The sequence below is a fragment of the Streptomyces sp. NPDC092952 genome, assembly GCF_044754785.1.
Lineage (GTDB): Bacteria > Actinomycetota > Actinomycetes > Streptomycetales > Streptomycetaceae > Streptomyces.
On the sequence record NZ_JBIVPT010000001.1, the window covers coordinates 573,698 to 628,866 of the forward strand.

Sequence of the window (55,169 nt, forward strand, 5' to 3'; positions counted from 1 at the left end):
TGCCCGGCCCCCCCCGGGGGCGGCCCGTTTTACCTTGGGGGCGGGGGGGGGGGGGGGGCCCCCCCCCCCGCCCCCCGCGCCCCGGGGGGGGGGGGGGGCGCCGGGGCCCCCCCGCGCCCGACTGCTCAGTACTGCGGGTGCTGCGCTCAGTCCTTGCCGGACTTCAGAGCCTCCATCGCGCGCTCGGTCACATCGGTGACCTTGCCGAGCGCGGAGATGGTGACCACCAGGTTCTGCGCCCGGTAGTAGTCGATGATCGGCTCGGTCTGCGTGTGGTAGACCTCCAGCCGGGTACGGACGGTCTCCTCGCTGTCGTCGTCCCGCTGGTACAGGTCGCCGCCGCAGACGTCGCAGACGCCCTCGGTCTTCGGCGGGTTGTACGTCACGTGGAAGACGTGCGAGCCGTCGTTCCGGCAGATGCGGCGGCCGGCGATGCGCTTGACCACCTCGTCCTCGGGGACCTCCAGGTCCAGGACCGCGTCGAGCCGGGTGCCCTCGTCCTTGAGCATGGCGTCGAGAGCCTCGGCCTGCCCCACGTTGCGCGGGAAGCCGTCCAGCAGGAAGCCGTTCTCGGCGTCCGGCTGGGACATGCGGTCCTTGGCCATCCCGATGGTGACCTCGTCCGGGACCAACTGACCGGCGTCCATGTAGGCGCGGGCCTGCTTGCCAAGGTCGGTGCCCTGGCTGATGTTGGCGCGGAAGAGATCGCCCGTGGAGATCTGGGGAATCGACAGGTTCTTGGCAAGGTACGCGGCCTGCGTTCCCTTGCCGGCACCGGGCGGCCCGACGAGGACGATTCGCATCAGCGGAGGAACCCTTCGTAATTGCGCTGCTGGAGCTGACTCTCGATCTGCTTCACGGTCTCCAGACCCACACCCACGATGATGAGGATGCTCGTCCCGCCGAACGGGAAGTTCTGGTTGGCTCCACCGAAGCTTGCCAACGCCATCGTCGGCACAAGAGCGATCAGACCCAGGTACAGCGAGCCCGGCCAGGTGATCCTGTTGAGTACGTAGCTCAGATACTCGGCAGTAGGTCGACCAGCCCGGATACCCGGGATGAACCCACCATACTTCTTCATGTTGTCGGCGACTTCCTCGGGGTTGAACGAAATCGCCACATAGAAGAAGGCGAAGAAGACGATCAACAGGAAGTACGCGGTGATGTAGTACGGGTGGTCGCCCTTGACCAGGTTGTCCTTGATCCAGGTGGCCCAACCCGCGGTGGAGTTGGAGAACTGGACGATCAGGGCGGGGATGTAGAGCAGCGAAGAAGCGAAGATGACGGGGATCACGCCCGCCTGGTTGACCTTCAGCGGAATGTACGTGGACGTACCGCCGTACGACCTGCGCCCGATCATGCGCTTCGCGTACTGGACCGGGATCCGGCGCTGGGCCTGCTCGACGAAGACGACGAGGCCGACCATCACGAAGCCGATGAGGATGACGGTGCCGAACTCGATCCACCCGTCGGCCAGCTTGCCGCTGGTCTTGATGGCCCAGAGCGAGCCCGGGAAGCTGGCGGCGATCGAGATGAACATCAGGATCGACATGCCGTTGCCGATGCCGCGGTCGGTGATGAGCTCACCGAGCCACATGACGGCGGCGGTACCGGCGGTCATCGTGATGACCATGACGATGGTCGTGAAGATCGACTGGTTGGGGACGATCTCCTTGGCCACCGGGCAGCCGCTGAAGAGCGCGCCGCTGGTGGCGGTGGCCACCAGGCCGGTGCCCTGGAGGATGGCGAGCGCGACGGTCAGATAACGCGTGTACTGCGTGATCTTGGCCTGGCCGGACTGGCCCTCCTTCTTGAGCGCCTCCAGTCGCGGGATGACCACGGTCAACAGCTGAAGGATGATGCTGGCCGTGATGTACGGCATGATGCCGAGCGCGAAGATCGTGATCTGCAGCAGTGCACCACCGCTGAACATGTTCACCAGACCGAAGAGGCTGTTGTTGCCCTTACTGGCCTGATCAACACACATCTGGACGTTCTCGTAGCTCACTCCCGGTACCGGGATGTGTGCCCCGAGCCGGTAGATCACGATGATGCCGAGCGTGAAGAGCAGCTTCTTGCGCAGGTCGGGCGTCTTGAACGCCCGGGCGAACGCGGTGAGCACGGTGCCTCCTGCGACCCCCCGCGCAGAGCGTAGAGGTGACGGTCTTGAGGATCGACGAATATGTAAACAGTCAAAGTCCCCGGGCAGTAGCCCAGGGGTTACCACACAACGACGCACGCCACCTTACCGGCGACCATGCCCCCCTAGGAACGACCAACCGGGGATGCCCCAAATGAGAGGCATCCCCGGTCGGGTAGTTCAGGCCATCGAGTTGTCTCAGACGAGCTCGGTGACGGTGCCGCCGGCGGCGGCGATCTTCTCCTTGGCGGAGCCGGAGACGGCGTCAACCGAAACCTGCAGCGCCACGGAGATCTCGCCCTGTCCGAGGACCTTGACGAGGTGGTTGTTGCGCACGGCACCCTTGGCGACCAGGTCGGCCACGGTGACCTCGCCACCCTCGGGGTAGAGGGTCGCGAGCTTGTCCAGGTTCACGACCTGGTACTCGGTGCGGAACGGGTTCTTGAAGCCCTTGAGCTTCGGGAGACGCATGTGGAGGGGCATCTGCCCACCCTCGAAGCGCTCCGGAACCTGGTAACGGGCCTTGGTGCCCTTGGTGCCACGACCGGCGGTCTTACCCTTGGACGCCTCACCACGACCCACACGGGTCTTGGCGGTCTTGGCGCCCGGGGCGGGCCGGAGGTCATGGGCCTTCAGCGGCTTGTTCTCCGCCATGTCAGTCGACCTCCTCAACCGTCACGAGGTGGCGGACGGTGTGCACCATGCCGCGGAACTCGGGACGGTCCTCCTTGACGACCACGTCGTGCAGGCGCTTCAGCCCGAGCGAACGCAGCGTGTCACGGTGGTTCTGCTTGCTACCGATGTACGACTTCGTCTGCGTGATCTTGAGGCGAGCCATTACGCACCCGCTCCCGCACGCGCACGGAGCAGAGCCGCGGGGGCGACGTCCTCGAGCGGCAGACCGCGGCGGGCCGCGATCTCCTCGGGACGCTGCAGGCCCTTGAGGGCCTCCACGGTCGCGTGCACGATGTTGATCGCGTTGTCGGAGCCGAGCGACTTCGACAGGATGTCGTGAACGCCGGCGCACTCCAGAACGGCGCGCACCGGGCCACCGGCGATAACACCGGTACCGGGGGAAGCAGGCTTCAGCAGGACGACGCCCGCAGCCTTCTCGCCCTGGATCGGGTGGGGGATGGTGCCCTGGATGCGCGGGACCTTGAAGAAGTTCTTCTTGGCCTCTTCCACGCCCTTGGCGATGGCCGCGGGAACTTCCTTGGCCTTGCCGTAGCCGACACCGACGGTGCCGTCACCGTCGCCCACCACGACCAGCGCGGTGAAGCTGAAGCGACGACCACCCTTCACAACCTTGGCGACGCGGTTGATCGCGACGACGCGCTCGACGTACGCGGTCTTCTCGGCGGCAGCTGCGCCGCCGTCACGGCCCTTCCGGTCCCGCCGCTCGCCGCCACCGGCACCGCTTCCGCGGCGCTGGGGTCCAGCCATTGGATTTACCTCTCTCTGTTACGTCCGCTGTGCGTAGGAACCGGGCTCAGAACTTCAGACCGGCTTCACGGGCGGCGTCAGCCAGAGCGGCAATCCGCCCGGCGTACTGGTTACCACCGCGGTCAAACACGACGGCCTCGACGCCGGCGGCCTTGGCACGCTCAGCGACCAGGGCGCCGACCTGCTTGGCCTGGCTGCTCTTGTCACCCTCGCCACCACGGATGGAGACGTCCAGGGTCGACGCCGACGCGAGCGTGTGGCCCGCGATGTCGTCGATGACCTGAGCGACCATGTGGCGGTTGGACCGCGTCACGACCAAGCGGGGACGCTCCGGCGAGCCGGAGATGTGCTTGCGGACACGGATGTGGCGACGCTTGCGGGCGGCGCGCTTGTAGGCGTCGCCCTTGGCGATCTTCACGCCGTATGCCATGGCTACTTACCAGCCTTTCCGACCTTGCGGCGGATGACCTCGCCGGCGTACTTGACGCCCTTCGCCTTGTACGGGTCGGGCTTCCGCAGCTTGCGGATGTTGGCCGCGACCTCGCCGACCTTCTGCTTGTCGATGCCCTCGACAGACAGCTTGGTCGGGGACTCGACCTTGAAGGTGATGCCTTCCGGCGCCTCGACGACGATCGGGTGGCTGTAGCCCAGGGCGAACTCCAGGTTGGAGCCCTTCGCCTGGACGCGGTAACCGACACCGCTGATCTCGAGCGCCTTGACGTATCCCTTGGTCACACCGGTGATCATGTTCGCCACCAGCGTGCGGGACAGGCCGTGCAGGGCCTTGTTCTGACGCTCGTCGTTCGGGCGGGTGACGCTGATGACGCCATCCTCACCCTTGGTGACCTCGATCGGCGCGGCAACGGTGTGCGTGAGGGTGCCCTTGGGGCCCTTCACGGCGACCGTACGGCCATCGATGGTGACGTCCACACCGGCGGGAACCTGGATGGGGAGCTTGCCGATACGCGACATGAGCTATTCCTCCGTTCCCGACTACCAGACGTAGGCGAGGACTTCCCCACCTACGCCCTTCTTCTGAGCCTGCTGGCCGGTCAGGAGACCGTGGGACGTGGAGATGATCGCCACGCCCAGGCCGCCGAGAACCTTCGGCAGGTTGGTGGACTTTGCGTAAACACGCAGACCCGGCTTCGAGATGCGCTTGATGCCGGCGATCGAGCGCTCGCGGTTCGGGCCGAACTTCAGCTCGAGGACGAGGTTCTTGCCGACCTCGGCGTCCTCGACCTTCCAGCCGGTGATGAAGCCCTCCTGCTGGAGGATCTCCGCGATGTGCGACTTGATCTTGCTGTGCGGCATCACGACGGAGTCGTGGTACGCCGAGTTCGCGTTGCGCAGACGCGTGAGCATGTCTGCGATGGGATCAGTCATGGTCATGAATTGGCCTTCGGCCTCTCTCGCCGGGGTTTCCTGTATGCGCCATCCCTCTCCCCACTCAGAGGCGGGACGGGTGCGGTGCGGGGACCTACGGCGTAGTAAGTCGGTCATGGGCGGCAGGCGCCCAACCCCACAAGCCTACGACATGTGAGGGCGGGCTCCTGCCGACCAGATGCTTACCGAGAGCTTTCCGGTGATTCCCAACGCCCTAGGGGCGGAGGAGAATTACCAGGAGCTCTTGGTCACGCCCGGCAGCTCGCCACGGTGAGCCATCTCACGAAGGCACACGCGGCACAGGCCGAACTTGCGGTAGACGGAGTGGGGCCGGCCGCAGCGCTGGCACCGCGTGTACGCGCGGACGCCGAACTTCGGCTTGCGGGCGGCCTTAGCGATCAGAGCCTTCTTCGCCACGGTCAGTTCTCCTTGAACGGGAAGCCGAGGTGACGAAGGAGGGCACGACCCTCGTCGTCGTTGGTCGCCGTGGTGACCACGGTGATGTCCATGCCCCGGACCCGGTCGATCTTGTCCTGGTCGATCTCGTGGAACATGACCTGCTCCGTGAGACCGAAGGTGTAGTTGCCACGGCCGTCGAACTGCTTCGGCGACAGGCCACGGAAGTCACGGATACGCGGCAGCGCGAGCGACAGCGTACGGTCCAGGAACTCCCACATGCGGTCACCACGGAGGGTGACGTGGCAGCCGATCGGCTGACCCTCGCGCAGCTTGAACTGCGCGATGGACTTGCGGGCCTTGGTCACGGCCGGCTTCTGACCGGTGATCGTGGTGAGGTCGCGCACGGCGCCGTCGATCAGCTTGGAGTCGCGGGCGGCGTCGCCCACACCCATGTTGACCACGATCTTCACGAGGCCGGGGACCTGCATGACGTTCTCGTACGAGAACTCCTCACGCAGCTTGCCGGCGATCTCCTCGCGGTACTTCGTCTTCAGACGCGGAGTGGTGGTGGTAGCCATCAGATGTCCTCACCCGTCCGCTTGGCAACGCGGATCTTGTTGCCTTCGTCGTCGAAGCGGTAACCGACGCGCGTGACGACCTTCTTGCCGTCCTTCTCCACGACGAGCTGAACGTTGCTCACGTGGATGGGGGCCTCGGTCGTCACGATGCCACCGGTCTGCGAACCGCGAGCGGTCTGACCGGCCTTGGTGTGCTTCTTGACCCGGTTGACACCCTCGACGAGGACACGGTCCTGAGCCGGGTAGGCCACGATGACCTTGCCCTGCTTGCCCTTGTCCTTACCGGTGATGACCTGAACCAGGTCGCCCTTCTTGATCTTCATGCTTACAGCACCTCCGGCGCGAGCGAGATGATCTTCATGAACTTCTTCTCGCGCAGTTCCCGGCCCACCGGGCCGAAGATGCGGGTGCCGCGGGGGTCACCGTCGTTCTTCAGAATGACGGCGGCGTTCTCGTCGAAGCGGATGTACGAGCCATCCTGACGGCGACGCTCCTTGACGGTGCGAACGATGACCGCCTTGACGACGTCACCCTTCTTCACGTTGCCACCGGGGATCGCGTCCTTGACGGTGGCGACGATGACGTCACCGATGCCCGCGTAGCGGCGACCCGAACCACCGAGAACACGGATGGTGAGGATTTCCTTCGCACCCGTGTTGTCGGCGACGCGAAGTCGCGACTCCTGCTGGATCACGTCTATCTCCTGATCGTCTGCCGGTTCCCGGCGGGGAGCTCCGTAAGCGACTTACGTGGCTCCCCGCCGAGCCTGGCGGAACTTGCCTGAGGGGAGTGCCCCTCAGGAATTACTTGGCCTTCTCGAGGATCTCGACGACGCGCCACCGCTTCGTGGCGGACAGCGGCCGGGTCTCCATCAGGAGGACGCGGTCGCCGACACCGGCGGCGTTCTGCTCGTCGTGCGCCTTGAGCTTGTTCGTACGGCGGATGACCTTGCCGTACAGCGCGTGCTTGACACGGTCCTCGACAGCGACGACGACGGTCTTGTCCATCTTGTCGCTGACGACCAGACCCTCACGGGTCTTGCGGAAACCGCGGTCGGTGTTCGTCTCAGTCACAGTCTTCTCGCTCATCAGACGCTCTCCACCGTCTCGATGCCCAGCTCGCGCTCGCGCATCAGGGTGTAGATCCGGGCGATGTCCTTACGGACGGACTTGAGCCGACCGTGGTTCTCGAGCTGCCCGGTCGCCGCCTGGAAGCGGAGGTTGAACAGCTCTTCCTTGGCCTCGCGGAGCTTGTTGAGCAGCTCCTCGTTGCCCAGCTCGCGCAGCTCGGACGCCTTGGTTCCGGCCGACATCACGCCTCACCTGCCTCGCGCCGAACGATGCGGCACTTCATCGGAAGCTTGTGAGCAGCGCGGGTGAGCGCCTCACGAGCAATCTTCTCGTTCGGGTAGGACAGCTCGAACATCACCCGACCGGGCTTGACGTTCGCGATCCACCACTCGGGAGAACCCTTACCGGAACCCATGCGGGTCTCGGCGGGCTTCTTCGTCAGGGGACGGTCCGGGTAGATGTTGATCCAGACCTTGCCGCCACGCTTGATGTGACGGGTCATCGCGATACGAGCGGCCTCGATCTGACGGTTCGTCACGTACGCCGGGGTCAGCGCCTGGATGCCGTACTCGCCGAACGCAACCTGCGTGCCACCCTTGGACATACCGCTGCGCTTCGGGTGGTGCTGCTTGCGGTGCTTGACCCTACGGGGGATCAGCATTTCGGTCAGGCCTCCGTTCCGGTGCTCTCGGCGGCCGGAGCGGCAGCGGCGGGAGCCTCGGCCTTGGGGGCCTCGGCAGCCGGGGCCGACTGCTGCTGCGGCTTGCGACCGCGACCGCCACGCTCGCCACCGCGGCCACCACGGCCGGCCGGGCGGTCGGCGCCGCCACGGGCCGGGCGGTTGCCGGCGCGGGCAGCGGCGTTCTCGGCGCGGACCTCGGCGATGTTCTTGACGTCGCCCTTGTAGATCCAGACCTTCACGCCGATGCGGCCGAAGGTCGTCTTGGCCTCGAAGAAGCCGTAGTCGACGTTCGCGCGGAGCGTGTGCAGGGGCACACGGCCCTCGCGGTAGAACTCCGAGCGGGACATCTCGGCGCCGCCGAGGCGGCCACCGCACTGGATCTTGATGCCCTTGGCGCCGGCCTTCATCGAGGACTGCATGCTCTTGCGCATGGCCCGACGGAAGGAGACGCGGGAGGAGAGCTGCTCGGCGACGGCCTGGGCCACCAGCTGAGCGTCCACCTCGGGGTTCTTGACCTCGAGGATGTTCAGCTGGACCTGCTTGCCGGTCAGCTTCTCCAGCTCGCCGCGGATGCGGTCCGCCTCGGCGCCGCGGCGGCCGATGACGATGCCCGGGCGGGCGGTGTGGATGTCAACGCGGACGCGGTCGCGGGTGCGCTCGATCTCGACCTTCGAGATGCCGGCCCGCTCCATGCCCTTCGTCATCATGCGACGAATGGCGACGTCTTCCTTGACGTAGTCCTTGTACAGCTTGTCGGCGTACCAACGGGACTTGAAGTCCGTGGTAATGCCGAGCCGGAACCCGTGCGGGTTTACCTTCTGGCCCATTACCGGGTTCCTTCCTTGCTGCTGACGACCACGGTGATGTGGCTGGTCCGCTTACGGATCCGGTAGGCACGACCCTGGGCACGCGGACGGAACCGCTTCAGGGTCGGGCCCTCGTCCACGTACGCCTCGCTGATGACCAGCGAAGAGGCGTCGGTGTGGTCGTAGTTGTGTGCGGCGTTGGCGATGGCGCTGTCCAGCACCTTGCCAACCGGCACGCTCGCGGCCTGCGGGGCGAAACGCAGGACCGCCTGAGCCTCCGTGGCATCCATGCCACGGATGAGGTCCACCACGCGGCGGGCCTTCATGGGCGTGACGCGGATGTACCGCGCCTGGGCCCTGGCTTCCATGGTTGTCCCTTCGGTGTAAGTCATAGTCGTTACCACCCGCGATTAGCGGCGCTTCGACTTCCGGTCGTCCTTGACGTGGCCGCGGAAGGTGCGAGTCGGCGAGAACTCACCGAGCTTGTGGCCGACCATCGACTCGGTGACGAACACCGGGACGTGGATCTTGCCGTTGTGCACCGCGATGGTGTGACCCAGCATGGCCGGGACGATCATCGAGCGACGGGACCAGGTCTTGATGACGTTCTTGGTGCCTGCCTCGTTCTGTACGTCCACCTTCTTGATGAGGTGGCCGTCGACGAAGGGCCCCTTCTTGAGACTGCGCGGCATCTAAACCCGCTCCTAGCGCTTCTTGTTCGTCTTGCGGCGGCGGACGATGTACTTGCTCGATGCCTTCTTCGGCGAGCGAGTACGACCCTCCTTCTGACCCCACGGCGAGACCGGGTGGCGACCACCGGAGGTCTTGCCCTCACCACCACCGTGCGGGTGGTCAACCGGGTTCATCGCGACACCGCGGACGGTCGGGCGGACGCCCTTCCAGCGCATACGGCCGGCCTTGCCCCAGTTGATGTTCGACTGCTCGGCGTTGCCGACCTCGCCGATCGTGGCGCGGCAGCGGGCGTCGACCAGGCGGATCTCACCCGACGGCATACGAAGGTGGGCCATGGTGCCCTCCTTCGCCAGCAGCTGCACGGAGGCACCCGCGGAGCGGGCGAACTTCGCGCCGCCGCCGGGCCGCAGCTCGATGGCGTGGATGGTCGTACCGACCGGGATGTTGCGCAGCGCCAGGTTGTTGCCGGGCTTGATGTCGGCGGCCGGGCCGTTCTCGACACGGTCGCCCTGCGACAGGCCACGCGGCGCGATGATGTAGCGCTTCTCGCCGTCCGCGTAGTGGAGCAGCGCGATGCGCGCGGTGCGGTTGGGGTCGTACTCGATGTGCGCGACCTTGGCCGGCACGCCGTCCTTGTCGTGACGACGGAAGTCGATCACGCGGTAGGCGCGCTTGTGGCCACCACCCTGGTGGCGAACGGTCACACGACCGGTGTTGTTACGGCCGCCCTTGCTGTGCAGGGGGCGGACCAGCGACTTCTCCGGCGTGGACCGCGTGATCTCGACAAAGTCGGCGACGCTGGAGCCACGACGGCCCGGGGTCGTCGGCTTGTACTTGCGGATACCCATTTCTCAGTCCTCGTCCGATTCCGGACGATCCAGACCGCCCTTAGGCGGTCGGACCGCCGAAGATGTCGATACGGTCGCCCTCAGCGAGGGTCACGATGGCGCGCTTCGTGTCGGCGCGCTTGCCGAAACCGGTGCGGGTGCGCTTGCGCTTGCCCTGACGGTTGATCGTGTTGACCCCGGTGACCTTGACCGAGAAGACCGCTTCCACGGCCTGCTTGATCTGGGTCTTGTTGGAGCCGGGCGCGACGATGAACGTGTACTTGTTCTCGTCGAGCAGCGCGTAGCTCTTCTCGGACACAACCGGCTTGACGAGAATGTCGCGCGGGTCCGAGTAGGTCTTGCTGGTAACGGTCGCCTCGCTCATCAGGCGTCGCTCCCTTCGGTCTCAGCGGTCTGGGGGCCAGACACGAAGGACTCGAAGGCGGCCTGGGTGAAGACCACGTCGTCAGAGACGATCACGTCGTACGTGTTCAGCTGGCCCGGCTCCAGGATGTGCACCTGGGGCAGGTTGCGGGCGGACAGCCACGCGGCCTCGTCGGCGCGGTCGACGACCAGGAGCAGGTTCTTGCGCTCCGAGATCTTGCCGAACAGCGTCTTGGCGGCCTTGGTGGAGACGCCACCCTCGACCACGCCGGTGACGACGTGGATGCGGGAGTGACGGGCCCGGTCGGAGAGGGCACCGCGCAGGGCGGCGGCCTTCATCTTCTTCGGGGTCCGCTGCGAGTAGTCACGCGGCTGCGGGCCGTGGACGACGCCACCGCCGGCGAACTGCGGCGCACGGGTCGAACCCTGACGCGCGCGGCCGGTGCCCTTCTGGCGGTACGGCTTGCGCCCACCGCCGCGGACCTCGCCGCGGGTCTTGGTCTTGTGCGTGCCCTGACGGGCCGCGGCCAGCTGCGCGACGACGACCTGGTGGATCAGCGGAACGCTGGTCTTGGCGTCGAAGATCTCCGCGGGGAGCTCGACGGTCCCGGCCTTGTCGCCTGCCGGCGAAAGGATGTCAATGGTGCTCATCGGTTCCTCAAGCCCCCTTGGCCGCGGTGCGGACCAGGACGAGGCCGCCGTTCGGACCAGGGACTGCGCCCTTGATGAGGAGCAGACCCTTCTCCGCGTCAACCGCGTGGATGGTCAGGTTCTGGGTGGTGACCCGCTCGTTGCCCATACGACCCGCCATGCGCATGCCCTTGAAGACACGGCCGGGAGTGGCACAGCCACCGATGGAGCCAGGCATGCGGTGCACACGGTGGGCACCGTGGGACGCCTTGCCGCCCTTGAAGTTGTGACGCTTCATCACACCGGCGAAGCCCTTGCCCTTGCTCTTGCCCGTGACGTCAACCTTGACGCCGGACTCGAACACCTCGGCAGTGACCTCCTGGCCCAGCGTGTACTCGCTGGCGTCGGAGGTGCGGAGCTCCACCAGGTGGCGGCGCGGGGTCACGTCGGCCTTGGCGAAGTGGCCCTTGAGGGGCTTGTTCACCTTGCGGGGGTCGATCTCGCCGAAGGCGATCTGGACTGCCTCGTAGCCGTCGGTGTCGTTGGAGCGGATCTGGGTGACGACGCAGGGCCCGGCCTTGACGACGGTCACCGGGACGACCCGGTTGTTCTCGTCCCAGACCTGGGTCATGCCGAGCTTCTCGCCCAGGACGCCCTTAATGTTCTTAGCCATCTCGCGCGTCACCTCAGAGCTTGATCTCGATGTCGACGCCCGCCGGCAGGTCGAGACGCATCAGCGAGTCAACCGTCTTCGGCGTGGGGTCGAGGATGTCGATGAGGCGCTTGTGCGTGCGCATCTCGAAGTGCTCGCGCGAGTCCTTGTACTTGTGCGGCGACTTGATGACGCAGTACACGTTCTTCTCAGTGGGCAGCGGCACCGGGCCCGCGACCGACGCACCAGTGCGGGTCACCGTCTCGACGATCTTCTTCGCCGAGGAGTCGATGACCTCGTGGTCGTAGGCCTTGAGCCGGATGCGGATCTTCTGTCCCGCCATGGCTACTAGTAGTCCTGTCTCTCTCGTAACGCTCTGGAACCCGGGGGCTCTCAAGACTTCCGTCTCCGACCCACGCGGTCGGGCGTGTCGCATCCCCTCTACGCAGATCTCCCGAAGGATTTCCCAACCAAGGGGGTGCGGGCCCAGGGACCGCAGGACCGGGGGCGGAACACCCACCGGGTGCCTGGCCGGTGCCCCACTGACGCTTCCCGGAAGATTCCCGTACGTCCGACCCGCAGGGGGTCGACGAGTACTGTGGGACTCGCTTCCGGTCCTCCCGGCGGGAGGCGCGCAGCATTGACACTCAACCGAGCAACCTGGTCAGTGTGCCATACGGGGCACTGGCCTGGCCAATCGGGCGGAGGATCTTACCCCGCGTGGTCGTCGGGTCAAACGCGGGCGCGCGGCGGGCGGGCCCCGGACCGGACTCCCCGGGCGAAATCGGGTGGGCGCGACGCGCCGTCCACCTTAGAGTGACCGGCCGGAAAGACCGTCGGCACCGGGGGCATCGATCATGAGTACGCACTATCCGCGCACCCCTCATCTGCCCTGGTCCCCCGGCGCCACCTCGGACGACGTACGGATCGCGGACCTCGCCGCGCTGGCCGGGCGCGAGGTCGTCGTCACCGAGAAGCTGGACGGCGAGAACACCACGCTCTACGCCGACGGGCTGCACGCACGCTCCCTCGACTCCGCGCACCACCCCTCCCGCGGCTGGGTGAAGGCGCTCCAGGGCCGGATCGGGGCCCGCGTCCCGGACGGGTGGCGGATCTGCGGCGAGAACATGTTCGCCCGGCACTCGATCCCGTACGACGGCCTGGAGAGCTTCTTCTACGGGTTCTCCGTCTGGGACGGGGACCACTGCCTGGACTGGGACCGGACCGAAACGTTCCTGCGGGGGCTGGGGATCCCGGTGCCGCCGGTGCTGTGGCGCGGGGTGCTCGACGCCCGCGCCACGAAGGCGCTGCGTGCGCTGCGGCCGGACACCGGGCGGCAGGAGGGGTACGTGGTGCGGCCGGCGGACGGCTTCGGGGCCGGGGAGTTCGGGCGGCTGGTGGCCAAGTGGGTGCGGCCGGGCCATGTGACCACCGGGACGCACTGGATGCACGCCGCCGTCGTGCCGAACGCGCTGGGACCGGCCGCCGCGCTGTGGGCGGTGCGGTCCGGGGCCCCGGCCGACGCGGGGGCGCTGGCCGAAGCGGTCGGGCCGGGTGCGGGCCCGGACGGGTGCGAGGGGGACGCCGGGGCGGTGGCCGCGACGGCCGACGCCCTGGACGCGGCGGGGGTCACCGGCGAGGACCGGCTGGCCGGGGTGGTGGCCGCGCTGCTGCGCCGCTCCCGCCGCGCCGGGCTCGGCGGGGCGCTGGCCCCGGCGCTGGGGATGCCGCTCGCCCGGCGCGTCGCCGACCTCGTCGGGCTGCACCCCGCGCTGCACCTCCCGTACCCGGACGAGGAGCGCCGTACCGGGCTGGCCCGGATGTCCCGCGCCGCCTCGCTGCCGGTGCTGCACGCGCTCGCCGGGGCCGTGGCGGAGAGCGGCGGGGCGCGCGAGCAGGTGGAGTGGTCGGCGCTGCACGCCCAGGAGGCGGCGGAGCCGGCCGGGCTGCGGGCGGCCTTCGACGGCCTGGCGCCCGAGGCCGCCGCGCGCTGCCTGGCGCAGGCGCGCGAGGCGTACGCGCTGGGCCGGATAGCCACCGCCGAGGAGGCCGTCGCCGCGACCTGGCGGTGGCGGGACGGGGACTTCCCCCGGCTGGTGCAGCTGGTCGGGCCGTCGGGCAGCGGCAAGAGCACCTTCGCCCGGTCGCTGCCCGGCGTCGACACGTACCTCTCGCTGGACGATCTGCGGCTGGCCCGGGGCTCGCGCGCCGACCAGCGGGCCAACGGGGAGGTGCTGCGCGAGGGGCTCGACCGGCTGGACGCGGCGCTCGTGCCGGGCGCCACCGTCATCTGGGACGCCACCTCGCTCAACGCCCACCAGCGCTCCCTGGTCCACGCGGTGGCCCGGCGCCGGGACGCGCTGGTCACCCATGCCGTGGCGCTGGTCGGCGAGGCGGAGCTGGTCCGCCGCAACGGGCGCCGGGACCATCCGGTGCCGCCCGGGGTCCTCGACGCGCAGCTGCGCCGCTTCGCGCCCCCGTACCCCGGCCAGGCCCACCGCACCTGGTACATCGGCGCGAGCGGCGCCGTCGAGGACGAGGCGTAGACCGTGGAGGACGAGGCGTAGTGCGTACCAGCGAGGAGATCTACCACCGGGTCCGGTGGGACGGCCGGTTCGATCCGGCGCGTTTCGTGATGGGCGTGGCGCAGCGCGGCCGGGAGGCGAAACGGGTGCCGCTGCCCCGGTTCACGCCCGGCGGGGAGATCCCCTGGCACCGGGTGCTGTTCTTCGAGGCGGACGGCGAGCTGGTCTGGGACCGCTCCACGGGCACGGACCGGATCGACGCGACGGAGGCCGGGCGGGTGCGGACGCCGCGCCGGCTGCCGTCGCCGTACTTCGTCTCCCGTACGCCGCACGCGTACGCGGCGGACCGGTCGGCCTGGATGCCTGTGGACCCGGCGGCCCCGGCTCCGGCGCCGCGTTCCTGGCCGTTGACCGTGCTGACCTGGAACACGCTGTGGGACCGCTACGACAGCGAGTTCATCCGCACCGCCGAGCGCAGACCGCTGCTGCTCGACGCGCTGCGCGACGCGGACGCCGACGTCATCGCCCTCCAGGAGGCCGAACCGGCCCTGCTCGACCTGGTGCTGGCCGCGCCCTGGGTCCGGACGGAGTACACCGTCTGGGCCGATCCGGCGGGCCGGGACACCGCGGAGTACGGTCTGCTGCTGCTCGCCCGGGTGCCGGTGGTGGAGGCGGGGCTGCACGCGCTCGGTCCGCACAAGGCGGTCGCGGCGGTGGTCGTGGCCGGGCCGGACGGGCCGCTCACGGTCGCCGTGACCCATCTCAGCAGCGACCACTCGGCCGACGGCGCCCGCCGCCGGGACGCCGAACTGGCCGATCTGGCAATGGGGTTGGCGGCCGTCGAGGGTGAGCTGGCGCTGCTCGGCGACTTCAACGACGGCGGAAGCACCCCGCAGGACCGGCTGGGGATAGCGGACGCCTGGAGCCTCGTGCACGGTGCGGACGACCGGACGCCCACCTTCGATCCCTCGGTCAACGCGCTGGCCGCCGTCTCCTCGCTGACCGGGCGGGTCTCCCGGCTGGACCGGGTGCTGCTCCGCACCGAGCGGCTGCGGCCCGCCTCGGCGGCGCTGCTGGGCCGGACGCCGGGGCCGGACGGGCTGTACGTCTCGGACCACTTCGGGGTGCTCGTCGGGCTGTCCGCCGACGCCCCGCTCGAAACGGATGAGAACGACGAGGTGGATGAGGCGGACGAGGTGCGTGCGGCCGGTGTGGTGCGCCGGGTGGCCGCCGCGCTCCCCGGGGCCGCCGTCCACCCGGCCGGCTCGCGGCGGATGGGCTGCGCCCTGCCCGGCGCGGACGTGGACCTGGTCGCCGCGCTGCCCGGCACGGTCGACCCGGCGGCGGTACGGGAGCTGCTGGCCGGGGCGCTGCCGGACGCCGTGGACCTGCGCGAGGTGGCCGGGGCCCGGGTGCCGGGGCTGCGCTTCACGCTGGACGGGCTCGGTGTGGACCTGGTGACCGTGGCGGCGGGGACCGTTCCCCCGGCCGGGGCGGTGGCCCGCCGGGGCGAGCTGGGCGGGGCGGCGGCCGTGGCGCTGAGCGCGGTGAGCGACGCGGAGGCGGTGGCCGGGGCGGCGGACCCGCACCGGGCCGCGTTCGTCCGGCTGGCCCGGGAGGTGAAGGGGTGGGCCCGGGCGCGCGGCCTGGACTCCGCCCCGTTCGGCGGTCTGCCCGGCCTCGCCTGGGCGGTGCTGGCGGCCCGTACCGCCCACGAGGCCGGCCATCTGGGCCCGCTCCCCCTGCTGCGGCACTTCTTCGCGATCTGGGCCATCTGGGACTGGGCCGAGCCGGTCGGCGGCCTGCTCCAGGCTCCCCCGGGCGACCCGCTCACGGTGCTGACGCCGACCGCGCCGGTCCGCTCCTGCACCGCCCAGGTCTCCCCGGCCGGGCGCGAGCTGATCGCCGGGGAGCTGCTGCGGGCCTGGGAGATCCTGGAGTCGGCCGCCGACGGGGACCCCGTACCGCGCGCCCTGCTCCGCACCCCGCCGTCCCCGTACCCGGACCACGCCGGCTGGGCGCTGGTCTCCGTGCGCCACGGGGCGGACGAGGGCCGGTTCCGCGGCCGGGTCCTCGCCCTGCTCGCCGCCCTCGCACGGGCGGGCGCGCCGGACGCCCGCGTCTGGCCCCGCCCGTGCGGCTCGGACGCCGTGTACGCCCAGTACGCCCTCGGCCTCGGCCGCACCCCGCCCGACGCGTCACGGCTGGCGGAGATCGGCACCGAACTTCTCCGCGGTCTGCCGGGCGCCACCCTCCACCGCACGGCCCCCGGCCGGGAACGGAAACTGCGATGAGCGCCCCCGTCTGGTCCCTGCGCCCCGCCCGCCCCGAGGACGTGGAGAGCGTCGCCGAGCTGCGGGCCGTCGTGATGCGCCCCGATCTGGAGCGGCTGGGCCGCTACGACGAGCAGCGCGTACGGCAGCGGCTGCGGGACGGGTACGCGCCGGAGCACACCTCGGTCGTGGTGGTGGACGGGGAGTTCGCGGGCTGTGCCGCCCTGCGGCCGGGCGAGGGCGGGCTGTGGCTGGAGCACTTCTACCTCTCCCCCGCCGTCCAGGGGCGCGGCATCGGCACCGCCGTGCTCCGTTCGCTGCTCGCGCGGGCCGACGCCGAGGGCGCGACCGTACGCCTGGACGTGCTCCGGGGCAGCGCCGCCCGCGCGCTGTACGAGCGGCACGGGTTCACCGAGGAACGGCGCGACCCGGTCGACGTGTTCATGGTGCGTACACCGGTACGTTGAGCCGACCGGGGCAAACCCCCGGAGTCCAGGCAACCCGCCCCCCAAGATCACCGTCTATCCCGGCGCAGCGGCGGCCCTCCCCCCCACCGCGGTCTGCGCACCGGCGGGCGGCATCGGGCCGTCCGCCGCGAGGGAGTGGACGGAGCACGGTGTGACGGATCGACCCGGCCCGCGCGTACCCGGTTCGGGGACGCCGCGGCGTACGGTGCTGGCGGCGGCCGGAGCGACGGGGCTCGCGGCCCTCACCTCCTGCGCGGCGCCCGCCCCGCCGCGCCGCCGCGACCCCGCGGCGGACCCGATGCCGGGGCTGCCGATCAGCACCACGCACCCGGCCCTGATGCTCCAGGTCCTCGCCCATCCGGACGACGACCTGTACTTCATGAACCCGGACACCCAGCAGGCCCTCGACGGCGGCACCCCGCTCGTCTGCGTCTACCTGACCGGCGGCGAGGCCACCGGCGTCAACCGCATCCCGGGCCGCCCGCTGCCCGCGCCCGACAAGGCGGCGTACTCCTCCGCCCGCCACCAGGGCCTGCGCCAGGCGTACGCGACCCTGCTGGGCGTCCCGATGTTCGCCGAGTGGCACCGGTCGGTGATGGAGCTGGAGGGCGGCCACCGCGCCGAGCTCAACACCCTGCGCCACGAGGGCCGCAAGGTGGACCTGGTCTTCGTCAACACCGCCATGCACACCACGTACGGGCGGCTCGGGCTGCCCAGCCTCTGGCAGGACCGGCGCCTGGTGCTGCCGACCGTCGTCGCCGAGGGCTCCCCGCTGCGGAAGGCGGGCTCGTACACGTACGACGGGCTGATCGACGTGCTGGCGGGGCTCTTCGAGCACTACCGGCCGAGCATCGTGCACACCATGGACCCGGACCCGGACGTCCAGCACAGCAGCCAGGCCGTCCGCATCGCCGACAGTGAGCAGCCGGGCTACTCCGACCACCCCGACCACACGGCCACGGCCCTGTTCACCTGGGCCTCGCTGATCCGGTGGGTGGCGCGGTCCACCCGGGACGGCGGCCTGGTCCCGAGCTTCGCGGTCACCTCGTTCCGGGGCTACTACAACCGGCACTGGCCGAAGAACCTGCCGCCCGCGGTGCTCGCCGAGAAGGCCTCGCACCTGGTCCCGTACGGCGGTGAGGTCGGCTGGCGGTGCGGCAATCCGGCGGGGTGCGGGGACTACAACGTCGGCGGTGACCGGCCGCTGACCAACCGCAAGGGCTGGGTGCGCTCCACCCACTACCGCTACCCCGGCCCCCGCCCCACCCTGGCCACCGAGCCGGACGGCCGGCTCGTCAGCTACGAGGTGCTGGGGCTGCGGGCGGTCCGCCGCCGGGAGACCGCGCCGGGCACCGGGGTGTGGGAGACGCCGGACGACCTCGGCGGCGGCCCGCTCGCCCCGGTCCTGGGCGGGACGACGCTGGCGGACGGGCGGCACATCCTGGCCGGGCTGCGGTTCTCGGCCCTGGAGGGGCACGGCGGCGACAACGAGCGGGAGGTCGTCGTCCTCGAACAGCGCCACCCGGGCGGCGCCTTCCGCGCGTGGACGGGGCTGGGCAACCCGGAGCACACCCACGATCTGGGGCGCCGGCTCGGCGTCCCGGTCCTGGTCACCGCCCCCGACGGCCGGGTCCACCTCTTCGTGCGGAACGCGGAGAAAGGTCTCAGCACCCGGGTCCGGGGGACGGACGGCCGGTGGAGCGGGTGGCGGGACACCGGCGGCGGCGAGGTCCAGGACGGTCTGAGCGCGGTGGTGGACGCCGAGGGCCGGGTCCATGTCTTCGCGGCGGGCCGGTTCGCGGTGCACCACTGGACGCAGGACGAGCCGGGCAGGGACGTGACCGCCCGGACCCAGATCACCGGGGTGCCGGTCCCCGGCGACGGCCCGGCCGCGCTGCCCGCACCGGACGGCAGCATCGAGCTGTACTACCGCGCGGCGGCGAAGGCGGCCCTGACCACCGTGCGGACCGGGGAGACCGCCGAGGAGACCGGCATCGACGGCTACGGCCGCCCGGTCCCGGACCGGGCGGGCTTCGACGGCTACGGCCCGGTGGCCGCCGCGGGCACCCCGGGCGCCCCGGTCCTCCTCGGCCGCACCGCGACGGGCCTCCTCCAGCTCCGCACCCCCGCGGGCCTCCTCGTACGGCGGGACGGGCCGGTCGCCCTCGACGGCCCGGTCCTGCACCTCACCCCCGTCGGCCGGCCGGTGGTCGCGGCTCTGGGACCGGACGCCCGTCCCTGGCTCTGGCGGCCCTGACCTGGGCTGATGGGCGATGCCGGTGGACGCCCGGGGAACCGGGACTGCCATTCTCTGGTCATGCTCAAGGTACTGATCGCCGAGGACATGGCCGTCGTGCGGGAGGGGCTCGTCTCCGTGCTCGACCGTGAGCCGGGCATCGAGGTCGTGGCCCAGGTGTCCCGGGGCGACGAGGTGTGCGCGGCGGCCCTGGCCACCCGGCCCGACGTGGCGGTGCTGGACGTCTCCATGCCCGGCCGGGACGGCATCACCGCGGCCCGGCAGCTCACCGGGCTCCTGCCGTCGTGCCGCGTCCTCGTCCTGACCGTGCTCGACCGCCCGGGGCACCTCCGCGCCGCCCGGGAGGCGGGCGCGTCCGGCTACCTGCTGAAGTCGGCCACGGCCGGGCAGGTGGTGGCCGCGATCCGCACCGTGGCGGCGGGCGGCCGGGTGTACGACGCCGGTCTGCTCGCCGAGGAGCGCGACGCGGGGATCTCCCCGCTCACCCCGCGCGAGGCCGAGATCCTCCGGCTGGCGGCCCGGGGCGCGAGTGCCGCCGAGACCGCGGCCGAACTGTTCCTCTCCGTACGCACCGTCCGCAACCACCTCTCCCTCGCCACCGGCAAGCTCCACGCCCGCACCCTCGTGGACGCGGTGCGCATCGGGGAGCGCCACGGCTGGATATGACCCCGGCTCCGGCTCCGGCTCCGGCTCCGGTGGAACGCGCTGGGCCGACAGCCTCGTTCCCGTACGGGACCCGGCCGTGGCTCGCCGCGGCTCACTCCGCACTCCGCTGGAATATCCATGCCCCAGCGAGTATCAATCCCGCACATCCAAGAACAGGGGCACCTTCATTCCTTCCGAGAACCAGAGAAATAACAGCCCCACCGATCAAATTCACACAACCCAGCACAAAGAATACGATAGAGTTCTTGCGCCGATCAGATTTCCGCACCCGCATACCCCCTTCCCCTGCATCCCATTATCCGAATGCATGCGCAAGCGATCTCATGCCGCCGCGGAGCCACTGCGAACCTCGGACGTAGCGAGCGACCCGCTCCGGCTCTGTCAGACAGCTCCTCCCGCACTTTCCCACCGAGCCCGACTCCCGCGCTGGTGATGATGGACTCGATAAATCCTGATATCACTTACCTCTCCCCCGCCCGCCCCAAGGAAGGGGGCGCAGTGCGGCAAAGCCGTAGAAGGCGAGGAGAAGGTTAAGAAAAACGAAACCTGGCGCAAGGAGGAACGAGACGTAGCGGTCCAGGCGGTCATCGAATTCACCTGCACCCCCGAACGCCACGCCCAGTACGAAGAGCAGCGCGAAATTCAGCACAGCGAGGGCGGCCAGCACGCCCAGGCGTCCAGCGCGCGTGCGGCCGTCGACTCTCGCTTCCTCGGCACACCTCGGATCCCTCGCCTGGAACAGCGAATGAATCACAAACGCCAGGATCAGGGCGATATTCCAGAGAGGGATCTCCCTCATCCATTCCAGAACACCACGGTTCGCCATGATAGATGTCGCACATACAGCGATCGCCGGCAGCCACAGGCGAAGTGCCACGACAGCGGTCCTATCGAGAACGAACCTGGAGTACGTTACTTTTTCCACCCTTGCAGCCCCCGCCACCCTCATTTTTGTAATCCTGAAGATTACTCGATTCCTCTTACTCCTGCCAACGTCACCCTTTCACCCCGACGCCACCTCTTCCAGCCAGCCCGAAAGGGCACCAATAGAGTCGAAGAAATGAAGATACCCATCGCCATCGAACAGGAAAATGGGAGACTCTACGCGATTATTCACGGTAATCCCTTGAGGTAATGGAGTGCGCAGGACGCGGACCAGTACGAGTACAGCGACAGGTTCGCCGAGAAGATCTTCTGGCCGCCGAACTCGGCGACGTCGAACTTCAGGTACGACCGCGCCTTCGCCGTTCCCCCGTCGCACGTCCCGGACTTCAGCTCCTTGGACGAGGACCGCGAATCCGGGTAGTTGGTCGCCACCCAGGTGTCGGTATCGGCCCACGCGCCGCTGTCCTCCCGCAGGCGCACCGGTGCCGCGAACACCTCGGCCGAACCTGACGACCCGCGCCACCGCGCTCGGCGGGACGCTGACCGCCGAGCGGCCGTCCCCCGCTCCGGCGAGTGGCTACTGAGAACTTTTTTCAGGTGCGTGATGCCTGGTATGCCGCCCGTGTGATCTTGCGGTCAACCAGCGAATGAATGCGCCAGTCGGCCAGACTGCCGGGGACCATGCGCAGTAGGCAGCGGTCAATACGGCCACAACCAGGCATCCAGGTGTGACGAAAAAGAGACCAACGGCTCTGACCCTGCCGAATACCTCTCCGGTCCCCTGCAGGAGACCGGACCCAAGGATACAAAGACCAGTCAGCCCCAGAATATAAATTCCAGCTGTAAAGCGTGACCATTTTCCGGCAGGTCTCACGCTCGCGCCCGGCGCGATGAATACAGGCGCCACCACTGGAGCCAGGATGGCGTAAAGGAGTACAACTATCGAAACAATGATGGTCGAGGTGCGTGAAAAATATCCCCAAAGATGGTCGACGAAGCCTCCTGACTGTGTCGCCGTCGCACCGGCCGCCCCGATGAGCAGCAGCCATACGTACGTCAGGCAGAAAGCCACTCGATTTTTCATGTTCCTGTCGACGTTGCTCACGCTTTCCTCAAACCCTTCTTTCGCTGCCTGGCACAGACTTCGGGTGACCGGGTGACGCATCGGTGTGCCACCCGGTCACCTCTGCCGCTCGGATTGGCGGTTACGCTCTTGCCTCGAACCACGTAGCCGGCTGTAGCGCCGGCGCCCCAGAGTCCTGCACCGCAGGCGAAGCAGCCCCTGGCGGAACGGCCGTTGATTCGCGGTGCCCTATGTTTTCTGGCGCGCGTGCAGCGCCTGGCCGAGCGAACCTTTGACGCCGCGCGCCTGGCCCTGTTGATCGTTCGTCCCCCCGTCGTACGTCCCGGACTTCAGCTCCTTGGACGAGGACTGCGAGTCCGGGTAATGGGTCGCCACCCAGGTGTCGGTGGACGCCGCCAGGGGCGAGGTCGGGTCGACGGTCACGGGGTAGGTGAGCCCCGGCGTCCCGAAGTACTCCGGGTCGGGCCGGAGCACCAGGGTCTGGGCGCCGTTCTTCGCCGTCTCGACACTGGTCTCCACCGGGGCGAGATGCCGGGACTCGCCGGACGCGGGATCGACCGAGGAGTCCCACATCACCGGCGCCGACGCCTCGGCCGTCAGCCGGGCAGTTCCTCCTGTCGGCCCGGCTCCCCCTCAGGGAGGCACGTCCCGCCCCCGTGCCCTTCGCCCCCTGACGGCCTTCCCCGCGTCCCGGACGAGCAGGACGCCCCAGCCGAGCGCGATCGCCCCCGGCAGCACGACCCACCAGGTCCCCCAGGAGTCGGAGAGGGAGAAGGCGAGAAGGAGGACGAAGACCGCCTTCCCCGCGAGGCCGTCCGTCCAGCTCTTCCCCATGCCCGCTCCCCAGTCCCTTTCGGTCACGACCCTTTTTCGGCCACGACGTCGGCCCGTCACACCGTAGAACACCCCGAACACACCGAAGGGCCCCGTCCCACCGCATGTGCGGCGGGACGGGGCCCTTCTTGGTGCTCGTTGCGGAGCAACCAGGTCAGACGGTCAAGTAATTACTTGACGATCTTGGTGACCTGGCCGGCGCCCACGGTCCGGCCACCCTCACGGATGGCGAACTTCAGGCCCTCCTCCATGGCGACCGGCTGGATCAGCTGGACCGACATGACGGTGTTGTCGCCCGGCATGACCATCTCGGTGCCCTCGGGGAGGGTCACGACGCCGGTCACGTCCGTGGTACGGAAGTAGAACTGCGGGCGGTAGTTGTTGAAGAACGGGGTGTGACGGCCACCCTCGTCCTTCGACAGGATGTAGGCCTGGGCCTCGAACTCGGTGTGCGGCGTGACCGAACCGGGCTTGATGATGACCTGGCCGCGCTCGACGTCCTCGCGCTTGATGCCACGGAGGAGCAGACCGACGTTCTCACCGGCCTGGCCCTCGTCGAGCAGCTTGCGGAACATCTCGATGCCGGTGACCGTGGTGGTGGTCTTCTCCTGCTTGATACCGACGATGTCGACGGTCTCGTTGACCTTCAGGACACCACGCTCGATACGACCGGTGACGACGGTGCCACGACCGGTGATCGTGAAGACGTCCTCGATCGGCATCAGGAACGGCTTGTCGACGTCACGCTCGGGCTGCGGGATGTTCTCGTCGACGGCCTTCATCAGGTCGAGGACGGTCTGGCCCCACTCCTTGTCGCCCTCGAGCGCCTTGAGCGCCGAGACCTTGACGACCGGCAGGTCGTCGCCCGGGAACTCGTACTCGGAGAGGAGCTCACGGACCTCGAGCTCGACGAGCTCCAGGATCTCCTCGTCGTCCACCATGTCGGCCTTGTTCAGGGCGACGACGATGTACGGAACGCCGACCTGGCGGGCCAGGAGCACGTGCTCCTTGGTCTGCGGCATCGGGCCGTCGGTGGCGGCGACCACGAGGATGGCGCCGTCCATCTGCGCGGCACCGGTGATCATGTTCTTGATGTAGTCCGCGTGACCCGGGCAGTCGACGTGCGCGTAGTGACGCGACTCCGTCTGGTACTCGACGTGCGCGATGGAGATCGTGATACCGCGCTGGCGCTCCTCAGGAGCCTTGTCGATCTGGTCGAAGGCCGAGGCCTCGTTCAGGTCCGGGTACGCGTCGTGCAGCACCTTGGTAATGGCGGCCGTGAGGGTCGTCTTACCGTGGTCAATGTGACCGATGGTGCCGATGTTGACGTGCGGCTTAGTCCGCTCGAACTTCGCCTTCGCCACTGGGTCCTCCTGTGGAGTGGTTCTGTACGCCTTGCTTCATCGGCGCCAGGGTGATCTTTGCTGGGATGCCGGGGCCGGGGGCATTCCCCGCGTAGCTCGCGCTCCGCGACGAATGCCCCACCAGGCTCCGGTGACAAGCCTAAAGCGTGAGCTCGGGTGAGTTACTCGCCCTTGGCCTTCGCGATGATCTCCTCGGCGACGTTCCGCGGAACCTCGGCGTAGGAGTCGAACTGCATCGAGTAGCTTGCGCGACCCGAGGTCTTGCTGCGGAGGTCTCCGACGTAGCCGAACATCTCCGAGAGGGGCACGAGGCCCTTCACGACGCGAGCGCCGCTGCGCTCCTCCATGGCCTGGATCTGGCCACGGCGGGAGTTGATGTCACCGATGACATCGCCCATGTAGTCCTCGGGCGTGGTGACCTCGACGGCCATCATCGGCTCGAGGAGAACCGGGGACGCCTTCCGCGCGGCCTCCTTGAAGGCCTGCGAACCGGCGATCTTGAAGGCCAGCTCGGAGGAGTCGACCTCGTGGTAGCCACCGTCGAGAAGAATGACGCGGACGCCGGTCATCTCGTAGCCGGCCAGGATGCCGAACTGCATGGCTTCCTGGGCGCCCGCGTCCACCGAGGGGATGTACTCCCGGGGGATGCGGCCACCGGTGACCTTGTTGACGAACTCGTACGAGGCCTCGCCGCCCTCGATGGGCTCGATCGCGATCTGCACCTTGGCGAACTGACCGGTACCACCGGTCTGCTTCTTGTGGGTGTAGTCGACGCGCTCGACGGCCTTGCGGATCGTCTCGCGGTACGCGACCTGCGGCTTGCCGACGTTCGCCTCGACGCGGAACTCGCGCTTCATGCGGTCGACGAGCACTTCGAGGTGCAGCTCGCCCATACCACCGATGATGGTCTGGCCGGTCTCCTCGTCGGAGTGCACCTGGAAGGACGGGTCCTCTTCGGAGAGGCGCTGGATGGCGACACCCAGCTTCTCCTGGTCGCCCTTGGACTTCGGCTCGATGGCGACCTGGATGACCGGGGCCGGGAAGTCCATGGACTCCAGGATGACCGGCGCCTTGTCGTCACAGAGCGTCTCACCGGTGGTGGTCTGCTTCAGACCCATCACGGCGATGATGTCGCCCGCGCCCACCGACTCGATCTCCTCACGCTTGTTCGCGTGCATGCGGTAGATCTTGCCGATGCGCTCCTTCTTGCCCTTGACCGAGTTCAGCACCGAGGTGCCGGACTCCAGGCGGCCCGAGTAGACCCGGACGAAGGTGAGCTTGCCGAGGTGCGGGTCGCTCATGATCTTGAACGCCAGCGCCGCGAGCGGCTCGTCGTCGGACGGCTTGCGCTTGACGACGACCTCGGGGTCCTTGACGTCCTGGCCCTCGATGGCCTCGACGTCCAGGGGCGAGGGGAGGTAGCGGACCACGGCGTCGAGCAGGGGCTGGACGCCCTTGTTCTTGAACGCGGTGCCACAGAACACCGGGGTGACGGTCGTCTCGCCGTCCTTGCCGGAGTTGATGGTGATACGACGGATGCCCGCGTAGAGCTGCTCCACGGAAGGCTCTTCGCCCTCCAGGTAGAGCTCCATGAGCGCCTCGTCGTTCTCCGCGGCGGCTTCGAGAAGCTTGGCCCGGTACTCCTCGGCCTGCTCGGCGAGCTCGGCCGGGATGTCGACGATGTTGTACGCCTCGCCCTTGGTCGCTTCCGCGGGGTAGACGAACGCCTTCATCGTCACGAGGTCGACGACACCCGTGAAGTCGGCCTCGGCACCGATCGGGAGCTGCATGACGATCGGGGTCGCGCCGAGGCGGTCCGTGATCATCTGGACGCAGCGGAAGAAGTTGGCACCGGTGCGGTCGAGCTTGTTGACGAAGCAGATACGCGGCACGCCGTAGCGGTCCGCCTGACGCCAGACGGTCTCGGACTGCGGCTCGACGCCCGCGACACCGTCGAACACGGTGACGGCGCCGTCGAGGACGCGGAGCGAACGCTCCACCTCGACGGTGAAGTCGACGTGACCCGGGGTGTCGATGATGTTGATGGTGTGGTCAACATCATTGAGCGGCCAGTGGCAGGTCGTCGCGGCGGACGTGATCGTGATGCCGCGCTCCTGCTCCTGCTCCATCCAGTCCATCGTGGCAGCGCCGTCGTGGACTTCACCGATCTTGTACGAAACGCCGGTGTAGAAGAGGATCCGCTCAGTGGTGGTCGTCTTGCCCGCGTCGATGTGGGCCATGATCCCGATGTTGCGGACCTTGGCCAGGTCAAGCGAAGTGGTGGCCATAAGGCTCAGTCTTCTCTCGGTCTCGATGTGGGTAGCGACTACCAGCGGTAGTGCGCGAAGGCCTTGTTGGACTCGGCCATCTTGTGGGTGTCCTCACGCTTCTTGACGGCAGCGCCAAGACCGTTGGACGCGTCGAGCAGCTCGTTCATGAGGCGCTCGGTCATGGTCTTCTCGCGGCGGGCGCGGGAGTAGCCCACGAGCCAGCGCAGCGCGAGGGTGGAGGCGCGACCGGGCTTGACCTCGATCGGCACCTGGTAGGTGGCGCCACCGACACGGCGGGACTTGACCTCGAGCGAGGGCTTGACGTTCTCAAGCGCGCGCTTCAGCGTGATGACCGGGTCGTTGCCGGTCTTCTCGCGGAGGCCCTCCATGGCGCCGTACACGATCCGCTCGGCGGTGGAACGCTTGCCGTCCAGCAGGATCTTGTTGATCAGCGAGGTGACAAGAGGAGAGTTGTAGACCGGGTCGATGATGACCGGGCGCTTCGGGGCGGGGCCCTTACGAGGCATTCTTACTTCTCCTTCTTGGCGCCGTAGCGGCTGCGGGCCTGCTTGCGGTTCTTGACACCCTGGGTGTCGAGCGAGCCGCGGATGATCTTGTAACGAACACCCGGCAGGTCCTTCACACGGCCACCACGCACGAGCACGATGGAGTGCTCCTGCAGGTTGTGTCCCTCACCCGGGATGTAGGCCGTGACCTCGATACCGGAGGTCAGACGCACACGCGCGACCTTACGGAGGGCCGAGTTCGGCTTCTTCGGGGTGGTCGTGAACACACGCGTGCAGACGCCGCGGCGCTGGGGCGAACCCTCGAGTGCGGGCGTCTTGTTCTTTTCGACCTTGTCCTGCCGGCCCTTGCGGACCAGCTGCTGGATCGTAGGCACTACTTCTCCGGTTTCTGTGTGCCGTTCGTGAAACTAACCTGGAACGTCACCGACCCACGCGGTCGGGTGTGTCGAATACTGCGGACTTCTGCCGCAAGGCAGAAGGAGCGCAGATTGCGGTAGCCACTGACGGGCTCGGCATGCGGTTGAGGACACGCACACGAGCCCAGGCACACCCCAGGCACAAGGTCTGAGCGTACCTACCGCGTCGACTCCGGTCAAAACAAATCCGTCTCACCCCGACACGCCGGGTCCTCTTCAGCTCATCGAAGCACCCTCGCCATCCCGGAGAAACCTCGCCCCGTGCCCAAACCCCGCGAGCTGCGTCGTCTCAGCCTCCGGCAGACCTCTCGCGCTCGAAATGGCTGCGGAGCAGCGCGAGGTCCTCACGGTCCTTCGGACGGCCGGCTCTCTGCTTCCAGGCGAACACCTCAGGAAGCGGGCAGAAAGGTATCCCCCGGATCAATTCCGCCCCCTCGATGAGGGCGTCCGTCCCGGAGCCACCGGGCAGCCAACGGTCGAAGAACTCAAGAGAACCGTCGAACAGTTTCACCGTACTGCCGTGCCCTGACAGCGCGGGCACCGGCTCGGACAGGCGGGTGACCGTCCGCCACGCCGCCCCTCTTGCCACGATGTCCAGATCTCCGACCGACTCGCGGATCCCGTGGGCCAGCAGCGGACCACTGCCTGCGACCACGTAGTCCCGCACGGCCAGGTCGAGCGAGAGCAACCTGCGGATCAGCGGATGCGCGGTGAGACACACGGGCCCTCCTAGAGGACAGGCAGCCCCACCGCGGAACGAGCGGCCATACCCATCGCGAGGGAGGCGATGACACTGGCCAGCGTACCGATGAGGAAGTACTCGGAGGCATGTTTTCCGTGGTCGTGCGTGGGCACGCGGGCCAGGGACTTGGCGGCGAGCACCAGAGCCGCGGCCTCGGGCCGGCCGGCGGCGATGAAGGTGAAGAGGAGACCTCGCTCCAGGAGCCCGATGTTCTTGCTGCCGCTCAAGAAATCCAGCGCCTTCGTCTTCTCCGGAGTGTCGGGCATCGCCTCGACCTCGGCGCACACCCGTGCCGTGGCCGCTCGGGCGAGAAGCCCACCGCCGAACACCGCCAGGAGGAGAGCCGACAGAAAGACCGCCGACCGGTCGCTCAGCAGAAACTCACCTCCCAGCGCGGTAGTCCTGCCGCCCGCCGTCCACAACAGCAGCAGAACGGCGACGCAGAGAAGAACCGCTCCGACGCGCCTCGTGAGCATCGTGGAACCGCCGCTCAGAGGCAGGGTCAGCGAGAACCCCGGACCCGCGCTTCCCCCAGGGTGGTGCACCAGAACCGAACCTCCCGCGAGCAGTACGGCGACCGCGAACGCGGACCACGCCTTGGGTTCGTGCATGTACGGGGTGATGACATATGCGCTGTAGACGCCCACGAAAAGGACCGTGAGCCACGGTCGGGTTCGTTGCCATCCCGTTCCCCACGGCAGCGCCAGCGCTGCCGACATCCCGAAGAAGACGCGGGCCGTCTCCATGCTTGCCCCCCAAGGCCAGATCCCGAAGGCGGGATGCTACCCGGGCCCCACCCCGCGTCCGTGCGATTCCAGCCGTCAGGCGGTCTCCGGAAACGCCGAAGGGCGGCCACCCCGTACGCAACGGGGTGGCCGCCCTCAGGACCTGTCAAGCGACCCGCTTACTGGTTGTACGGACCGTAGTCGTAGTCCTCCAGCGGAACGGCCTGGCCGGAGCCGGTGCCGAACGGCGAGTAGTCGATGTCCTCGTAGCCGACGGCCGAGTACATCGCGGCCTTGGCCTCCTCGGTCGGCTCGACCCGGATGTTGCGGTAGCGGGACAGACCCGTACCGGCCGGGATGAGCTTACCGATGATGACGTTCTCCTTGAGGCCGATGAGGCTGTCGGACTTGGCGTTGATCGCCGCGTCCGTCAGGACTCGGGTCGTCTCCTGGAAGGAGGCGGCCGACAGCCAGGATTCCGTCGCCAGCGAGGCCTTGGTGATACCCATCAGCTGCGGACGGCCGGAGGCGGGGTGACCGCCCTCGGTGACCACACGACGGTTCTCGGTCTCGAACTTCGAGCGCTCGACGAGCTCGCCCGGCAGCAGCTCCGCGTCGCCGGACTCGATGATCGTCACGCGGCGGAGCATCTGCCGGATGATGATCTCGATGTGCTTGTCGTGGATCGACACGCCCTGCGAGTTGTAGACCTTCTGGACCTCGCCGACCAGGTGCACCTGGACCGCACGCTGGCCGAGGATGCGCAGCACGTCGTGCGGGTTGGTGGCACCCACGGTGAGCTTCTGGCCGACCTCGACGTGGTCGCCCTCGCCCACCAGCAGACGGGCACGCTTGGAGATCGGGAAGGGGATCTCGTCGCTGCCGTCGTCGGGGGTGACGACGATCTTCTTGGTCTTCTCGGTCTCCTCGATCCGGACCCGGCCCGCGGACTCCGAGATCGGGGCGACACCCTTGGGCGTACGGGCCTCGAAGAGCTCGACGACACGGGGCAGACCCTGGGTGATGTCGTCACCGGCCACACCACCGGTGTGGAAGGTACGCATCGTCAGCTGGGTACCGGGCTCACCGATGGACTGGGCGGCGATGATGCCGACCGCCTCACCGATGTCGACCAGCTTGCCGGTGGCGAGCGAGCGGCCGTAGCAGAAGGCACAGGTGCCGACCGCGGACTCGCAGGTCAGGACCGAGCGGGTCTTGACCTCCTCGACGCCGTGCATGACCAGCTGGTCGATGAGCACGTCACCGAGGTCGACGTTGGCCGGCGCGATGACCTTGCCGTCGACGACGACGTCCTCGGCCAGCATGCGGGCGTAGACGCTGGTCTCGACGTCCTCGGTCTTGCGGAGGACACCGTCGGCGCCCCGCTCCGCGATCTTCAGCTTGAGGCCGCGCTCGGTGCCGCAGTCCTCCTCGCGAATGATCACGTCCTGCGAGACGTCCACCAGACGACGGGTCAGGTAACCCGAGTCGGCGGTACGCAGGGCGGTGTCCGCCAGACCCTTACGGGCACCGTGCGTGGAGATGAAGTACTCCAGCACGGACAGGCCCTCGCGGAAGGACGCCTTGATGGGACGCGGGATCGTCTCGTTCTTGGCGTTGGACACCAGACCACGCATACCGGCGATCTGACGCATCTGCATCATGTTTCCTCGGGCGCCCGAGTCGACCATCATGAAGATCGGGTTGGTCCGCGGGAAGTTCGCGTTCATCGCCTCGGCGACCTCGTTGGTCGCCTTGGTCCAGATCGCGATGAGCTCCTGCGTGCGCTCGTCCTTGGTGATCAGACCGCGCTCGTACTGCTTCTGGACCTTCTCGTCCTGCGCCTCGTAGCCCGCGACGATCGCCTTCTTGGCCTCGGGGACCACGACGTCGGAGATGGCCACGGTGACACCGGAACGGGTCGCCCAGTGGAAGCCGGCCGCCTTCAGGTTGTCGAGCGTCGCCGCCACGATGACCTTGGGGTAGCGCTCGGCGAGGTCGTTGACGATCTCGGAGAGCTGCTTCTTGCCGACCGAGTAGTCGACGAACGGGTAGTCCTCGGGCAGCAGCTCGTTGAAGAGCGCGCGGCCCAGCGAGGTGCGCAGCCGGAACGAGTCGCCCGGCTGGAACTCCTGCTCGCCCTCCTCGGCGACCGGCGGCACCCAGCCGCGCGGCGGGATGGTGCCCACCGGGAAGCGGATGTCGACCTTCGCCTGGAGCGACAGCTCGCGGGCGTCGAAGGCCATGATCGCCTCGGCCGTGGAGCCGAAGGAGCGGTCCTGTCCGACGACCTCGCGCTCCTCCTCGTCCGTGGTGAGGAAGAAGAGGCCCAGCACCATGTCCTGGGTCGGCATGGTGACCGGACGGCCGTCGGCCGGCTTGAGGATGTTGTTCGAGGACAGCATCAGGATGCGGGCCTCGGCCTGCGCCTCCGCGGAGAGCGGCAGGTGCACGGCCATCTGGTCACCGTCGAAGTCCGCGTTGAACGCGGTGCAGACGAGCGGGTGGATCTGGATGGCCTTGCCCTCGACCAGCTGCGGCTCGAAGGCCTGGATGCCGAGACGGTGCAGCGTGGGCGCACGGTTCAGCAGCACCGGGTGCTCGGCGATGACCTCTTCGAGGACGTCGTACACGACCGTGCGGCCGCGCTCGACCATCCGCTTGGCCGACTTGATGTTCTGCGCGTGGTTCAGGTCGACCAGGCGCTTCATCACGAACGGCTTGAAGAGCTCCAGCGCCATGGCCTTCGGCAGACCGCACTGGTGCAGCTTGAGCTGCGGACCGACGACGATCACGGAACGCGCGGAGTAGTCCACACGCTTGCCGAGCAGGTTCTGACGGAAGCGGCCCTGCTTGCCCTTGAGCATGTCGGACAGCGACTTCAGCGGACGGTTGCCGGGGCCCGTGACCGGGCGACCACGACGGCCGTTGTCGAAGAGCGCGTCGACGGCCTCCTGGAGCATGCGCTTCTCGTTGTTCACAATGATCTCGGGCGCGCCGAGGTCGAGAAGCCGCTTCAGGCGGTTGTTGCGGTTGATGACGCGGCGGTACAGGTCGTTCAGGTCGGAGGTCGCGAAGCGGCCACCGTCCAGCTGCACCATCGGACGCAGGTCCGGCGGGATGACCGGCACGCAGTCGAGCACCATGCCCTTGGGCTTGTTGCTGGTCTGCAGGAACGCGGAGACGACCTTGAGGCGCTTGAGCGCACGGGTCTTCTTCTGGCCCTTGCCGGTGCGGATGATCTCGCGGAGGCGCTCGGCCTCCTCGTCGAGGTCGAAGGACTCCAGGCGCTTCTGCAGCGCGGCGGCGCCCATGCAGCCGTCGAAGTACGTGCCGAAGCGGTCACGCAGCTCGCGGTAGAGCAGCTCGTCGCCCTCCAGGTCCTGGACCTTGAGGTTCTTGAAGCGGCTCCACACCTCGTCGAGACGGTCGATCTCGCGCTGCGCACGGTCGCGCAGCTGCTTCATCTCACGCTCGGCACCCTCGCGCACCTTGCGGCGCACGTCGGCCTTGGCGCCCTCGGCCTCCAGCTCGGCCAGGTCGGTCTCGAGCTTCTTGGCGCGGGCTTCCAGGTCGGCGTCGCGACGGTTCTCGATCTGCTGGCGCTCGACGGAGACGTGCGCCTCCAGCGACGGCAGGTCGCGCGTACGGCGCTCCTCGTCCACGAACGTGATCATGTACGCGGCGAAGTAGATGACCTTTTCCAGGTCCTTCGGCGCGAGGTCGAGGAGGTAGCCCAGGCGCGACGGGACGCCCTTGAAGTACCAGATGTGGGTGACGGGAGCGGCGAGCTCGATGTGGCCCATCCGCTCACGGCGCACCTTGGCGCGCGTGACCTCGACGCCACAGCGCTCACAGATGATGCCCTTGAAGCGGACACGCTTGTACTTGCCGCAGTAGCACTCCCAGTCCCGGGTCGGACCGAAGATCTTCTCGCAGAAGAGTCCGTCCTTTTCGGGCTTGAGCGTGCGGTAGTTGATGGTCTCCGGCTTCTTCACTTCGCCGTGGGACCAGGTACGAATGTCGTCCGCGGTGGCGAGGCCGATCCGCAGCTCGTCGAAGAAGTTGACGTCGAGCACTTGTCGTCAATCCCTCTTTCGGGGGTTCGAGCCCCCTCGCGTCAGGCGAGAAATCGGGGCACTTCAGCAATGGTCTGAACGGGTCCGGGGAGAGCCGGCCGGATCACGGGGATCCGGCCGGCCAACCCGTCAGACCTCTTCGACGCTGCTCGGCTCGCGCCGGGACAGGTCGATACCGAGCTCCTCCGCCGCGCGGAAGACGTCCTCGTCGGTGTCGCGCATCTCGATGGACATGCCGTCCGAGGACAGCACCTCCACGTTGAGGCAGAGCGACTGCATTTCCTTGATGAGCACCTTGAAGGACTCGGGAATGCCCGGCTCGGGGATGTTCTCGCCCTTGACGATGGCCTCGTAGACCTTCACGCGACCGGTCACGTCGTCGGACTTGATGGTCAGGAGCTCCTGGAGGGCGTATGCGGCACCGTATGCCTCAAGGGCCCACACCTCCATCTCACCGAATCGCTGTCCACCGAACTGGGCCTTACCACCGAGCGGCTGCTGGGTGATCATGGAGTACGGGCCCGTCGAGCGCGCGTGCAGCTTGTCGTCGACCAGGTGGTGCAGCTTCAGGATGTACATGTAGCCGACCGAGACCGGGTCCGGGAACGGCTCGCCGGAGCGGCCGTCGAACAGCTGGGCCTTGCCGGAGGGCTGTACCAGGCGGTCGCCGTCGCGGTTCGGGATCGTGGCCTCGAAGAGACCGGAGATCTCGTCCTCGCGCGCACCGTCGAAGACGGGGGTGGCGACGTTCGTGCCGGGGGCGACCTGGTCGGCGCCGATGGCCTGGAGCCGCTTGGCCCACTCGTCACCGAGGCCGGAGACGTCCCAGCCGCGGCTGGCGAGCCAGCCGAGGTGGATCTCCAGGACCTGTCCCGGGTTCATTCGGGACGGGACACCCAGCGGGTTGAGGATGATGTCGACCGGGGTGCCGTCCTCGAGGAACGGCATGTCCTCGATCGGGAGGATCTTCGAGATGACGCCCTTGTTGCCGTGACGGCCGGCGAGCTTGTCACCGTCGGTGATCTTGCGCTTCTGCGCGACGTAGACGCGGACCAGCTGGTTCACGCCCGGCGGCAGCTCGTCGCCCTCTTCGCGGTCGAAGACGCGGACGCCGATGACCTTGCCGATCTCGCCGTGCGGGACCTTCAGCGAGGTGTCGCGGACCTCGCGCGCCTTCTCACCGAAGATCGCGCGGAGCAGGCGCTCCTCGGGGGTCAGCTCGGTCTCGCCCTTGGGCGTGACCTTGCCGACGAGGATGTCACCGGCGACGACCTCGGCACCGATCCGGATGATGCCGCGCTCGTCGAGGTCGGCGAGGACCTCCTCGGAGACGTTCGGGATGTCCCGGGTGATCTCCTCGGGGCCCAGCTTGGTGTCACGGGCGTCGACCTCGTGCTCCTCGATGTGGATCGAGGAGAGGACGTCGTCCTGCACGAGGCGCTGCGACAGGATGATCGCGTCCTCGTAGTTGTGACCCTCCCACGGCATGAACGCCACGAGCAGGTTCTTGCCGAGGGCCATCTCGCCGTTCTCGGTGGCCGGACCGTCGGCGAGGACCTGGTCGGCGACGACCCGGTCGCCCTCGGAGACGACGACCTTCTGGTTGACCGAGGTGCCCTGGTTGGAGCGCATGAACTTGGCGATGCGGTACGTGGTGTACGTGCCGTCGTCGTTGGTCACGGTGATGTAGTCCGCGGAGACCTCCTGGACCACACCGTCCTTCTCGGCCTTGAGCACATCGCCGGCGTCGGTGGCGCAGCGGTACTCCATGCCGGTGCCGACGAGCGGGGCCTCCGACTTAATCAGCGGCACCGCCTGACGCATCATGTTCGCGCCCATGAGGGCACGGTTGGCGTCGTCGTGCTCCAGGAAGGGGATCATCGCGGTCGCGACGGACACCATCTGGCGCGGCGAGACGTCCATGTAGTCGACGTCCGTGCCGGGCACGTAGTCGACCTCGCCGCCACGGCGGCGGACCAGCACGCGGGACTCGGCGAACCGGAGCTCGTCGGTCAGCGGCGCGTTGGCCTGCGCGATGACGAAGCGGTCCTCCTCGTCGGCGGTCAGGTAGTCGACCTCGTCGGTGACCTGGTCGTCGACGACCTTGCGGTACGGCGTCTCGATGAAGCCGAAGGCGTTGATCCGGCCGTAGGAGGCCAGCGAGCCGATCAGACCGATGTTCGGGCCTTCGGGCGTCTCGATCGGGCACATGCGGCCGTAGTGCGAGGGGTGCACGTCACGGACCTCGAACCCGGCCCGCTCGCGGGAGAGACCACCCGGGCCGAGCGCGTTGAGACGACGCTTGTGCGTCAGCCCCGACAGCGGGTTGTTCTGGTCCATGAACTGCGACAGCTGGCTGGTGCCGAAGAACTCCTTGATGGAGGCGACGACCGGCCGGATGTTGATCAGGGTCTGCGGCGTGATCGCCTCGACGTCCTGGGTGGTCATGCGCTCGCGCACGACGCGCTCCATACGGGCGAGACCCGTACGGACCTGGTTCTGGATCAGCTCGCCGACGTTACGGATGCGGCGGTTGCCGAAGTGGTCGATGTCGTCGGTCTCGACGATGATCGACCGGCCGGACTCGCCGACCGTCTCGGTCTCACCGGCGTGCAGCTTGACCAGGTACTTGATCGTCGCGATGACGTCGTCGCTGGTGAGCACACCGGCTTCGAGCGGCTCGTCCGCGCCGAGCTTCTTGTTCACCTTGTAGCGGCCGACCTTCGCGAGGTCGTAGCGCTTCGGGTTGAAGTAGAGGTTCTCCAGCAGCGTCTGAGCGGCCTCGCGGGTGGGCGGCTCGCCCGGGCGCAGCTTGCGGTAGATGTCGAGCAGCGCGTCGTCCTGGCCCTGGGTGTGGTCCTTCTCCAGGGTGGCGCGCATGGACTCGTACTCGCCGAACTCCTCCAGGATCTGCTCGGTGGTCCAGCCGAGAGCCTTCAGGAGAACGGTGACGGACTGCTTGCGCTTGCGGTCGATGCGGACGCCGACCATGTCGCGCTTGTCGATCTCCATCTCCAGCCAGGCACCCCGGGACGGGATGATCTTGGCGGAGAAGATGTCCTTGTCGGACGTCTTGTCGATGGAGGAGTCGAAGTAGACGCCCGGCGAGCGGACCAGCTGCGACACGACGACACGCTCGGTGCCGTTGATGACGAAGGTGCCCTTGTTAGTCATCAGCGGGAAGTCGCCCATGAAGACCGTCTGGGACTTGATCTCGCCGGTTTCGTTGTTGGTGAACTCGGCGGTGACGAAGAGCGGGGCGCCGAACGTGAAGTCGCGCTCCTTGCACTCGTCGATCGAGTTCTTCGGGGGCTCGAAGCGGTGGTCGCGGAAAGTCAGCGACATCGACCCGGAGAAGTCCTCGATCGGCGAGATCTCCTCGAAGATCTCTTCCAGGCCGGACTTGGTGGGGACGTTTTGTCCGCTGTCCAGAGCAGCCTCGACGCGAGCCTTCCATGCGGCATTGCCGAGGAGCCAGTCAAAGCTCTCGGTCTGCAGCGCGAGGAGGTTCGGAACCTCGAGGGGCTCCTTGATCTTTGCAAAGGAGATGCGCAGCGGGGCGGTGCTGGCACCGTTGTTCGTATTCGCGGTCGAGGCGTTGCGCGAGGCGGCCAAGAGGGGGTCCTTCCGAGGGCTCGGACTCACTACGCGCGTACCGGTCCCAAGCCGGACACGATGGCAGTCGAACCCCGACTCAAGCCAAAAGGCCAGGTCAGAGGCGATCAATCATCGGTGCTCAAGCGAGGGCATGCCCCTGGTGACGGGCAGGAGGCAGCTAACAGGCAGCGCAAAGGGTCAGTGTAGCCAAAAGGCACACTGATGTCCAGTGGGGGTTCTCAGAGACCCACGTCGCTCTCAACAGCTGTTCTCAACACCCATGGCTAGAACCTTTGCGCGCGATGCGCTCTTCTTTACTGCCCGCTCCGTCCACGATCCATGCCTCGGATCCCGGATCGTTGTGACGACGCGTCCTGAGAATTGCGCGCCGCGTGCGGTTCGTCAAGGCCCTCCCCCGGGGAGGAGGCCCCGGGCCCTCCGTCCGGCCCGCCTTCCGGCACCGGTCGGCCGCCCCGAGAGGCAACAGCGATGATCACCATACTCGTCAACGCGGGAAGAGCAAGGCAGCCGCTTCGGGTACGCCGAAGGGCGACCACCCCGATGGGTGATCGCCCTTCGTCAGATGACGTCCGTGCCGTGCGGCACGGGGCGCCAGGAGGAGTCAGCAGACTCCCTGAGTCACTTGACCTCGACGGAAGCGCCGGCGGCCTTGAGGGACTCGGCAGCCTTCTCGGCGGCCTCCTTGGCAACCTTCTCGAGGACCGGCTTCGGGGTGCCGTCGACGAGGTCCTTGGCCTCCTTCAGACCCAGCGAGGTCAGCTCACGCACGACCTTGATGACCTGGATCTTCTTGTCGCCGGCGCCGGTGAGGATGACGTCGAACTCGTCCTTCTCCTCGACGGCCTCGGCAACGGCGCCCGGGCCGGCCGGACCGGCGACGGCGACGGCCGCGGCGGCGGTGACGTCGAACTTCTCCTCGAAGGCCTTCACGAACTCGGAGAGCTCGATGAGGGTCATCGTCTCGAACTGCGCGAGCAGGTCTTCCTGGGACAGCTTCGCCATGATGGCGTCCTTCCACTAAATCGGCGGGTGCCGGATGTACATGTAGGCGGGCGTACGTTCGGCCCGCTGCGACCGCCTCCCGGACGGGTGGCGGTCAATGCGCGAGCCGAGTTACTCGGCACCGCCCTGCTCGTCGAGCTTGACGCGAAGCGCCTCCGCGGTGCGGACGAACTTCGACGGCAGCGCCTGGAGGAGCTGAGCAGTCTGGGACTGCTTGCCCTTGAAGGCACCGGCCAGCTTGCTGAGCAGAACCTCGCGGGACTCGAGGTCCGCAAGCTTCTTGATCTCATCGGCGGACAGCGCCTTGCCATCAAGGACACCGCCCTTGATGATCAGGTTCGGGTTCTCCTTGGCGAAGTCACGAAGACCCTTCGCCGACTCCACCGGGTCACCGGTGATGAAGGCAACCGCCGTCGGACCGGTGAACTGGTCGTCGAGCGAGGTGATCCCGGCCTCGTTGGCCGCAATCTTGGTCAGCGTGTTCTTCACCACGGCGTACTGGGCGTTCTCACCGAGCGAACGACGCAGCGTCTTGAGCTGCGCCACGGTGAGACCCCGGTACTCGGTCAGCACAGCGGCGTTCGAGCTGCGGAACTGGTCCGCGAGCTCGGCTACCGCGGCAGCCTTGTCGGGCCTTGCCATGAGCGTCGGCCTCCTTCCGGGTGATGAGGACCGCTCAGAAGGGGCCGGGAAAGACGAAACGCCCCGGCGCAGGCGCCAGGGCGTAGCTCGACCGAATCGAAATCCGGGAGCTTTCCACAGTCACCTGCGCAGGTCGTCCGTACTCAACGGATCCTTCGGCCACCGGCCCTCTTGCGAGAGCACGGCAACGACCAGCGGTCTTTGGCTTCTGTAGGAGAGTACGCGACCGTGGTCGCGCCGAGCAAATCCGTCCCGTCCGGGTCGGACCGGGACCGTCAGGACGCGGTCCCGGCCGCCCCCTGCTGCTGCTTCAGCAGCTCGGTGAAGTCGACCGTGTCGGCGGCCGCGGGCCGCTCGACGGAGACCTTCGTCCCGTAGTCGCTGTAGTACACCGTCGAATTGAACTCGCCGGTCTTCATCTGGCCGCGCTCGACCTTCTTGACCAGCAGGTCGTTGGCGTCGACCCAGATGTCGACCTGCTCGGTGGTGATGCCCGCCGCGTCGAGCTGCTCCTTGAGCTGCTTCAGCTGGGCGGCGTCGAGCTCGGAGTTCTTCCCGGTCAGCGCGGCGACGTCGACGGTGCCGGAGTAGTGGGTGGTCTGCACTCCTCGTACGTCCTCGGCGCCGACCTTCTTCACGTCGCCGGAGGCCAGCAGCGACTTCACGCCCTGCTCGGGGGTGGTGTTCTGGATCTGCTGCTTCATCGCCTCGCCGGAGGCGCCCGCCATCTTGGCGAGGTCGGCGTAGCGGTAGCTGATCCAGTGCTTGCCGCCGACCTGCTTGGAGAAGCCCTCGCCCATGTTGGCGACGTAGCCGTCCTTGAAGTACCGGGCCTGCATCGTGCCGTCGCCGCCGGACTGCTTCATGGTGTCCGCCATGGTGCCGCCGGTGTAGGTGATCTCCATGGTGCCGGAGAGCCCGTCGGACCAGTCGACGGTTCCGGTCTGCTTCATGGACATCACGGCGCCCATCTGGGTGGTGCCCTCGATCTTGGCCGAACGCTCCCCGCCGGTCTTCTTCTCCACGCTGCGCAGCGCGGCGATCGGGTCGGCCTTCACCACACCGCCGGCCTTGTCGGTCCCCCGGTCGGCGCTCTTGCCGCTGTCCGACCCGCTGCAGGCCGCGACCGACGTCAGCGCCGCCACCGCCGTCACCGACAGACACACGCGTCGCACGGTACTGGTCCTCATGTCAGCTTCCACCCCTCGTTCGGCTCCGTCGGGACCTCACGCTAACGCACGCCTCCGACACCGCCTTCGGTATGACGTAAACGAGGACGGGCCCCGCACCTCGAAAGGTTGCGGGGCCCGTCCCTTGTCACACGTGACGCGGCCTGGTGCCGAGCGCGGAGGCTCAGACGGCGGCCGGGTCCTCCTCGACGAGGAGGTTACGGGTGCGGTTGGCGTCCAGCGGGATGCCGGGGCCCATCGTGGTGGCCAGAGCGGCCTTCTTGATGTAGCGGCCCTTGGCGGCGGACGGCTTCAGACGGAGGACTTCCTCCAGCGCCGCCGCGTAGTTCTCCACCAGCTTGGTGTCGTCGAACGAGACCTTGCCGATGATGAAGTGCAGGTTCGAGTGCTTGTCGACGCGGAACTCGATCTTGCCGCCCTTGATGTCGGTGACAGCCTTGGCGACATCGGGGGTGACGGTGCCGGTCTTCGGGTTCGGCATCAGACCACGCGGACCGAGCACGCGGCCGAGGCGGCCGACCTTGCCCATGAGGTCCGGGGTGGCGACGACGGCGTCGAAGTCCAGGCGGCCCTTGGCGACCTCGTCGATGAGCTCGTCGGAGCCGACGATGTCGGCGCCCGCGGCTTCCGCGGCCGCAGCACGGTCACCGGTCGCGAAGACCAGGACCCGGGCGGTCTTGCCGGTGCCGTGCGGGAGGTTCACGGTGCCACGGACCATCTGGTCGGCCTTGCGCGGGTCGACACCCAGGCGGAAGGCGACCTCGACGGTGCCGTCGAACTTCGTGGTCGCGGTCTCCTTGGCGAGACGGACGGCCTCGAGCGGGGCGTAGAGGCGCTCCCGGTCGACCTTGGCGTCCGCAGCCCGGAGGTTCTTGCTGCGCTTCACTGCTGCTCCTGTGGTTTCAGAGTGTGGAGTCGTGGTGCGGGCCAGCGCTTGGCCCTACCACTGAGGACGTGAGGGGCTGAGTCAGCCTTCGACCGTGATGCCCATGGAACGGGCGGTGCCAGCGATGATCTTCGACGCGGCGTCGAGGTCGTTGGCGTTCAGGTCGGGGAGCTTCGTCGTGGCGATCTCACGGACCTGGGCAGCCGTCAGCTTGGCGACCTTGGTCTTGTGGGGCTCGCCGGAGCCCTTCTCCACGCCCGCAGCCTTGAGGATCAGCTTGGCGGCCGGCGGAGTCTTCGTGACGAAGGTGAAGGAACGGTCCTCGTAGACCGTGATCTCCACCGGCACGACCATGCCACGCTGCGACTCGGTCGCGGCGTTGTAGGCCTTGCAGAACTCCATGATGTTGACGCCGTGCTGACCGAGCGCGGGGCCGACCGGCGGGGCCGGGTTGGCCGCACCGGCGTTGATCTGGAGCTTGATAAGCCCCGTGACCTTCTTCTTCTTGGGAGGCATTGCTCTCTCCGGGTCCTAGTGAGAGTGTTTCGCCGCCGTCCGGTCATCCGGATGGAGGCATACCGCACAACGATAACGGGTATAGCTGCGCGACCAAAAACCGAGCAGGTCAGACGGGCTTCTCAGCCGGTCTGACCTGCTCGGTAGGCATGTGTCCAGAATCAGCCGGGAGGCTCAGTTCTTCTGGGACTGGTGACGGCCTGGTCCAAGCAGGGGAAAGCCTACCGGGCAAGCTCACAGCCTGGGAAAGATCGGTCGCCGACCGCCGTCATTGGTCATCATTGGTCGCCCTCGCACGGCCCACAGGCGGCCCGGCCGTCGGCGGCCCGGCTGCGCCAGACGACAACCCCCTTCCTCTACCCTCCCCAGGGTCCACCACGTCCGCCACGCCGCCACATCGCAGGTCAGAGACTCGGATGCGTGGCGGGTGCCGTTCGTGTGGCGGATCGCACCCGCCACGAGGCGGGTGCGGGTCAGAGAGGAAGAGCTGAAAGGACCGCCCGCCGGGCGGACGACTTCGGCGCCCAGTCCGTCCGGGAACCAGGCCGCCGGGCGGCCTCGGGCAGCGGCTTCGGCAGACGGCTCTTAAGCGGGGGACTCGCCCGGGCGAGTCCCGGTAGGCCGCGTCAAAGCAAGAGGAGCACCGCCGGGCAGGGGGCGTGCTCCTCTTCGCTGTTCACGCGCTTCAGGCGCGTACCACAACAGAAACCACCCCTTCTTTTTTCTTAAGAAGGGAAGCTCTGCGTCACCGCGTCACCAAGCGACAAAAAACGGCCTCTGACCTGCTGAAACAGGCGTGACGCAGAGGGCCGATCCTGCGTCACCTCTGCGTCACCTGCGTCACGGCCCGCGTCACCGTGACGGACGCCTGCGTCACGGATGACGCACTCCGACACCTCTGCGTCACGCCAAAACCCCAGCTCAGACGGCACGCGTGACGCTCGTGACGCCGTGACGCAGAAATCCGGTCCTTGGACAGGTGCCGGGCGGGCGCGGGACCAGCACGGCTCGATCGTCGTGCGCGGCCTCTTCTGCCTAGCGGTCCAGGGGCGTGAACGACGTCCCCTGGACCGCGCTCAGGCGGGGTGTCCCCTTCGGGCCTGCTAGACGCTAAATCCCAGCTCAGGCCATCGATGGAGTGCTAGCGCTCCTGCTAGACCTAGCAGGGGCCTCCGCTAGGTCTAGCAGGAGCATCGCAGCCTGCCGGCAGGCTCTTCGGGGCGAGTCGCCGCAGCCTCGTGGTCGGCTGATCGTTGCTGGCTCTTGCCTTCCCAGCCCAGGGTTCTGGAGTAGTGAGGGAAGTTTTCGAAATATCGCGACTCAAGCGACTCATCGCGTCTCAGTGCAGGTCAGAGAGGGTGCGCATGCGGCCGGTATCGCGACTCAAAGACGACTCACGGCAATGTCGAACCAACCGACGCCTTGCTTTTCAGGAGCGGCGCCGCCCTCCCCGCGCCTGAAAAGCTGGCCTCTGCTGCCCGGTCCAGCGAGAAGAGGCCACGCCGCCGGGGACGGGTGGTCTCTTCTGTCGGCAGGCGGCCGCCGGGGGTAGTGAGTCGCAATGTGAGTCACACGGATACCCCCTCTGACCTGCACTGAGACGCTTGAGTCGCGATGTTCTGAAATGTAGGGGCGCTCGCACCAAGCCCCTCCCCGATTTAAGAGCCGTCCGTTGAGGACGCCGCCCGCGCGGCTGGACTCCAGACGGAAGCTAGTTCCACAATCCGCTGGGTCGCGGACCATCGCGGACCACCCCTCGTGACCTGCGGAAACGCCACGACGTTATGCGGACCGTCGCGGACCATCCAGAGAGCCATGGTCCGCGACGGTCCACACGACCACCCCGCCAAAACCACAGGTCAAACTAGGTGGTCCGCGATGGTCCGCGACCCACGGCATTGTCCGCCGACTAGGAGCTGTCCGGCGGATCATGTGACTGTCGGATTGCTCGCTCGTTGTGTCTGGCATGGGGCGGGGTGATCTGACGAATGCCGAGTGGGTCCGGCTGGAGCCGCACTTGCCGGCGTCGGGACAGCGTGGCGGACGGTGGAACGACCACCGCAGAGTGATCAACGGGATCTTGTTCCGGGTCCGGACGGGCATACCGTGGCGGGACCTTCCCGAGCGTTTCGGCAGCTGGAAGACCGTTTATGAACGGCACCGGCGGTGGTCGGCGGACGGCACCTGGGACCGGATCCTGTGTGCCGTCCAGGCCGACGCCGACCTCGCGGGCCGGATCGATTGGAGCATGGTCAGCGTCGACTCGACGTCCTGCCGTGCCCATCAGCACGCGGCAGGCGCTCGCAAGAAGAAGCCACGTGTCCCGAAAAAAGGACGACGCCTCGGTACCACCGCCCCGACGAAGGACTCGGACGGTCTCGGGGCGGCCTGACCTGCAAGATCCACCTCGCGGGCGAAGGTGGCTGTCGGCCGATGGCCTTCCTGGTCACTCCCGGCCAGTGGGGCGACGCGCCGCAGATGATCGAAGTCCTCGAACGGATCCGCGTTCCCCGCCCCCAAGGCGGCCGCCCCCGCACGCGGCCGGGCCACTTGGGCGGCGACAAGGCATACAGCTCACGTCGGAACCGGCGCTACCTGCGAAGACGCCAGATCAAACACACCATCCCCGAACCGAAGGACCAACGGGCCAACCGCAAACGCCGCGGCAGCGAGGGCGGCCGGCCCACCGGCTTCGACAGCGAGGTCTACAAACGCCGCAACGAGGTCGAGCGGACGATCAACCGGCTCAAGAACTCCCGGGCCGTCGCCACCCGCTACGACAAGAGGGCCTACGTCTTCCATGGCACCGTCACCACCGCGGCTGTCCGGTTATGGCTCCGGGGCTGAGCCGGCCTGCAGTCTCAGTCCCCGAGGAACCACAGGTACAGGCCCTGTCCGTCAAGAACTACCTGACCCAGCTCGATCAACTCGCGCGCGAACTCGTCAGTCAGCACACCTGCAGGCAGCCTCGGTACCTCCTCCAACAGGGTGGACACTTGCCGGTGGTTGAAAACGGTGTCCGCGTACGGCAACAGGTGCCCCAGCATCGGAAACACTGACTGATCAAGACCAGCCAGCTCAGGACCCCAGACCACACCGTGCTTCGCACGGGCCTCGATCGTGCCGTTCTCGCCTCGGACCTGGAGGTTAATCACGGTCAGACCCTATGGCCTCATGATCCGCCGGACAGAACCTAGCGCTACACACGCGCCCGCCCCCGAACATTTAAGAGCCGTCCGTGCACAGCCCTGAAGTGCTGAGCGCTCAGGGATGGTGGTCCCCCAACGGAGGCAGTGGCCGCAGCGCGGGGGCCGTGCGGTCATCAAAGCCATGCTCCGCGGGGCGGGCGGGCCGCTGAGCGAGCCAGCCGGATACCTCGTCAGGGTCGGCGGTGGTTCGCACGTGCCTGAAGCCTTGCTGAAGGTAGTACTGGTGCAACCTGGTATTCGACGTCCAAGCGTCCAGCCGCAGCCATCGTGCCCCGTGCCGTGCGGCACGGTCCCCCGCCCAGTCGAGAAGCTGACCTCCCAGCCCGCGCCCGCTGTAGTGGCGATCCACAGCGAGCTTGTGAACGTAGAGGGCGGGTTCTGCCCGTTCCTCTGTCGTCCAAAGGTCCCAGATTTCAGGATCGATGTTCTGATCAAGCGTCACGGTCGCTACTGCTGCGCTCTCTTCGTTCTCCTTGACAAGGAAGACTTCTCCGGCGATCACGCTCGCCGCAATGTGCTCTGCCGGGAACGGAGCGGACCACTGGTCAATGCCCATAGGCGTAAGCCAAGCTGCGGCGTCCACCCGGAATCGCACCAGCCGGGGCACGTCCTCCAGCCTTGCGGGCAGGATGATCATTCGCTCCCCTCCTCTGGTGCGGTTCGCTCGTACACGACGACGTGACGGTCCCCCGGCAAAATGCAGGAGGTCACCTGAACGGGACGACCGTTGCGGTCGTGGCCAGTGGTAATCAGCTCGGCGATCGGCGTCCCAGCGCGGAGTTTCAGGCGCTCCGCCTCACCAGGCTTCGGCATCCTGACGTAGATCTCATCCAGTGCCTCCACCAGCTTGAAACCCAGCTCTGCAAGCACCTGGTTAGTGCCGCGCTCCACGCTTCCCTCAGTCATCCACTCGGACCCTTCGACCAGGTCCAAGGCGACGTAGGAATCATCGGTGGCGAAGGGCTCTTGGCCGTCGACGTAGCTAGTCCGTCGACGCACCGCCACGCGCTCCCCTTCGGCAAGTTGAAGCCGCTGGCGAATGGGCTCGCTGGGGAGGCAGATCTCCACCTCGATCGTTTGCCCTCCGTCCCTCCCCTCCGTCTCCAGGATGTTCGTGAAGATGTCCACGGTTGGGGGCTTCCGGCGAAACTCGCTTTGAGGTCGGTAGACCAAAGGGCGCCACGTACGGACGAACACCCCTGCGCCCTGACGTCCCTCGACCAGCCCGTCCCCCTTGAGTAGGGCGATCACTCGGGCGATGGCCTGCGCGCTGATGACGTAATGCTCAGCGAGTTCTCGGGTGCTCGGCAGCTTACTGCCGGGCGGGAACTCGCCTGCTTCGATGCGGGACCGCAGATCAGAGGCGATCTCATGAATGCGCGGCGCGGTGGTGGCGCGGCTGTGACTTGGCATGGTGACAGCTTAACGGCACTTCTCATGAGAAGTCGTTGACGGGCGACGTGAGATCCGTCTACCTTCAGAGCAGCACTTCTCATGAGAAGTGCTGCAGGAAGTCCCACGCCCCTTCCCAGGGGCGCCGCCATGCCCGAACGGGCCTGGCGCACACAGGGAGCGGCGTCCGAACCGCCAAGTCACAGCCGCCGCTCCCCGACCCGAAAGGGGCAGTTCCATGATGCCTGGAATCGTCGCGGAGCGCGTGACCGCTGAGCGTCTGGCGAGCAACATCGACATGTTTGGGGGCTTGGAGCCGGGTGACTCGACGACGCGGGTCGCGGTGCGGGTGCCGGTGCACCTGTCGTTCGCGGACCTGCTGGGCCTGCTGATGTTCAAGGGCTCGCTGACCTGGGACGAACTTGACGACGACTCGGTGGTCCGGGAGTCGCTCCAGTACGCGGTCCTGGACACCGACCTGAGCACGATGACGTCCTACAGCCACCGGGCGATGGCCCTCTACGAGGGCGACGGCCCGAGTGAGGGCTTCGAGTACGCCGTGTGCCTGGCCGCCGCCATCACCCGAGTGTTCGGGGTGTCGGCATGACGACCACCCTGGACGCCCTGTACGCGCACGTCGCACCGTCGCCGGGGCCGGTGTTCTGCCTGGCGGAGATGGACCGCCGCCGGGAGGGCAACGACCTTCCCACCATCCCCGTGACCGGTGTCGAGTTGGACGTGAACGAGGCCGCCGCCGCGCTCTTCGAGATCATGGCCGACGGCTTCGCCTACCCGGTCCCCTCCACGGACGCCCTCCACACCACCCTGCGGGCCGCCGTCGCGGCCCTCGGCCCGGCCGGGATCGCGGACGCCTCCGGGGTCTTCGCGGGACTGCCCGAGGACGAGTTCCCCGAGGTCCGCGAGTGCCGCCGCTTCGCCTACCGCCTCGCGCTCTCCTTCTGGTACGCCGGGGCCCGCTCACGCCCCATGAGCATCGGGGAAGCCGCGGTCGCCCTGTACCTGTCGCCCCTGCACCGCTACCGCCACGCCGAGTTCCGCCAGGTTCCCCGCCGGGAACTGATGGTCTCCCGCTGCCTCCACGAGGGCATGACCGCCGTCCCGACCGACACCCTGATCCGGCTCGGCGCGTTCATGACCGCCGAACTGGCGGGCCCGGCGGCCGACCGCCAGCGCGACAAGGAGTGGCTGTACAAGCAGGCCCTGCCGGACTACCACCGCCGCCGCTTCTGCTTCGACCTCCTGCGCGGCATCGGCCCGAAGAGCCAGCCCATGCCGCTGATCGTCCGCCCGGACACCGGCGCCCACCTCATCGGATTGACCCCGCCGGCGGGCCCGGACGGGATGCGGCTGCGCCCGATGCGGGCGGAGTGGTAGGCGTGAGCGCCCGGCACCTCCCCGCGCCGCGTCGGCGCACCCGCAAGGAACATCTGGCCCGCCGCCACGGGTGGCACTGCGCGTACTGCCACCGCCCGTTCACTTCGCCGCAGGAAGCGACCCTGGACCACATCGTGCCGAAGTCCCTCTACCGGACCCGGGCGGTCGTGAACCTGACCCTGGCATGCCGCCCCTGCAACCAGGCCAAGGCCGACCGGCTCCCGCTGAGCATGGCCCTCCTGCTCGTCTGGTCCCAGGGCCGTGACCAGCGTGACGAGACGGGTCACGCCCCGCGTCACACCGGTCGGCCGACCGGTCGCCCGGTGGATCGACCGCCCCGGCCGGGCGGCGGTCGGGTCAAGGACCGGCCGGTTCCCGACCCGACCGCCCCGGTCGACTGGCGCCTGCTGGCCCGACTCGCGCACGCCCACCACGAGGTCACCCCCGTGGACACCCGATCGCCCGCACGGTCGGGTCGTGACCTGCCTGAACGCCCCGACCGTGCGGGCACCACCCGGGGCGCCTCGCGCCCACCTGAAAAGGGGGCTCACACGTCCAGAAAACTGGACAGCTCCTCGCCCGCCCCCGACCAGCCGACCCGAGCCGCGCAGCACGAGACGGAAGAGCAGGCAGCATGACCCCGCCCAAGACGACCGACCCCCGCGCAACCCTCCGCGCCGGGCTCCCCGACCGCTACCTCACCCCCGAGGACATCGCCGCGATGCTCACCGTCCCGATCGAGACCGTTTACCGCTGGCGCAAGCGCCGCACCGGCCCGCCCGGCTTCCGCGTCGGCCGCCACGTTCGCTACGACCCCGCCGCCGTCCGCGCCTGGATCGACCAGCAGGCCGCCCACGACGCCGCCTAACCCACACCCGGGGGTAAAGCCCTCCCCCTCTACCTGGGCCCCGATCCGCCGCCCGAACCAGCCGATGAGGGCGGCCCTGCCTGGTGTCAGCCGGTAGAGGGGGCCCTTTACCCCGGTAGAGGGGCAGGTAAAGGGCCCTGACCTGCAAGGTAAGGCCGGTAAAGGGGGCAGCGGACCGCCCCTCGAAGCACCGCTCAACCAGGGGGAGGGAGTTGGGGAGTCGCGCCCACCCTGGGGAGTTCTCCCCAACCGCCTCCCCAACCCGCCCCACCCACACTGATCAGCGAAATCACCCCCGTTGGGGAGCCTGGGGAGCCTGGGGAGGCTGCCCTGCAACCCACCGGAAACCACCTCACAGAAGCCACCCGGCCCCCGGTCTCTGCCTCCCCCTCGCCAGGGAGGCAGCCCCGCCGGCAGAGGGAGGCAGGGAGAACTCCCTGGCCGCCTCCCTGCCCCGCCTCCCTCCGGGTGACCAGCACAAACCCCCGCCCGGGGAGGCAGGGAGGCGCCTCCCTGCCTCCCCGAAACCCCCTCCACAGCCACTGCCACGGCACCCCCTTGCCTCCCTCCCTGATGAGGGCAGGCGCCACCAACCGAGAGGAGTCAGCCCCACATGGCTGGCCACATCCAGGACCGCTGGTTCAAGACCGAGACCGACGCCAACGGCAAGGAGCTCCGAGTCAAGTCCGACCGCTACGGCACCGGCATGCGCTACCGTGCCCGCTACGTCGGCCCCGACGGCGCCGAGAAGTCCAAGAGCTTCCCCGACAAGCAGAAGCGCCTCGCCGAGAAGTGGCTCAGCCACATCGAAGCCGACATGTCCAGGGGTGAGTACATCGACCCCAAGGCCAGCCGCACTACCTTCCAGCAGTACGCGGAGCGGTGGATCGCCGCCCAGACGACCGACCTCGCGACCCGCTCGGCCGTTGAAATGCGGCTGCGGCTTCACGCCTTCCCGCACATCGGCTCGCGCCCGCTCGGGTCCTTCCAGCCCGAGCACATCCGGGAGTGGACACGGGCGCTGGAGAACACCGTGGCTGGTGCCACGTACCGGCGGGAGATCTTCAAGAACGCGTCCGCCGTCTTCACTGCAGCTGTGGACGACCGAGTGATTCAGAGGAACCCCTGCCGCGCGGCTTCGGTCAAGGCACCGAAGCCTGCGCCCGGCCGAGTGAAGCCATGGACTCCCGGGCGCGTCTTCGCCGTGCGGTCGGCCCTACAGGAGCGCTTCCGCGCGATGGTCGACGTTGGTGGCGGGTGCGGCCTCCGGCAAGGTGAGGTCTTCGGCCTGCCGGCGGATGAAGTGGGGTTCGCCACGGGCTGGCTGCACGTCGGTTTCCAAGTGAAGCTCGTGGACGGACACCAGATCTTCGCCCCTCCGAAGGGCGGGAAGGTGCGTGACGTACCTCTCCCCCTGCATGTCAGTCGCGCGCTCACGGCCCATATGGCGACCTTCCCTGCGACAGACATCACACTGCCGTGGCTCAGGCCCGACGGCCCGAAGGTGACCAAGCGCCTGATCTTCACGGGCCACGACGGCGGGGCATGCCGTCGGAACGACTTCAACACCCACGCGTGGAAACCGGCACTCGTGGCCGCTGGCGTCCTCCCCGCTCCTCGACAGGGCGAGCGGGCGCCCGCCTCCCGCGAGGATGGCATGCACGCGCTGAGGCACTTCTACGCATCCGTGCTGCTGGATGCCGGGGAGAACATCCGGGCCCTGAGCCAGTACCTGGGGCACGGTGATCCGGGGTTCACCCTCCGGACGTATACGCACCTGATGCCGAGCAGCGAGAGCCGCACCCGGCTTGCCGTCGACGACATGTACGAGGCCGCCAGTCGGACGGATGACGGCCCAGAGACGGCCCAGGTGGCCTAACAGCAAGCCCTGACCGGGACTCCAGTCCTGGTCAGGGCTTGCCTAGGCAAGAGAGGGCCTAGTTCTTCTGGATCTGGTCGAAGCTGAGCTCGACCGGGGTCTCGCGGCCGAAGATCTCGACGAGGCCCTTGACCTTCTTCGAGTCGGCGTTGATCTCGTTGATCGTCGCCTGGAGCGTGGCGAACGGGCCGTCGGTGACGGTGACCGAGTCGCCCACCTCGAAGTCGAGCACCTGGACCTCGACCTTGCGGGCCGGAGCCGGCTTGCCCTCGGCCTCGGCGGCCTCGCGGGCGGCCTTCTCCTCGGCCTCCGGGGCGAGCATCTTGACGATCTCGTCCAGCGTCAGCGGGTACGGGTCGTAGGCGTTGCCCACGAAGCCGGTGACACCGGGGGTGTTGCGGACGACGCCCCAGGACTCGTTCGTCAGGTCCATGCGCACCAGGACGTAGCCCGGGAGCTTGTTCTGACGGACGTTCTTGCGCTCACCGTTCTTGATCTGGACGATCTCTTCCTCGGGCACCTCGGCCTGGTAGATGAAGTCCTCGACGTTGAGCGAGACGGCGCGCTGCTCCAGGTTGGCCTTCACGCGCTTCTCGTAACCGGCGTACGTGTGGATGACGTACCACTCACCGGGCAGGCCGCGCAGCTCCTCACGGAGCGCCGTGACGGCGTCGACGGGGGCGGCCTCCTCGGCCTCCTCCACGTCCGCGTCCCCGGCCTCTTCCGCCTCGTCGGCGTCCTCGGCCTCTTCGGCGTGCAGGGCGGCTTCCTCGGCGGGCTCACCCGCGGCGGCGTCGGCAGCTTCGGCCTGGTCCGGGTCCTCGGCGTCCGCCGCCTCGACGATGTCGAGCTCGTCCTCGGCGGACTCGAAGGCGCCCGCCGTCGGCTCGACGGCGTCGTTCAGGTTCGGGTCAGACACGTGGCTGCTTCTTCCTGGAATACAAATGGGTGGAACATGCGAAAGGGGCGCCCATGAGGCGCCCTCCGCGGGATCAGCCGAAGACGTACTTGATGACCCGCTGGAATCCGAAGTCAATCACGGTCACCAGGCCGATCATGACGACGACGAAAGCAATCACCACAGTGGTGTACGTCGTCAGCTGGCTGCGAGAGGGCCAGACGACCTTGCGCAGCTCGGCGATGATCTGGCGGTAGAACAGCGCGAGGCGACCCAGAGGGCCCTTCTTCCCGCGCTTGCCGCCCTTCCGGGCCTTCTTCTTCGACTCGGGTACTTCATCCTCGGCATCAGGCATGTCGATGGAGCCCACGGCGTCCGTCACGCTTCTCACCTGATTCCGGGTCATGGCCGTGCCGCGCCCGGTGGAGCCGCACGGCGGTGCATTGAAGTACGTACATGCGCACACATCCTGGCGAAGGAGTGTGTAGCAGGGCCGGAGGGACTTGAACCCCCAACCGCTGGTTTTGGAGACCAGTGCTCTACCAATTGAGCTACGACCCTTTGTGGTTTCCACCAACCTACCGCATCTTCCCGGATGACTCCGATGCAGGAACGGTGCGGCTGGTGAAGGCCAACGACAGGTGAGTGTACGTGCTCAACGGCCCCGCGTCGAACAGATAGCTTCCGACAACTCCTGGCCGTATCCCGTCCACATGCTGTCCGGGCGGTGTCCGGACCCTGAAACCCTTGCGCCGACTGGGATCAAGGTCTGGGACCATGGGAGCCATGAGCGCTGCAACCTCCCCCTCCGAGCGCCGGGTCTCCGCCCGTATCGCTGCCATCTCCGAGTCCGCCACCCTCGCCGTCGACGCCAAGGCCAAGGCCCTCAAGGCCGCCGGCCGTCCGGTGATCGGCTTCGGTGCCGGCGAGCCCGACTTCCCGACGCCCGACTACATCGTCGACGCCGCGGTCGAGGCCTGCCGCACCCCGAAGTACCACCGCTACACCCCGGCGGGGGGCCTCCCGGAGCTCAAGGCCGCCATCGCGGAGAAGACGCTGCGCGACTCGGGCTACGAGGTCGACGCCTCCCAGATCCTGGTGACCAACGGCGGCAAGCAGGCCATCTACGAGGCGTTCGCCGCGATCCTCGACCCGGGCGACGAGGTCATCGTCCCCGCTCCGTACTGGACGACCTACCCGGAGTCGATCCGGCTGGCCGGCGGCGTGCCGGTGGAGGTCGTGGCCGACGAGACGACCGGCTACCGGGTCTCCGTCGAGCAGCTGGAGGCGGCGCGCACCGAGCGCACCAAGGTCGTCCTGTTCGTCTCCCCGTCGAACCCGACCGGCGCCGTGTACAGCGAGGCCGACGCCGAGGCGATCGGCCGCTGGGCCGCCGGGCACGGCCTGTGGGTGCTGACCGACGAGATCTACGAGCACCTGGTCTACGGCGACGCGAAGTTCACCTCGCTGCCCGCGATCGTGCCCGAGCTGCGCGACAGGTGCATCGTGGTCAACGGTGTCGCCAAGACGTACGCGATGACCGGCTGGCGGGTGGGCTGGGTCATCGGCCCGAAGGACGTGGTCAAGGCCGCGACCAACCTCCAGTCGCACGCCACGTCCAACGTCTCCAACGTGGCCCAGGTCGCCGCGCTGGCCGCCGTCTCCGGGAGCCTGGACGCGGTCGCCGAGATGCGTACGGCCTTCGACCGGCGCCGGCGGACCATCGTCCGGATGCTCAACGAGATCGACGGGGTGTTCTGCCCGGAGCCCGAGGGCGCGTTCTACGCCTACCCCTCAGTGAAGGAGCTGCTCGGCAAGGAGATCCGGGGCAGGCGTCCGGCCACCTCGGTCGAGCTGGCGGCGCTCATCCTGGACGAGGCCGAGGTCGCGGTCGTCCCGGGTGAGGCGTTCGGTACGCCGGGCTACCTCCGGCTGTCGTACGCCCTGGGCGACGACGACCTGGTCGAGGGTGTCTCGCGGATCCAGAAGCTGCTCGCCGAGGCCAAGGCCTGAGCACCTGCTGCTTGAGTAGGTGCGACCCCCGGTTCCGGCCGGGGGTCGCTCATTTGTTCGGGGTTCACCCCTGATTCGGGATCCGGCTACCACCGAACCCCGCGCATACGGCAGGATCCGGGGATGGAGCGCGATGTACGGCTGTTGCCCAAGGCCCACCTGCACCTGCATTTCACCGGGTCGATGCGGCCAACGACCCTGCTCGAACTCGCCGACAAGTACGGCGTCCGGCTCCCGGACGCGCTGACCAGCGGCGAGCCGCCCGAGCTGCGGGCCACGGACGAGCGCGGCTGGTTCCGGTTCCAGCGGCTCTACGACATCGCCCGCTCCTGTCTGCGGGAGCCGGAGGACATCCGGCGGCTGGTCCGCGAGACGGCCCAGGAGGACGTCGCGGACGGCTCCGGCTGGCTGGAGATCCAGGTCGACCCCACCTCGTACGCCCCGCTGCTCGGCGGGCTGATCCCGGCGATCGAGATCATCCTGGACGCGGTGGACAGCGCCTCCCGGGAGACCGGGCTGCCGATCCGGGTGGTGATCGCGGCGAACCGGATGAAGCACCCGCTGGACGCCCGCACGCTCGCCCGGCTCGCGGTGCGGTACGCGGACCGGGGCGTGGTCGGCTTCGGGCTCTCCAACGACGAGCGGCGCGGAATGGCCCGGGACTTCGACCGGGCCTTCGCCATCGCCCGTGAGGGCGGTCTGCTGGCCGCGCCGCACGGCGGAGAGCTGTCGGGCCCGGCCAGCGTGCGGGACTGCCTGGACGACCTCGACGCGGCCCGGATCGGGCACGGGGTGCGGGCCGCCGAGGACCCCCGGCTGCTGCGCAGGCTCGCGGAGCGCCAGGTGACCTGCGAGGTCTGCCCCGCGTCGAACGTGGCGCTGGGCGTGTACGAGAAGGCCGCCGACGTCCCGCTGCGCACCCTCTTCGACGCCGGGGTGCCGATGGCCCTGGGCGCGGACGACCCGCTGCTCTTCGGCTCCCGGCTGGCGGCGCAGTACGAGCTCGTCCGGCGCCACCACGCGTTCACGGACGAGGAGCTGGCCGAGCTGGCCCGGCAGTCGGTCCGGGGCTCGGCCGCCCCGGCCTCGGTGCGGGAGGAGCTGCTGGCGGGCGTCGACACCTGGCTGGCGGAGCCCGTCGCCTGATCCGGCGGGGCTTCCCGGACGCGCCCTACAGGCGCACGCCGACCGTCACCGGTTCGTTGACGAGCGTGACGCCGAACGCCTCGTGGACCCCGGCGACGACCTCGCGGGCCAGTGCGAGGAGGTCCTCGGTGCTCGCCTCGCCCCGGTTGGTGAGGGCGAGGGTGTGCTTGGTGGAGATGCGCGCCGGGCCGGTGCCGTAGCCCTTGGTGAAGCCGGCCCGGTCGATGAGCCAGGCCGCCGAGGTCTTGACGTGTCCCCCGGCGGCGGGGAAGGCGGGGGGCACGACCTCGGGGCCGAGCCGGTCGGCGACCCGGGCGCGGAAGGCCCCGTACGCCGCCTCGTCGAGGATCGGGTTGGTGAAGAAGGAACCCGCCGACCAGGTGTCGTGGTCCTGCGGGTCGAGGACCATGCCCTTGCCCGCGCGGAGCCCGAGCACCGTCTCGCGGGCGGCGGCCGCGGGCACCCGCTCGCCCTGCTCGACACCCATCGCCCGGGCCGTCTCCGGATACTTCAGCGGCGCCGAGAGGCCGCCCGCGTCCTCCAGCTCGAAACGGACCCGCAGCACCACGAACCGGTCGGGTTCGGCCTTGAAACGACTGTGCCGGTACGAGAACGCGCAGTCGGCGTTCGGGATGGTGACCGTTTCCCCGGCCCGGCGGTCGTAGGCGACGACCTCCGTGATGGTGGAGGAGACCTCCTGGCCGTACGCGCCGACGTTCTGGATCGGCGTGGCCCCCGCGGAGCCGGGGATTCCGGCCAGGCACTCGATGCCCGCGAGCCCGGCCTCGACGGTGCGGGCGACGGCGTCCGTCCAGACCTCGCCGGCGGCGAGCTCCAGGCGCGTGCCGTGCAGGGCGAAGCCCCGGGTGGCGATGCGCAGGGCGGTGCCGTCGAAGCCCTTGTCGCCGATGACCAGATTGCTGCCGCCGCCGATGACGAGCAGCGGGGTGCCGTTCCGGTCGGCCTCGCGGACGGCGGCGACCACCTCGTCGTCGGTCGTGGCCGTGAGGAGGCGGGTGGCGGGGCCGCCCAGCCGGAAGGTGGTCAGCGGGGCGAGGGGCGCGTCATGGAGTTCCTGCACGGGGACAAGGGTACGGTCCGTGTCCCCGCCGCTCGGGCGGGGCACGGGGGAGAGCTGAGGGGCGCGGCCCCGCGGACCGCGCCCCTCATGCCTCGTACGCCGCGGTCTCAGGCGAGCCGCACCACGGCGCGGGACATGCCCAGCACCTTCTGGCCCGCGCTCATGGCCGTGAGGTCCACCCGCACCCGCTTGTCGTCCAGCAGGGCGGCCACCTTGGCGCTGACCTCGACCAGGGCACCCTCGTCGTCGTTCGGCACGACGACCGGCTTGGTGAACCGCACCCCGTACTCGACGACCGCGCCCGGGTCGCCGGCCCAGTCCGTGACCACCCGGATCGCCTCGGCCATGGTGAACATGCCGTGCGCGATCACGTCCGGCAGCCCGACCTCGCGGGCGAACTTCTCGTTCCAGTGGATCGGGTTGAAGTCCCCGGAGGCACCCGCGTACCGCACCAGCGCCGCCCGGCTCACCGGGAAGGACTGCGCCGGGAGCTCCGTACCGACCTCGACCGACTCGTAGGCGACCTTCGCCGTCATCACGCCTCCTCGGCGGCGCGCGCCACCAGCTTCGTCCACGCGGTCACCACGTGCTCGCCCGATTCGTCGTGGACCTCGCCCCGGACGTCCAGGA

General features: G+C 68.3%; 61 protein-coding genes and 1 tRNA gene (1 of these 62 cut by a window edge). 13 read left to right on the top strand and 49 right to left on the bottom strand.

The genetic code is table 11. The annotated features are described in order from the left end of the window. Positions 1-146: 146 nt before the first annotated feature. The 23 genes from ACIQGQ_RS02565 to rpsJ form a co-directional block, all read right to left on the bottom strand. A complete protein-coding gene (locus ACIQGQ_RS02565; protein ID WP_402389729.1) occupies positions 147-803 on the bottom strand; it encodes an adenylate kinase in 657 nt (218 codons plus the stop codon). Continuing rightward, entirely contained in the window at positions 803-2,122 is a 1,320-nt protein-coding gene (secY, locus tag ACIQGQ_RS02570; protein ID WP_366294674.1) for a preprotein translocase subunit SecY, read from the bottom strand. Before secY ends, ACIQGQ_RS02565 begins: the two co-directional genes overlap by 1 nt. Before the next feature lie 216 nt (positions 2,123-2,338). Beyond that, positions 2,339-2,794, bottom strand: coding sequence for a 50S ribosomal protein L15 (gene rplO / locus ACIQGQ_RS02575; protein ID WP_018550610.1), 456 nt, complete (start codon positions 2,792-2,794; stop codon positions 2,339-2,341). Between the two features lies 1 nt (position 2,795). Beyond that, positions 2,796-2,978, bottom strand: a complete 183-nt coding sequence (gene rpmD, locus ACIQGQ_RS02580; RefSeq protein ID WP_018550611.1) for a 50S ribosomal protein L30 — start codon at positions 2,976-2,978, stop codon at positions 2,796-2,798. After that, positions 2,978-3,583, bottom strand: a complete 606-nt coding sequence (gene rpsE, locus ACIQGQ_RS02585; protein WP_072485533.1) for a 30S ribosomal protein S5 — start codon at positions 3,581-3,583, stop codon at positions 2,978-2,980. Before rpsE ends, rpmD begins: the two co-directional genes overlap by 1 nt. Positions 3,584-3,629: 46 nt before the next feature. Then, positions 3,630-4,013, bottom strand: a complete 384-nt coding sequence (gene rplR / locus ACIQGQ_RS02590; RefSeq protein WP_111337428.1) for a 50S ribosomal protein L18 — start codon at positions 4,011-4,013, stop codon at positions 3,630-3,632. A 2-nt stretch (positions 4,014-4,015) separates the two neighbouring features. Further along, on the bottom strand, positions 4,016-4,555 hold the full coding sequence (rplF, locus tag ACIQGQ_RS02595; RefSeq protein WP_402389733.1) for a 50S ribosomal protein L6: 540 nt from the start codon (positions 4,553-4,555) through the stop codon (positions 4,016-4,018). A 21-nt stretch (positions 4,556-4,576) separates the two neighbouring features. Beyond that, on the bottom strand, positions 4,577-4,975 hold the full coding sequence (gene rpsH, locus ACIQGQ_RS02600; RefSeq protein ID WP_005313538.1) for a 30S ribosomal protein S8: 399 nt from the start codon (positions 4,973-4,975) through the stop codon (positions 4,577-4,579). Between the two features lie 225 nt (positions 4,976-5,200). Continuing rightward, on the bottom strand, positions 5,201-5,386 hold the full coding sequence (locus tag ACIQGQ_RS02605) for a type Z 30S ribosomal protein S14 (protein WP_003956452.1): 186 nt from the start codon (positions 5,384-5,386) through the stop codon (positions 5,201-5,203). 2 nt (positions 5,387-5,388) lie between these two features. Next, positions 5,389-5,946, bottom strand: coding sequence for a 50S ribosomal protein L5 (rplE, locus tag ACIQGQ_RS02610; protein WP_093540759.1), 558 nt, complete (start codon positions 5,944-5,946; stop codon positions 5,389-5,391). After that, on the bottom strand, positions 5,946-6,269 hold the full coding sequence (rplX, locus tag ACIQGQ_RS02615) for a 50S ribosomal protein L24 (protein WP_073786786.1): 324 nt from the start codon (positions 6,267-6,269) through the stop codon (positions 5,946-5,948). The genes rplE and rplX overlap by 1 nt, the downstream gene beginning before the upstream one ends. Before the next feature lie 2 nt (positions 6,270-6,271). After that, positions 6,272-6,640, bottom strand: a complete 369-nt coding sequence (rplN, locus tag ACIQGQ_RS02620) for a 50S ribosomal protein L14 (protein WP_003966950.1) — start codon at positions 6,638-6,640, stop codon at positions 6,272-6,274. A 109-nt stretch (positions 6,641-6,749) separates the two neighbouring features. Then, on the bottom strand, positions 6,750-7,034 hold the full coding sequence (gene rpsQ / locus ACIQGQ_RS02625) for a 30S ribosomal protein S17 (RefSeq protein WP_030977953.1): 285 nt from the start codon (positions 7,032-7,034) through the stop codon (positions 6,750-6,752). Then, the gene (gene rpmC, locus ACIQGQ_RS02630) at positions 7,034-7,258 is read right to left on the bottom strand and encodes a 50S ribosomal protein L29 (RefSeq protein ID WP_014047786.1); all 225 of its coding nucleotides are present in this window, start codon (positions 7,256-7,258) and stop codon (positions 7,034-7,036) included. The genes rpsQ and rpmC overlap by 1 nt, the downstream gene beginning before the upstream one ends. Then, positions 7,258-7,677 carry a 50S ribosomal protein L16 gene (gene rplP / locus ACIQGQ_RS02635; protein WP_072485538.1) on the bottom strand — a complete coding sequence of 140 codons (420 nt, stop codon included), beginning with the start codon at positions 7,675-7,677 and terminating at the stop codon, positions 7,258-7,260. Before rplP ends, rpmC begins: the two co-directional genes overlap by 1 nt. 5 nt (positions 7,678-7,682) lie before the next feature. Beyond that, on the bottom strand, positions 7,683-8,525 hold the full coding sequence (gene rpsC, locus ACIQGQ_RS02640) for a 30S ribosomal protein S3 (protein ID WP_093540760.1): 843 nt from the start codon (positions 8,523-8,525) through the stop codon (positions 7,683-7,685). Next, positions 8,525-8,872: a 50S ribosomal protein L22 gene (gene rplV, locus ACIQGQ_RS02645; RefSeq protein ID WP_004571827.1), complete on the bottom strand. Its 348-nt coding sequence runs from the start codon at positions 8,870-8,872 to the stop codon at positions 8,525-8,527. The genes rpsC and rplV overlap by 1 nt, the downstream gene beginning before the upstream one ends. A 42-nt stretch (positions 8,873-8,914) precedes the next feature. Further along, positions 8,915-9,196, bottom strand: a complete 282-nt coding sequence (gene rpsS / locus ACIQGQ_RS02650) for a 30S ribosomal protein S19 (RefSeq protein ID WP_003966956.1) — start codon at positions 9,194-9,196, stop codon at positions 8,915-8,917. Positions 9,197-9,208: 12 nt separating this feature from the next. Next, complete coding sequence (rplB, locus tag ACIQGQ_RS02655) at positions 9,209-10,045, bottom strand: 50S ribosomal protein L2 (protein WP_101389600.1); 837 nt, start codon at positions 10,043-10,045, stop codon at positions 9,209-9,211. 40 nt (positions 10,046-10,085) lie between these two features. Next, complete coding sequence (gene rplW, locus ACIQGQ_RS02660; RefSeq protein ID WP_352276144.1) at positions 10,086-10,409, bottom strand: 50S ribosomal protein L23; 324 nt, start codon at positions 10,407-10,409, stop codon at positions 10,086-10,088. Next, complete coding sequence (gene rplD / locus ACIQGQ_RS02665; RefSeq protein ID WP_352276143.1) at positions 10,409-11,059, bottom strand: 50S ribosomal protein L4; 651 nt, start codon at positions 11,057-11,059, stop codon at positions 10,409-10,411. Before rplD ends, rplW begins: the two co-directional genes overlap by 1 nt. 7 nt (positions 11,060-11,066) lie before the next feature. After that, positions 11,067-11,711 carry a 50S ribosomal protein L3 gene (gene rplC / locus ACIQGQ_RS02670; protein ID WP_352276141.1) on the bottom strand — a complete coding sequence of 215 codons (645 nt, stop codon included), beginning with the start codon at positions 11,709-11,711 and terminating at the stop codon, positions 11,067-11,069. A 13-nt stretch (positions 11,712-11,724) separates the two neighbouring features. Then, positions 11,725-12,033: a 30S ribosomal protein S10 gene (gene rpsJ / locus ACIQGQ_RS02675; RefSeq protein ID WP_003948644.1), complete on the bottom strand. Its 309-nt coding sequence runs from the start codon at positions 12,031-12,033 to the stop codon at positions 11,725-11,727. A 514-nt stretch (positions 12,034-12,547) separates the two neighbouring features. Between rpsJ and ACIQGQ_RS02680 the strand changes: the two genes are divergently transcribed. From ACIQGQ_RS02680 to ACIQGQ_RS02700, 5 genes are all read left to right on the top strand, one after another. After that, positions 12,548-14,236 (top strand): RNA ligase family protein, encoded by a 1,689-nt coding sequence (locus ACIQGQ_RS02680; protein WP_402389740.1) that lies wholly within the window; start codon positions 12,548-12,550, stop codon positions 14,234-14,236. Between the two features lie 20 nt (positions 14,237-14,256). Continuing rightward, positions 14,257-16,509, top strand: a complete 2,253-nt coding sequence (locus ACIQGQ_RS02685) for a poly(A) polymerase (RefSeq protein WP_402389742.1) — start codon at positions 14,257-14,259, stop codon at positions 16,507-16,509. Further along, positions 16,506-16,955, top strand: a complete 450-nt coding sequence (locus ACIQGQ_RS02690; RefSeq protein ID WP_402389745.1) for a GNAT family N-acetyltransferase — start codon at positions 16,506-16,508, stop codon at positions 16,953-16,955. The genes ACIQGQ_RS02685 and ACIQGQ_RS02690 overlap by 4 nt, the downstream gene beginning before the upstream one ends. Positions 16,956-17,106: 151 nt before the next feature. Then, a complete protein-coding gene (locus tag ACIQGQ_RS02695; RefSeq protein WP_402389747.1) occupies positions 17,107-19,212 on the top strand; it encodes a PIG-L family deacetylase in 2,106 nt (701 codons plus the stop codon). 60 nt (positions 19,213-19,272) lie between these two features. Further along, complete coding sequence (locus ACIQGQ_RS02700; protein ID WP_402389749.1) at positions 19,273-19,878, top strand: response regulator; 606 nt, start codon at positions 19,273-19,275, stop codon at positions 19,876-19,878. Positions 19,879-20,335: 457 nt separating this feature from the next. Here the strand turns inward: ACIQGQ_RS02700 and ACIQGQ_RS02705 are convergent, their stop codons facing one another. The 17 genes from ACIQGQ_RS02705 to rplK all read right to left on the bottom strand — a co-directional run bounded on the left by ACIQGQ_RS02705 (position 20,336) and on the right by rplK (position 40,658). After that, entirely contained in the window at positions 20,336-20,755 is a 420-nt protein-coding gene (locus tag ACIQGQ_RS02705; protein ID WP_402389752.1) for a hypothetical protein, read from the bottom strand. Between the two features lie 236 nt (positions 20,756-20,991). After that, positions 20,992-21,258, bottom strand: a complete 267-nt coding sequence (locus tag ACIQGQ_RS02710; protein WP_402389754.1) for a DNRLRE domain-containing protein — start codon at positions 21,256-21,258, stop codon at positions 20,992-20,994. A gap of 817 nt (positions 21,259-22,075) precedes the next feature. After that, positions 22,076-22,423 (bottom strand): hypothetical protein, encoded by a 348-nt coding sequence (locus ACIQGQ_RS02715; protein ID WP_402389757.1) that lies wholly within the window; start codon positions 22,421-22,423, stop codon positions 22,076-22,078. A gap of 57 nt (positions 22,424-22,480) precedes the next feature. Next, the gene (locus ACIQGQ_RS02720; protein WP_402389759.1) at positions 22,481-22,708 is read right to left on the bottom strand and encodes a hypothetical protein; all 228 of its coding nucleotides are present in this window, start codon (positions 22,706-22,708) and stop codon (positions 22,481-22,483) included. 143 nt (positions 22,709-22,851) lie between these two features. Next, positions 22,852-24,045 (bottom strand): elongation factor Tu, encoded by a 1,194-nt coding sequence (tuf, locus tag ACIQGQ_RS02725; RefSeq protein ID WP_356479249.1) that lies wholly within the window; start codon positions 24,043-24,045, stop codon positions 22,852-22,854. Between the two features lie 161 nt (positions 24,046-24,206). Further along, positions 24,207-26,333, bottom strand: a complete 2,127-nt coding sequence (gene fusA, locus ACIQGQ_RS02730) for an elongation factor G (RefSeq protein WP_366294707.1) — start codon at positions 26,331-26,333, stop codon at positions 24,207-24,209. 38 nt (positions 26,334-26,371) lie between these two features. Then, positions 26,372-26,842: a 30S ribosomal protein S7 gene (gene rpsG / locus ACIQGQ_RS02735; protein ID WP_072485550.1), complete on the bottom strand. Its 471-nt coding sequence runs from the start codon at positions 26,840-26,842 to the stop codon at positions 26,372-26,374. Between the two features lie 2 nt (positions 26,843-26,844). Next, positions 26,845-27,216, bottom strand: coding sequence for a 30S ribosomal protein S12 (rpsL, locus tag ACIQGQ_RS02740; RefSeq protein WP_003948652.1), 372 nt, complete (start codon positions 27,214-27,216; stop codon positions 26,845-26,847). 331 nt (positions 27,217-27,547) lie between these two features. After that, positions 27,548-27,979: a hypothetical protein gene (locus ACIQGQ_RS02745; RefSeq protein ID WP_366294711.1), complete on the bottom strand. Its 432-nt coding sequence runs from the start codon at positions 27,977-27,979 to the stop codon at positions 27,548-27,550. A gap of 8 nt (positions 27,980-27,987) precedes the next feature. Next, positions 27,988-28,746, bottom strand: a complete 759-nt coding sequence (locus tag ACIQGQ_RS02750) for a hypothetical protein (protein WP_402389761.1) — start codon at positions 28,744-28,746, stop codon at positions 27,988-27,990. A gap of 158 nt (positions 28,747-28,904) precedes the next feature. Continuing rightward, on the bottom strand, positions 28,905-32,804 hold the full coding sequence (locus ACIQGQ_RS02755; protein ID WP_402389763.1) for a DNA-directed RNA polymerase subunit beta': 3,900 nt from the start codon (positions 32,802-32,804) through the stop codon (positions 28,905-28,907). Positions 32,805-32,933: 129 nt separating this feature from the next. Beyond that, positions 32,934-36,419, bottom strand: a complete 3,486-nt coding sequence (gene rpoB / locus ACIQGQ_RS02760; RefSeq protein WP_402389765.1) for a DNA-directed RNA polymerase subunit beta — start codon at positions 36,417-36,419, stop codon at positions 32,934-32,936. Between the two features lie 621 nt (positions 36,420-37,040). Beyond that, on the bottom strand, positions 37,041-37,424 hold the full coding sequence (gene rplL / locus ACIQGQ_RS02765) for a 50S ribosomal protein L7/L12 (protein WP_352276120.1): 384 nt from the start codon (positions 37,422-37,424) through the stop codon (positions 37,041-37,043). Positions 37,425-37,535: 111 nt separating this feature from the next. After that, a complete protein-coding gene (rplJ, locus tag ACIQGQ_RS02770) occupies positions 37,536-38,066 on the bottom strand; it encodes a 50S ribosomal protein L10 (RefSeq protein ID WP_352276119.1) in 531 nt (176 codons plus the stop codon). A 275-nt stretch (positions 38,067-38,341) separates the two neighbouring features. Next, positions 38,342-39,256: a hypothetical protein gene (locus ACIQGQ_RS02775; protein ID WP_402389767.1), complete on the bottom strand. Its 915-nt coding sequence runs from the start codon at positions 39,254-39,256 to the stop codon at positions 38,342-38,344. Between the two features lie 163 nt (positions 39,257-39,419). Beyond that, entirely contained in the window at positions 39,420-40,142 is a 723-nt protein-coding gene (gene rplA, locus ACIQGQ_RS02780; RefSeq protein ID WP_352276115.1) for a 50S ribosomal protein L1, read from the bottom strand. Between the two features lie 81 nt (positions 40,143-40,223). Next, positions 40,224-40,658 carry a 50S ribosomal protein L11 gene (gene rplK / locus ACIQGQ_RS02785; protein WP_006126872.1) on the bottom strand — a complete coding sequence of 145 codons (435 nt, stop codon included), beginning with the start codon at positions 40,656-40,658 and terminating at the stop codon, positions 40,224-40,226. A gap of 1,966 nt (positions 40,659-42,624) precedes the next feature. On the opposite strand from rplK, the gene ACIQGQ_RS02790 reads away from it, so the two are divergent. Further along, a protein-coding gene (locus tag ACIQGQ_RS02790; RefSeq protein WP_402389769.1) for an IS5 family transposase occupies positions 42,625-43,505 on the top strand; the annotation gives its coding sequence in 2 pieces (ribosomal slippage) (positions 42,625-42,985 and positions 42,985-43,505; 882 coding nt in all). Between the two features lie 14 nt (positions 43,506-43,519). Here the strand turns inward: ACIQGQ_RS02790 and ACIQGQ_RS02795 are convergent. The 3 genes from ACIQGQ_RS02795 to ACIQGQ_RS02805 all read right to left on the bottom strand — a co-directional run bounded on the left by ACIQGQ_RS02795 (position 43,520) and on the right by ACIQGQ_RS02805 (position 45,280). Beyond that, positions 43,520-43,813 carry a hypothetical protein gene (locus ACIQGQ_RS02795; protein WP_383947860.1) on the bottom strand — a complete coding sequence of 98 codons (294 nt, stop codon included), beginning with the start codon at positions 43,811-43,813 and terminating at the stop codon, positions 43,520-43,522. A gap of 109 nt (positions 43,814-43,922) precedes the next feature. Next, positions 43,923-44,504, bottom strand: a complete 582-nt coding sequence (locus ACIQGQ_RS02800) for a GNAT family N-acetyltransferase (protein WP_402389773.1) — start codon at positions 44,502-44,504, stop codon at positions 43,923-43,925. Next, complete coding sequence (locus tag ACIQGQ_RS02805) at positions 44,501-45,280, bottom strand: GntR family transcriptional regulator (protein ID WP_402389775.1); 780 nt, start codon at positions 45,278-45,280, stop codon at positions 44,501-44,503. Before ACIQGQ_RS02805 ends, ACIQGQ_RS02800 begins: the two co-directional genes overlap by 4 nt. A 244-nt stretch (positions 45,281-45,524) precedes the next feature. Here ACIQGQ_RS02805 and ACIQGQ_RS02810 point away from each other — a divergent pair, with 244 nt between their 5' ends. From ACIQGQ_RS02810 to ACIQGQ_RS02830, 5 genes are all read left to right on the top strand, one after another. Next, positions 45,525-45,866, top strand: coding sequence for a hypothetical protein (locus tag ACIQGQ_RS02810; protein WP_402389778.1), 342 nt, complete (start codon positions 45,525-45,527; stop codon positions 45,864-45,866). Then, the gene (locus tag ACIQGQ_RS02815) at positions 45,863-46,654 is read left to right on the top strand and encodes a hypothetical protein (RefSeq protein ID WP_402389780.1); all 792 of its coding nucleotides are present in this window, start codon (positions 45,863-45,865) and stop codon (positions 46,652-46,654) included. The genes ACIQGQ_RS02810 and ACIQGQ_RS02815 overlap by 4 nt, the downstream gene beginning before the upstream one ends. A gap of 2 nt (positions 46,655-46,656) precedes the next feature. Then, positions 46,657-47,292 (top strand): HNH endonuclease, encoded by a 636-nt coding sequence (locus ACIQGQ_RS02820; protein WP_402389783.1) that lies wholly within the window; start codon positions 46,657-46,659, stop codon positions 47,290-47,292. Beyond that, positions 47,289-47,522, top strand: coding sequence for a helix-turn-helix transcriptional regulator (locus ACIQGQ_RS02825; protein ID WP_402389786.1), 234 nt, complete (start codon positions 47,289-47,291; stop codon positions 47,520-47,522). The genes ACIQGQ_RS02820 and ACIQGQ_RS02825 overlap by 4 nt, the downstream gene beginning before the upstream one ends. Before the next feature lie 613 nt (positions 47,523-48,135). After that, on the top strand, positions 48,136-49,401 hold the full coding sequence (locus ACIQGQ_RS02830) for a tyrosine-type recombinase/integrase (RefSeq protein ID WP_402389789.1): 1,266 nt from the start codon (positions 48,136-48,138) through the stop codon (positions 49,399-49,401). A gap of 58 nt (positions 49,402-49,459) precedes the next feature. Here the strand turns inward: ACIQGQ_RS02830 and nusG are convergent, their stop codons facing one another. The 3 genes from nusG to ACIQGQ_RS02845 form a co-directional block, all read right to left on the bottom strand. Further along, positions 49,460-50,320: a transcription termination/antitermination protein NusG gene (gene nusG / locus ACIQGQ_RS02835; protein ID WP_402389792.1), complete on the bottom strand. Its 861-nt coding sequence runs from the start codon at positions 50,318-50,320 to the stop codon at positions 49,460-49,462. A gap of 73 nt (positions 50,321-50,393) precedes the next feature. Then, entirely contained in the window at positions 50,394-50,681 is a 288-nt protein-coding gene (gene secE / locus ACIQGQ_RS02840) for a preprotein translocase subunit SecE (protein ID WP_366294730.1), read from the bottom strand. Positions 50,682-50,787: 106 nt separating this feature from the next. Further along, a tRNA-Trp gene (locus tag ACIQGQ_RS02845) sits at positions 50,788-50,860 on the bottom strand. A gap of 225 nt (positions 50,861-51,085) precedes the next feature. Here ACIQGQ_RS02845 and ACIQGQ_RS02850 point away from each other — a divergent pair. Then, positions 51,086-52,312 carry a pyridoxal phosphate-dependent aminotransferase gene (locus tag ACIQGQ_RS02850; protein ID WP_402389795.1) on the top strand — a complete coding sequence of 409 codons (1,227 nt, stop codon included), beginning with the start codon at positions 51,086-51,088 and terminating at the stop codon, positions 52,310-52,312. A gap of 123 nt (positions 52,313-52,435) precedes the next feature. Next, a complete protein-coding gene (locus ACIQGQ_RS02855) occupies positions 52,436-53,458 on the top strand; it encodes an adenosine deaminase (RefSeq protein ID WP_402389798.1) in 1,023 nt (340 codons plus the stop codon). A gap of 25 nt (positions 53,459-53,483) precedes the next feature. Here the strand turns inward: ACIQGQ_RS02855 and ACIQGQ_RS02860 are convergent, their stop codons facing one another. The 3 genes from ACIQGQ_RS02860 to ACIQGQ_RS02870 form a co-directional block, all read right to left on the bottom strand. Continuing rightward, the gene (locus tag ACIQGQ_RS02860) at positions 53,484-54,539 is read right to left on the bottom strand and encodes a UDP-N-acetylmuramate dehydrogenase (protein WP_366294739.1); all 1,056 of its coding nucleotides are present in this window, start codon (positions 54,537-54,539) and stop codon (positions 53,484-53,486) included. A 107-nt stretch (positions 54,540-54,646) separates the two neighbouring features. After that, entirely contained in the window at positions 54,647-55,075 is a 429-nt protein-coding gene (locus ACIQGQ_RS02865) for a MaoC family dehydratase (protein WP_402389801.1), read from the bottom strand. Then, on the bottom strand, positions 55,075-55,169 hold the end of the coding sequence (locus ACIQGQ_RS02870; protein ID WP_352276103.1) for a MaoC family dehydratase N-terminal domain-containing protein. Its footprint extends 358 nt past the window's final position; 95 of the gene's 453 nt are visible here — the last part of the coding sequence; its start codon lies off the right edge, out of view; it ends in the stop codon at positions 55,075-55,077. Before ACIQGQ_RS02870 ends, ACIQGQ_RS02865 begins: the two co-directional genes overlap by 1 nt.

Excerpts from the sequence above, each read along its gene's own strand:
- ACIQGQ_RS02565 (WP_402389729.1), bottom strand. The coding sequence starts at position 803 with ATGCGAATCGTCCTCGTCGGGCCGCCCGGTGCCGGCAAGGGAACGCAG.
- rplO (WP_018550610.1), bottom strand. The coding sequence starts at position 2,794 with ATGGCGGAGAACAAGCCGCTGAAGGCCCATGACCTCCGGCCCGCCCCG.
- rpmD (WP_018550611.1), bottom strand. The coding sequence starts at position 2,978 with ATGGCTCGCCTCAAGATCACGCAGACGAAGTCGTACATCGGTAGCAAG.
- rpsE (WP_072485533.1), bottom strand. The coding sequence starts at position 3,583 with ATGGCTGGACCCCAGCGCCGCGGAAGCGGTGCCGGTGGCGGCGAGCGG.
- rplR (WP_111337428.1), bottom strand. The coding sequence starts at position 4,013 with ATGGCATACGGCGTGAAGATCGCCAAGGGCGACGCCTACAAGCGCGCC.
- rplF (WP_402389733.1), bottom strand. The coding sequence starts at position 4,555 with ATGTCGCGTATCGGCAAGCTCCCCATCCAGGTTCCCGCCGGTGTGGAC.
- rpsH (WP_005313538.1), bottom strand. The coding sequence starts at position 4,975 with ATGACCATGACTGATCCCATCGCAGACATGCTCACGCGTCTGCGCAAC.
- rplE (WP_093540759.1), bottom strand. The coding sequence starts at position 5,946 with ATGGCTACCACCACCACTCCGCGTCTGAAGACGAAGTACCGCGAGGAG.
- rplX (WP_073786786.1), bottom strand. The coding sequence starts at position 6,269 with ATGAAGATCAAGAAGGGCGACCTGGTTCAGGTCATCACCGGTAAGGAC.
- rpsQ (WP_030977953.1), bottom strand. The coding sequence starts at position 7,034 with ATGAGCGAGAAGACTGTGACTGAGACGAACACCGACCGCGGTTTCCGC.
- rpmC (WP_014047786.1), bottom strand. The coding sequence starts at position 7,258 with ATGTCGGCCGGAACCAAGGCGTCCGAGCTGCGCGAGCTGGGCAACGAG.
- rplP (WP_072485538.1), bottom strand. The coding sequence starts at position 7,677 with ATGCTGATCCCCCGTAGGGTCAAGCACCGCAAGCAGCACCACCCGAAG.
- rpsC (WP_093540760.1), bottom strand. The coding sequence starts at position 8,525 with ATGGGCCAGAAGGTAAACCCGCACGGGTTCCGGCTCGGCATTACCACG.
- rplV (WP_004571827.1), bottom strand. The coding sequence starts at position 8,872 with ATGGAAGCCAGGGCCCAGGCGCGGTACATCCGCGTCACGCCCATGAAG.
- rpsS (WP_003966956.1), bottom strand. The coding sequence starts at position 9,196 with ATGCCGCGCAGTCTCAAGAAGGGGCCCTTCGTCGACGGCCACCTCATC.
- rplB (WP_101389600.1), bottom strand. The coding sequence starts at position 10,045 with ATGGGTATCCGCAAGTACAAGCCGACGACCCCGGGCCGTCGTGGCTCC.
- rplW (WP_352276144.1), bottom strand. The coding sequence starts at position 10,409 with ATGAGCGAGGCGACCGTTACCAGCAAGACCTACTCGGACCCGCGCGAC.
- rplD (WP_352276143.1), bottom strand. The coding sequence starts at position 11,059 with ATGAGCACCATTGACATCCTTTCGCCGGCAGGCGACAAGGCCGGGACC.
- rplC (WP_352276141.1), bottom strand. The coding sequence starts at position 11,711 with ATGGCTAAGAACATTAAGGGCGTCCTGGGCGAGAAGCTCGGCATGACC.
- rpsJ (WP_003948644.1), bottom strand. The coding sequence starts at position 12,033 with ATGGCGGGACAGAAGATCCGCATCCGGCTCAAGGCCTACGACCACGAG.
- ACIQGQ_RS02680 (WP_402389740.1), top strand. The coding sequence starts at position 12,548 with ATGAGTACGCACTATCCGCGCACCCCTCATCTGCCCTGGTCCCCCGGC.
- ACIQGQ_RS02690 (WP_402389745.1), top strand. The coding sequence starts at position 16,506 with ATGAGCGCCCCCGTCTGGTCCCTGCGCCCCGCCCGCCCCGAGGACGTG.
- ACIQGQ_RS02700 (WP_402389749.1), top strand. The coding sequence starts at position 19,273 with ATGCTCAAGGTACTGATCGCCGAGGACATGGCCGTCGTGCGGGAGGGG.
- fusA (WP_366294707.1), bottom strand. The coding sequence starts at position 26,333 with ATGGCCACCACTTCGCTTGACCTGGCCAAGGTCCGCAACATCGGGATC.
- rpsG (WP_072485550.1), bottom strand. The coding sequence starts at position 26,842 with ATGCCTCGTAAGGGCCCCGCCCCGAAGCGCCCGGTCATCATCGACCCG.
- ACIQGQ_RS02750 (WP_402389761.1), bottom strand. The coding sequence starts at position 28,746 with ATGGAGACGGCCCGCGTCTTCTTCGGGATGTCGGCAGCGCTGGCGCTG.
- rplL (WP_352276120.1), bottom strand. The coding sequence starts at position 37,424 with ATGGCGAAGCTGTCCCAGGAAGACCTGCTCGCGCAGTTCGAGACGATG.
- rplJ (WP_352276119.1), bottom strand. The coding sequence starts at position 38,066 with ATGGCAAGGCCCGACAAGGCTGCCGCGGTAGCCGAGCTCGCGGACCAG.
- ACIQGQ_RS02775 (WP_402389767.1), bottom strand. The coding sequence starts at position 39,256 with ATGAGGACCAGTACCGTGCGACGCGTGTGTCTGTCGGTGACGGCGGTG.
- rplK (WP_006126872.1), bottom strand. The coding sequence starts at position 40,658 with ATGCCTCCCAAGAAGAAGAAGGTCACGGGGCTTATCAAGCTCCAGATC.
- ACIQGQ_RS02800 (WP_402389773.1), bottom strand. The coding sequence starts at position 44,504 with ATGATCATCCTGCCCGCAAGGCTGGAGGACGTGCCCCGGCTGGTGCGA.
- ACIQGQ_RS02805 (WP_402389775.1), bottom strand. The coding sequence starts at position 45,280 with ATGCCAAGTCACAGCCGCGCCACCACCGCGCCGCGCATTCATGAGATC.
- ACIQGQ_RS02815 (WP_402389780.1), top strand. The coding sequence starts at position 45,863 with ATGACGACCACCCTGGACGCCCTGTACGCGCACGTCGCACCGTCGCCG.
- ACIQGQ_RS02825 (WP_402389786.1), top strand. The coding sequence starts at position 47,289 with ATGACCCCGCCCAAGACGACCGACCCCCGCGCAACCCTCCGCGCCGGG.
- ACIQGQ_RS02830 (WP_402389789.1), top strand. The coding sequence starts at position 48,136 with ATGGCTGGCCACATCCAGGACCGCTGGTTCAAGACCGAGACCGACGCC.
- ACIQGQ_RS02850 (WP_402389795.1), top strand. The coding sequence starts at position 51,086 with ATGAGCGCTGCAACCTCCCCCTCCGAGCGCCGGGTCTCCGCCCGTATC.
- ACIQGQ_RS02855 (WP_402389798.1), top strand. The coding sequence starts at position 52,436 with ATGGAGCGCGATGTACGGCTGTTGCCCAAGGCCCACCTGCACCTGCAT.
- ACIQGQ_RS02865 (WP_402389801.1), bottom strand. The coding sequence starts at position 55,075 with ATGACGGCGAAGGTCGCCTACGAGTCGGTCGAGGTCGGTACGGAGCTC.